Raw genomic sequence first — 55980 nt, 5'->3', positions numbered from 1 at the left:
GGTACGTGGATGGGTTACGATACACCAAAAAGTCTGCAATGCAGCGGATGCTCACTGAGCTACAGTAACCGTAACATCAAATTATGGGCGCAGTTAATCAACAAAGCGACAGAGATTAATCCCGATTTGATGGCACCGGGAAATAGCTTTAAAAGCCCTGATGGTATTGCTTCACGCAGTTACTGTGCTACTTCCGGAATGCTGCCGTCTGAGTTATGTCAAAAGGCAGGATTGGTACAGTCGGATATATTTAACACAAAATATGTACCAACCAAAACAGATGATAGTCTGATAGGCGGCAGCGGCAGTCTGGTCAAAGTAAATGGAAGAACTGTTGCAGCTGGTCCAAAAACGCCGAATGAATTTACGACAGGGAGCGGGCTTGCCTTTAATCCGGAGTTTTTAAAACGGGAAGGATATGATAAATATAGCGATTTATCTGTTTTATTCCCTAGAACAAATCGGGAGCTGTGGGAAAAAATCGGTACAACAGGTGGAGGTGCAAGTAGTGGTTCGATTAGTGATGATGGGAAAAGCCCAGGAGCACCGCCGTCTGTTTCCAGCTCCGGAAATACGCTTTCCTGGTCAAAATCGGCCAGTAACGATGTTGTCGGTTATCGTATCTATCGCGCAGCAGCACCAAGTGGGTCATTCTCATTAATTGGCAGCACTACATCAACAAGCTTCTCGGTACCAAAAGGAAAAGGCGTTTATATTGTAAAAGCAGTTGATTATTTTGGACTGGAATCTTCCGGATCCAGTGAAGTTAAACTCGGTGATTTCCCCGATCCTAAAAAGGAAAAAAAGGATAAACCCGAAAAAAAAGAAGATAAAAAAGCTGACAAAAAAGTCGATAAGAAAGAGGACAAGAATACCGACAGCACACCGGATGATTCCGGAGATGACTCAGAAGATGAATCATAGGGTAAGATCGGCATTTCGCACATCCACATAAGGAGGGAATTCCCTCCTTTATTTTTTTGACTTCTTTTTACAAATTTGTCATACTATTTATGAATTTATTTAAAACATTCCCCCTTTTACTAAAAATCAGGTGCACAATCCTGTATACTTGTAGTGTATCCTGCTAGTAACTTAATTTAGGGTGGTGAACATAATCGGATGAACCATACGAAAACCTGTCACAAGATGACGCGTGATACTGCTCGTGGAATCATTACCATTGAAGGGCCACTAGCATCAACGGAATTAAAACAGTACCAGTTTCATGAAGACTTGACCGCTTTCCGCCCCGCCAAAAAGCAATTTGCAGCCATATTGGATATTGCTGATTTCCCGGAAGGCAGACTGATTATTGCCAGAACAAGTGATACGATTATCGGTTATGTCACCTATTTGCATCCAGATCCGCTGGAGAGATGGTCAGAATTTAATATGGACGATCTGATCGAATTAGGTGCCATCGAGGTAATTCCGCAATATCGCGGTGCAAAAATTGCCTCTGGCCTATTAGAGGTTTCGATGATGGACGACTATATGGAAAACTATATTGTGATATCTACCGAGTATTACTGGCATTGGGACTTAAACGGAACAAAATTAAGTGTTTGGCAATACCGCAGTGTGATGGAAAAAATGATGGCAGCCGGCGGACTATCCCCTGCCCCAACAGACGACCCGGAAATCATTTCCCATCCAGCCAACTGTCTGATGGTCCGAATTGGTGAAAATGTACCGGAGGAATCCATTAAGCAATTTGATACATTGCGTTTTTTACAAAGACACCATTACCGTAATATGAGGGAGGGATTCTAAATGCTCGTTGAAAATATCATGAAAACAGATATGCAGACATTGCCGCCGAATGCAACGATTGCCGAAGCCTTAAAGTTGCTGCAGCAGTACCACATCAGGCATATACCGATTACCAACGAACATAATCACGTCATAGGAATTGTCTCAGATCGTGATGTCCGGGATGCCAGCCCATCCATTTTCAATGAGGATGCCGGACAAACAGAGTTGCAAAATGAAATTCAAACTATTATGAGTCAGCCAGTTGTTACGGTTCATCCACTTGATTTCGTTGAGGAGATTGCCCGTATTTTTTACGACGAGGAATTTGCTTGTCTTCCGGTTGTAAGCAATAATGAGCTTATTGGCATTGTTACAGAGAAAGACATGCTGTACACATTGATTCAGCTGACAGGAACAAATGTCCAGAGTTCGCATATTGAAATAAAAGTACCGCATAAACCGGGAATTTTACCTGAAGTAGCATCGGTGTTCGGGAAACGCAAAACAAACATTACATCTGTGCTAGTCTACCCATACCACGATGATCCGAACTATAAAATTCTTGTATTTCGCATTCAAACGATGAATCCGATGCCCGTTGTACAGGATTTACGGGCGGCAGGATATGAACTTTTGTGGCCGAACGATATAATGGGGCCAAAATTATGACATGCAATTCTTCCTTTGTTTTTTCCAATGCATATTTAAACTATCATTTCCATTCGGATCATCCTTTTAACCAAAAACGGGTAGTATTGGCAAAAGAGCTGTTGGAAGCAGCAAACACCCTTGAGCAACACGAGATCATTGCCCCACGATTAGCGACGGATGAGGAACTCGCGTTATTCCACGATAAGGCATATATCCAGGCTGTTAAAAAGGCAAGCAGCGGAAAAATGTCTGCAGATGAAGGTTTTGAGTTTGGTCTCGGTACCGAGGACACACCAATTTTTACAAACATGCATGAAGCATCCAGTTTTCTCGTTGGTGGTTCATTAAATGCGGTTGACACGGTATTGGAAGAAAAATCAGCCCATGCACTTAATTTGGGGGGCGGTTTGCATCACGGATTTAAGCGAAAGGCGTCCGGATTTTGCGTTTACAACGATGGTGCTGTCGCGATCAAATACATGAGAGAAAAATATAATGTAAGAGTATTATACGTTGACACAGATGCACACCACGGTGATGGCGTGCAATGGGCATTTTATGAGGATCCAAATGTTTGTACGTTCAGTATCCATGAAACAGGCCGCTATCTATTCCCGGGTACTGGCAATGTCAATGAACGCGGCATCAAAGAAGGGCACGGCTATGCCTTCAATCTCCCTGTTGATGCGTTTACAGAAGATGCCTCTTTCTTACAAGTATATGAATCCGCTTTAACGGAAATTTGCGCGTATTTTAAGCCGGATGTTATTGTAACGCAAAACGGTGCAGATCCCCATGCCTATGATCCATTAACACATCTTTGTGCTACTATGACCATTTTTGAAAAAATACCATTACTGGCACACGAAATGGCTCATCAGTATTGTGATGGAAAATGGATTGCTTTGGGCGGAGGTGGCTATGATATCTGGCGCGTTGTCCCAAGAGCGTGGGCCCAGGTTTGGAATGTCATGAAAACAGGTCATCCAAAGACAGGCAATATTCCGGATAAATGGATCAAGCAATGGCAACCGCAAGCACCAGTAACGCTTCCGGATACCTGGCATGATGATCCAGCGATCGTACCGGAAATTCCAAGAAAAGCGGAGATCACGGAAAAAAATGCAAAATTTCTACTTAGTTTATTAAAGTACACAAAAAATAAACAGTGATCAATGAACAAGTCGAGCTGACAATATTTCATCAGCGCCAACCCGATATTGTCCATTTCATCCAACGATCAATCTGGAAAGAAACTTAAATTTAAAATGGATAAAGCGAGATAGCACCTGTACGTCATCTCCCTTTATCCATTATTCTGTTCTGTATTATCTTCCAATATGACGATTTCAACACGTCTGTTTTTACTCCAATTTTTTTTCGAGGTGTTCGGTACAATTGGTTGTGTGTCCCCATAACCTACTGAGGAAAAACGGGATTCATCAAAATCGTTCTCTGTAATGAGATAACGAATAACACTGCTGGCTCTTGCCCCGGATAATTCCCAATTTGACGGGTAGCGGAAATTCGAAATTGGTCTGCTGTCTGTATGTCCTTCTACTTTCACATGATTTGGCATCTCTTCAAGCAGTGTACCTATTTTATTGAGAAAGGGTTTCCCGGAATCGAGAATAGCGGCTTCTCCAGAGTCAAATAAAATACTCTCCTGTAATACCAAAACGACACCACGGTCGGTTCGGCTGGCCGAAATTACGTTTTCTAGCTTATTTTCATGCAAGTATTTCTCAACGTCTTCCATTAATTTATCCAGTGAATCTGTTTTATCGCCAGTTTCGTCATCCCTGTCATTTAAATTTTCCAATTGTGCGGGGTTCTCAAACTCGTTGGAATTTTTCCCGCTTTCCTGATCACTCGTACTTTCAGTTGGATTCTCCATCGGTACAGGTGATGGATAAAAATCTAAAACCATCCGGTTCCGAAATGACTCAGAAATAGCCTCAAATTTTACTAAATCAATTTGTGACATGGAGAACAATAATATAAAGAAGACAAGTATTAATGTGACCATGTCTGAATAGGTAACCATCCATTTTGGTGCACCGTTATTTCTCGTTTTCTTTATTTGTCTACGCTTCATGGACGCTCTCCTCCACGAACGCTGCTTCATCCTGCTGCTTTTCTGACAGCTTCGATTCATTGGAGAGAAACGCACTAAGCTTTTCCTCCAGAATCCGTGGATTTTGTCCGGACTGAACTCCAATAATCCCTTCAATAATAATTTGTTTCATAAAAACTTCTTCTTCTGTTTTTCCTTCCAATTTACTTGCCATCGGAATAAATACCAGGTTAGCAAGCACCGTTCCATACAGGGTTGTCAGAAGCGCAACAGCCATTGCCGGCCCCAATGTAGCAGGATCCTCAAGATTATTCAGCATTAGAACCAGTCCGACCAGCGTACCAATCATTCCCCATGCTGGTGCGTATTCCCCAGCTTTTTCAATAATGGCTCGTCCTTGATAATGGCGTTCCTCCATTGCTGTGATTTCCGCATTCATAATATCATTGATTACTTCCGGTTCAATCCCGTCAACAGCAAGCAATATACCTTTTTTAATGAACGGATTCTCCACTTCATCCAGCTCATTTTCCAAGGCCAATATCCCTTCCCGGCGTGCGCGTTCCGACAATTGTACAAACAGTTTGATCAATTGTGGGAGCTGCTGATCGTTTTTGTGAAATGCTTCTTTCAATACCTTTGTTGCCAGCTTCATTTGTTCCATTTTAAAATTAATCATCAATGATGCGATCAACCCGCCAATTACAATGAAAATGGAAGAAACATCAAGAAACGTGATAGCCCCTTTGCTTCCACCATTTGTTAAAATGGCAAGCATAATCATAATAAATCCGAATGTAATGCCGATTGGAGTTAATATATCTCTTTTCCTCATCGTAATCTCCCCAAACCTAGATGAATAACGGGAAACTGCACACAGGATCCTCATCAAGCTGATTAAACTGCCGTTTCCCTTCCAATATGACTCATTCTATATATCGGCATTATTTTCGATTTGTTGAGTCCCTTTCAATAATTCGGTGTGGCAATACAACCTTCTTCTCGGATACATCTTCTTTATTCATATATTTCGTCAATAACCGCATCGCTACTGCACCAATATCATACATTGGCTGGACAATGGTTGAAAGTGTGGGACGGACCATTGTTGCGATTCTCGTGTTATTAAAACCAAACACCTCGATGTCCCCGGGTACGTTTAGGCCTTTATCCTGTATTCCATGGATAACCCCTAATGCCATCTCATCGGAAGCGACAAATATTGCGGCCGGCTTTTTATCATGTGATAATAGCTGTTCAGCAGCCTCTATTCCCGAATCATACGAATAGTCACCTTCTACAACGTAATCCTCGTTGACAGTTGCACCTGACTCCTTCAGCGCCCGAGTATAACCAGCAAATTTCAATTTATTGATAAGCGTTCCATCCTGACTAGTTACATAAGCAGGATGGTCATTTCCCTGATCGATTAGAAATTTCGTTGCTTCATAGGCAGCAGCTTCATAATCAATGTTAACCGATGGAATTGTCTCTGATTCGTCAAATGTTGCTGCCAGTACAACTGGAACAGACGATGATTGAAATTGGTTCACATGCTCCTCAGTAATGTCTCCACCCATAAATAAAATACCATCAACTTGTTTTTCCAGCATCGTATTGATCAATTGCAATTCTTTATCCTTGTTCTGGTCCGAATTACTCAAAATAATATTGTATTTATACATTGTTGCTATATCCTCTATACCCCTTGCTAATTCGGCAAAAAAGATGCTGGAAACATCCGGAATAATCGCACCTACTGTCGTTGTTTTTTTACTAGCTAGTCCTCTGGCAACGGCATTAGGCCGATATCCCAGCCGCTCAATTGTTGCCAGTACCTTTTTACGTGTTACAGGTTTCACATTCGGATTTCCATTAACCACACGTGAAACTGTTGCCATCGATACATTTGCTTCCCTTGCTACATCATATATTGTGATATTCATTTTGCTAAAACCTCCAAATTTTTAACGTTGACACGTCCTAAAGTTATATATATCATACTGTACCACAAAATAAACAATTAAAAAATAAAAAGACTGATCAAATGTTGACCAGCCATTATTTTTCTTAGTAAAGCAGGCGAAAAATTTACAGATTTATACAACTAACCTAGAAAAATCCATTTCCAGGTTGTTAGTGTTCCCCCTCCATACGATAAGTTAATATCGGTGAAAGGGGACGTGCCGGTTTTAGTCGTCCTTCCTCAAAATGGGCGCTTGCGCTTTTGTGCTTATGAACGGGCAGCTGTTGCCGTATAGGAAGCTAAAGCATCCATGAACGAATCAAACATTGGAATATCCATTTGCTGTGCAGAATCAGACAGGGCTACTGCCGGATCCGGATGCACCTCGGCCATTACCCCATCGGCACCAATTGCCAGAGCAGCCTTTGCTGTTGGAAGCAGCAAATCCCTTCGACCAGTTGAGTGTGTTACATCAACCATAACAGGTAAATGTGTCTCCTGTTTCAAAATCGGAACAGCCGAAATATCCAGTGTATTCCGTGTCGCTTTTTCATACGTTCTAATTCCGCGTTCACAAAGAATAATATTTCCATTGCCACGTGATATAATATATTCTGCAGCATTGATAAATTCTGATATTGTTGCGGATAAACCACGTTTCAATAATATAGGCTTATTGACATCCCCTGCTGCCTTTAGCAGCTCAAAGTTTTGCATATTACGTGCGCCAATCTGGATGACATCAAGGTAATCCACCGCCTTTTCAATATGTGCTGGATTAACAATTTCGCTTACCACCGCCAGATCATATTCATCGGCAACCCGTTTCAAGATTTGCAGTCCTTCGATTCCAAGTCCCTGGAAATCATATGGTGATGTTCTAGGCTTGAAGGCACCACCCCTTAGCAGTTTAACCCCTCTTCGCTTAACCGCCTCCGCTACCGCGCTCGTTTGCTCATAGCTTTCAACAGCACACGGACCGAAAACAAAATGGGTATTACCATCTCCAACCTTTTCTCCCTTAATATCGATCACCGTATCTTCCGGTTTCTTTTTCCGCGAAACGAGCAGTGCTTTACGATGATCATCCTCTTGCAGCTCCAGACTAGCCTTGAAGATTTCTTTGAAAATGTGTTCCACTGTCGAATCTTCAAATGGACCATCATTATGCTGGACAAGCTTATTCAGCATATCCCGCTCTCGTACAGGATCATATCGTTTCATACCTTGCTTATCCTTTATTTCACCGATTTGCCGAACGAGCTCGGCACGCCGATTTACAAGCTCTAACAGTTCAAGATTAACACTGTCTAACTGATTGCGCAGTTGTTCCATTTCATTCATCCTAAAATCTCCTCCTAAATATAATACATTTTTAATAATTAGAGACAATTATAGCTAAAAATTTTTTCTTTGTCAGCAAAAAGTTTATAATTATAACTATATTCTTTCTGGAAAGGGATTTTTCATGATGGAAGAGCGCATTTTTGCACTGGATATTGGTACAAGATCCGTAACAGGTATTTTATTAGAAAAACAGAGTGATAGATTTTCGATTATCGATTTCTATACAAAAGAACATAAGGAACGATCAATGCGGGATGGGCAAATACATAATGTAATTGAAGTTGCTGACGTTATCCATGATGTTAAACAGCAGCTCGAACAACCATATGGCGAATTACCGTCCGTTTGTGTTGCTGCTGCCGGCAGGGCACTTAAGACGGTTCAAGCAACTGCTGAGCTTGATTTAAACCAGCAGCCAATTGCAGAAAACGATATAATCAAGCATTTGGAATTAAGTGCTGTCCAAGCGGCCCAGCGCCAGCTTGCCAACAATGAAAATGATGGTGACTATACAAACTATTATTGTGTTGGTTATTCTGTACTGCACTATAAGCTTGATGGTGAAGTAATCGGTTCCTTGATTGATCAGAGCGGCAAAAAGGCAGCAGCAGAAATTATTGCTACATTTTTGCCAAAAGTGGTCGTCGAATCTCTTTTAGCGGCGTTATCACGAGCGGAATTGGAAATGGAAGCACTGACCCTGGAGCCGATTGCGGCAATTCATGTACTTATCCCGGAATCAATGCGGCGGCTGAATGTGGCACTTGTCGACATTGGAGCTGGTACGAGTGATATTGCTATAACAGATAAGGGTACAGTTGTCGCCTATGGAATGGTTCCGGTTGCCGGCGATGAAATAACGGAGGCGATCAGTGATTACTATTTATTGGATTTTCCAGAAGCAGAGCAGACGAAAAAGGAAATTGTATTGAATGGTAAGGATACCGTTCAGGACATCCTGGGCTTTGAAACAACGATTGACCATACTACGTTAATGCATGACATTACATCAGATGTTGAACGATTAGCAGGTGCAATTGCCGAGGAAATCATTCAATTAAACTCACGGGCGCCGAAAGCTGTCATGCTTGTTGGCGGTGGCAGTTTGACCCCAGGGATAAACACGGCTCTGGCAAAGAAACTGCAGCTGCCAGCCAATCGTGTTGCGGTACGAGGAATTGACGCGATCCAACATATAACAAAAACAGAACAACTTCCGACAGGTCCTGATTATGTGACACCAATCGGGATTGCCATTGCCGCTATAGAGAATCCAGTACACTATGTCAGTGTCAGTGTTAATAATCAAACCATCCGACTGTTTGAAATGAAGCAATTAACAATTGGCGATTGTTTGGTACAGGCTGGAATTGAGATAAATAAATGGTATGGAAGACCAGGAGTTGCAGCTATTGTTACGGTAAACGACAAGACCGTCACACTACCAGGCGAATACGGAAAAGCGCCTGTAGTCCAGTTAAACAACAGCCCAGCAAATGTTGATACAATCGTTCATCATGGTGACAGCATTTCGCTTGTAAAAGGCGTGGACGGAAAAGAACCAACCGTTACTTTGGAAGAGCTTGTTGGCGAAGTCTCATCGTTTACGATCTATTTCAACGATACAGCCTATCAAATCACGACTACTTTCTATGTCAACGGGGTTCGTCAAGAAAAGGATTATATTCTGCAAGATAATGATAGCATCGAGTGGAACCAAACCAGAACCGTTCAGGACTTTATCGAAACATTGGCTCCGGAAAAACGTAAAACAGTACAAGCATTTCATGTGTATGTAAATAACAAGGAGGTTATCCTGCAGAATAAAGGTGGGACACAGCTGTACTTGAATAACGAAAAAGCGATAATCAATCAACCATTAAAAAATGGCGATCATATAACCATCAAAACACGAAAGCATCCGACTGTTAATGACATACTTAACCAGTGTCATGAAGTGCTTTGGGATTCCATTACGGTCACGTTTAATAACAAACCGGTTTTGGTAAAGCAGCAATTCAACAAAGTTTATCGAAATCAGGAGGAATTATCCGAGGATACACTTCTTATGCCGAATGACAAGCTTGAGGTGAGACGACAAACTGTTACACCGTATATTTTTCAAGACATTTTTCGTTATATTGAGATCGATTTAGCGAATGCTTCAGGAAATTTCAAACTGTATAAAAACAAACAGCCAGCGACTTTTCATGAAACCATTCACGATGGCGATAATCTGGAGCTGATTTGGGAGGATTAAATCGACACGCGATCGTCCCCCATTTATTACACATAAAAAGGAGCTAACCTTAAAAGGCAGCTCCTTTTTATGGTAAAAGGTTATTTCTTTTCCAATTCATCTGCAGCTTCTTCAATTGCTTCGGCTACTTCTTCAGCTGCTTGTAATGCCTCGTCCTCTTTATTCCGCTTATCCTGCAGCTTGTTTTGGACGGTTTTGGTTAACTCCTGTGTTTTTTGTGAAACATTCTTTGATAGCTGAGAAGCGGAATCTACTGCTTTGCCTTTCACCTCTGTACCCATATTGTACGCTTTATCTTTTAATGCAGATCCTTTTTCATAGGCAACATCTTTCCAATCATTCGCCCGGTCTTTTAATTGGGTGGCACCCTGATTAATATCCCCCCGTAGTTCTTTACCGGATTTTGGCGCATATAATAGTGCAGTGGACGCACCAACAATACCACCAATTAGCGCTCCAATAACAAAATCTTTCGTGTTTATATTACCATCTTGTTTGGCTCCCATACAATCTCCTCCTCCAAATTTATTTATGTTTATTTTTTTTCCATAAATCCATCATTGCTGCGCCCCACTTCACTGCCTGTGATGCCTTGTCCTGATTCTGGGAAGCAGATTTCGAGATGCTTGCTGAAACTTGTCTTAATGTTTGATTGAAATCTTTTACCGTGTCACCAATACCTTTTACACCTTCAAAAAGACCATTCATTTTTGCGGATTTTTGACTTGCATCCTCTGCTAGTTTATTCGTTTTATTTAATAATTCCTCTGTCTCTTTGGTAATCCCCCGCATTTGTTTTTCCATATTTTCCATTGTATCCGCTACGTTATTTAATGTACGTCGGGCAGCTACCAATGTCATTGCTAAATAAGCTACTAATACTGCAAAGGCCACAGCAGCAATAAACGCAGCAATAGCTAATAAGTATTCCATGTAATTCAGCTCCTTCTAAATATATGTATTTTATTTTATACAGTAATGTTGATTGATAGTCATTAGTATTAACTAAGATACCAACAATTACTTAAATAATACCCGAACAAAATTGGACTAAACCTATTCCTTGTTCAACTATACAGGTTTGTCCAATTCATTTCGACAAAAACGGATAAATTCCTTGGCAATGCTTGTATATTCATCATGTGGAAAAAGAGCCTTTACGTGCATGTTCGAAAAGTTGCCAAACTGGGTCTTAAAGGTTGAGCCAGTTTAATAAGAGCACCAAGGAAAATTCCCCCCGAGTATGCCGCTTATCATTTGATGACTTTTTGAACAACCTATTTAACATAGACTCTTCCATATCAGGCATTTTTCAATTTATTATCATACATACTTAATTGTTCCTCATAAGCTTGCTGGAATTTTTGAATATCTCCTGCTCCCATGAAAATCAAAACACTGTCGGGATAGCTTAGCAGACGCTCAGTGTGTGTCAAATCCAGTATCGTGCTGCCATTAATCAGCTTTTCCAGATCATGAATCGTAAGTTTTCCACTTTCTTCTCTCGCAGATCCAAAAATATCACATAAATATACGTGATCGGCCATATCTAAACTATCGGCAAACTCCTGCAAAAATGTCTTTGTCCTTGTAAATGTATGTGGCTGAAAAATGGCGACAATTGATTTCCCCGGATACTTCTTTCTTGCTGAATTAATTGTTGCCTCTATTTCTTTCGGATGGTGTGCATAATCATCAATTAAAACCTGAGTCCCCGCTTTTTTCTCGGTAAACCTGCGCTTAACGCCTTGAAACGTACTGATTTTTTTGATGTCCTCAGCCTGCATGCCTTCATAATGACAAATAGCAATGACAGACAAAGCATTCAAAATATTATGGTCCCCGTAAAACGGAATCGTAAATGTGTCATAAAAAGTATTCCGCACAAACACGTCAAATTGCGTACCGCTTTCCGTTTCAATTACATTTTGCGCCTGAAAGTCATTTGTATTTGCAAACCCATAATACATTACTGGTACTTTGGCCTGGATTTGCTGCAATTTTTCATCATCTCCACACGCAATAATTCCTTTTTTTACACGATCTGCCATTGATTGAAATGCATCAAACACATCATCAATGCTCGTAAAATAATCCGGATGGTCAAAATCAATGTTCGTCATAATCGCATAATTCGGTTCGTATTGCAGGAAATGGCGGCGATATTCACATGCTTCAAAAACAAAATACTTGCTGTCCACATGGCCTTTACCTGTACCATCACCAATTAGATAAGAGACTGGGTATGTTTCGTTTAAAACGTGAGCAAGCAATCCTGTTGTCGATGTTTTCCCATGTGCACCGGTTACCGCAATACTTGTATATTGCTTTAACCATTCTCCTAAAAACTCATGATAACGATAAAATTTGTTTCCCTTTTCTCTTGCAGCTTTAATTTCAATATGGTCTTCTGAAAATGCATTTCCGGCAATGATCGTATAGTCATCTTTGATGTTATCTTCTAAAAAAGGGAGTATCGGAATGCTTTTCTCCTCTAATGCTTCCTGTGTAAAAAAACGCTTTTCTACATCAGATCCTTGCACCTTTTCTCCGGAATCGTAAAGTATATGGGCAAGGGCACTCATTCCTGTCCCCTTAATACCAATAAAATGGTAAGTTGTCATAAAAAAGAACCTCCAAATTTATGTGTAAAAAGGATTAGCCATCCTTCTTTTCGGGTAGCTATTACATAATTATAGCAAAAGTAAAGTAAGAGTAAAATAAATTATTTTTTCTCCACCGTCAGAATAATGTTACTGTATTTTCTCTTACTCAGGAAGCGTTAACTCTAAATGCCGCTAAACCGATAGATATGGCCACTTCCAGCACTGGTTTGTATCCGCTTTCGTTTTTAAATCGTCTGGCTGCTGTATTCTACTGGTTCAAGACGTGGGTTTGGTCTGTACCGTCTTCCCTCTTTTGCTTCTGGTGTGCCGTTAAGCAGGACATTATCACCTGTGAAGCCAATGTTTATATTTAATAAACTGCCGCCAACACCATACATATCCACGGGAACACCAAGCATTTCAAACTGTTCAATACGTTTTTCAGTAAATCCGCCGCTTACAACAATATTTACGTGGGGATATCCTTCTTCATCCAGTGCTTTTCGCAATGCAAATATAAGTTCAGGACTTGCTCCACGCGGATCGAAAGTGCCCATCAAATGATGATTTCGCAAAAAATATTTATCAACAAGTGTCCGTGATGTATCAACACGTACACCTTTTAAATCTGTGCCGAATGCCCTGGCAACCTTTAACGCATCTGTTATCACGTCGTTATTATAATCAACAAGTGTAACAAGCTCATCCTCAGGATACATTTCATGGTACGCTTTTGATGCAGCGACAACATCACCGCGAAACATTTGGATCATCGCGTGTGGCATTGTGCCCATTCCCTTTTTCCCCCACCATTCGTTCATTGCATGAGTTGCTTGTGCTGTTGAACCGCCGATAAAGGCAGCATAACCGTCACCTGCCTGCTGGGTAAAATGATCGTCACGATCGCCCATAAAAATAATCGGCTTCTGTTTACCTGTAGATCGGGCCGCTTTTACGACATTATATACATTTGTTGCTACCGATGTTCTTCTTGCTAAAATTCCGTCAATAATCCCCTCCAGAAAGCCAAAATGCTGATAGGCTCCAGAAATGGTCAGGACCGTTTCATAGGGTGCAATCTTATCGCCATCTTTTAATGAGTGGATTTCCAATTTTTCAGGTTCATGCGCAAATGTATGTACTAATGCAATAGCTTCATCGGTTCCACATAAAACGGCATGTTTTTTCTGAAAAAACTGCATCGTTACATAATTATTGGGAAGCCTTTTCTCAGCAATTTCTTTTGTTTTCAAAAAATATACTGCCGAGAACCAGCCTTCCCTGATACGCTCATCAAACTTAAATGTTTTATTTGTCAAGCGTTTAATCTCCCCGCTTAATTTTTGCTCAATTTCTTTCATAGGTTTGCTTCTCCTTATATGATAGTGTGACAGTTTGCCGTTTCTCTATAGTAAGAAGTGGTCTGATCGTTTTGAACACGCTTATAACCTATCATATAAGAATATATCTGGTTCGACAAGGAAAAAATTATTCCTGAATTTTCAGTTGTGAATTGGAAATTAACACCTCTCTTGGCTTACTCCCATTTTGCTGAGCGATAATCCCCTTTCGTTCCATTGTATCCATTAAGCGGGCAGCGCGATTATAGCCTATTTTGAAATGGCGTTGTAATAATGATGTACTGGCACTATGCTGCTCAACAACAAAGGCAACTGCTTGCTCCAATAAGTTATCCTCTTCGTTTTCAACATCGATTTGCTCCAGCAGCTCATCCTGCTCAAATAAATAATTGGCAGGAGCAATCGTTCTGGCATACTTGGTAACCCGTTCAATCTCGTCATCCGAGACAAATGCTCCTTGCAGCCGTACACTCTTGCCAGCACCATTTTCTACAAACAGCATATCCCCTTTTCCTAATAGCTTCTCAGCACCGCTTGTGTCAATGATCGTCCTTGAATCAACCTGTGATGAAACACTAAACGCGATTCGCGTCGGAATATTTGCCTTAATTAATCCCGTTATAACATCCACTGATGGGCGCTGTGTAGCTAACAATAAATGGATTCCGCATGCCCGTGCTTTTTGTGCAATCCGGCATATGGCGTCCTCGACATCCTGCGGGGAAACCATCATCAGATCAGCCAACTCGTCAATAACGATGACCAAAAACGGCATTTTCTCATCGATCCGGTTTTGCTTCTTCATTTTTTGATTATATCGCTCAATATCCCTGACACCTTCATGGACAAATTTCTCATATCGCTCTTCCATCTCATTAACAGCCCATTTCAAGGCCTGTGTCGCTGCTTTTACATCAGTTATCACTGGTGCAACAAGGTGCGGGATATTATTAAATGGCGCAAGTTCAACCATCTTTGGATCAATCAGCAGAAATTTAACGTCTTCATGACTGGCCTTATACAACAGACTAATCAGGATCGTGTTAATGCACACGCTTTTCCCTGACCCGGTTGCACCAGCAATTAAACCATGCGGCATTTTCTTAATATTGGTGATTAACGGTGCGCCTTCAATGGTTAAACCTAAAGCAATTGTTAGCGGTGATGTGCTGGTTTTAAAAGCTTCTGTCGCAAAAATTTCCTGTAACCCAACCATTTGCGGCTTCGGATTGGGGATTTCAATCCCAATGGTATTTTTTCCAGGAATTGGTGCTTCGATACGGATATCCTTTGCTGCCATATTCAATTTTAAATCATCGCTCAGATTTTTTACTTTGCTGACCTTCACCCCCATTTCCGGATGAACTTCAAATCTTGTTACGGAAGGTCCTTGTGTCGCATTGACTACCCTTGCCTTGACATGAAAATATTTTAACGTTTGTTCCAGAAGCTCCTGCTGGTTCGTTACCCACAGTTGATCCTGACTATTTTTCGGTTCAGGGTCGGCCAATAAATAATACGGAATGTCACTTTTTGGATTGGGTGCAATTGGATGAAGTGTGTTCATCCTTTGTTTTCTCTCACGATGCCTCCGTTTGTCGTTTGCACTCATCATGACATTAAATGGCACTGTGTGATTTGACTTATTGTTCGCTTGTTCTTCTATCTTTCGTTTACGTTCTTTTCGTTGGTTATTGCTGTTTGGAGAAGCAACTGGATTTCTCTTTTTTGGTAATTCTTTGACGTGTACACCATTTATCTCTGCTGAAGTCTCGACTTCCTGCTGCTCTGGCTTTTCATTTTCAGTATGTTCGTCCACGGTATGTTTAGATCTATTTTGCTGGACCTTCGCGTACTTCTCCGCTTCCTTCTCGTCAGTTACAGCGGGATGCCCTACTGTTTCCTTGTTTTCTTGTAATACCGACTGGTTCTTTACTGCTTCATTATCCCCTACTTTCCGTTGTTCATTGGTTTCCTTTGTTTCTTTCGTTTCCTGTATCACCGGCAAGTCAAAAGCTGCCGCAGCCGCTTCCTCCGTTTGCTGTTTACGGACGAACGCCGGAATCTCTTCTACCTCTTTTTCCTTTTTTCGCTTTTGATAACCATAAATTGGCGACGGGACTTCCGTTGGGCGAAATGGCTTGTTATCCGTTGTCTGTTTTTCTATTTTGCTCTCGGTTTTTTGCGGCTCTGCCGGCTTTTTCGGTTCTCTTCGTTTTCGTTCAAATGCCGGTCTTTCTATCGCTTCATTCGTTTTAGGATCGTCAGGGATCACTGGAAAACGAAAGGATTTTCGATTCGGGTATTTATGCACAACCTTCGTATGTAGTTCCTGATCATGAAAGCTGTGTTCACGTGGCTTTCTCTCTATTTCTTCTTCCTCTATTACCTCTGTAAAAAATAGATCCGTTATTCTTTTCTTCCATTGGTCCCACATATTTTTCACTCATTTCTTTCTCTGCTTAAAACTTCTTCCACTCTATTTTATCAGTTTTTCATGTTGTTTGTTAGTGTGTATTTCACATCAGCCTTTAAACAGAAAAACAACCCAAGCCCTGAAGACATAGGTTGCTTTTTGAACTTACACTTAAAAATGAAATGCATCTCCTTTTTTGTAGCTGTCTTCCAGCACGTAGATACCTTTTTCTTTCGGCGCATTCGGCAAGCCTAATTCTTTTTGCGAACATATCATACCATTCGATGGAACCCCACGTAATTTTGTCGGTTTAATTTTAAGTCCGCTTGGCATTACTGCCCCGACCTTAGCTACTACAACCTTCTGGCCGGAATCAACATTCGGTGCACCACAAACGATTTGCAAGGTTTCATCTCCGGTATCAACCTGACAGACACTTAACTTATCAGCATTTTCATGAGCTGTTTTACTTTTCACATAGCCAACAACGAATTTCGGACTTAAATCTAACTCAAGCTTATCGGACAGCCCATTTTTTGCAAAAAATGCTTTTAATTTGCTTAACAAACCCTCCGTTAATACGAATTTCCCGGTATCAGACAGTTCGAAATGGGTGGAAGCCTGAAAAATATTATATCCTAGTACTTTTCCCTGCTGATTTGTAATCTTTGTAATGTCTCCATAGTGCTCCTGCTTTATCTCATAGCGATTGCCATCGTCTAAAGGAATAATGAGTACATCACCAATTCCCGTCGGATTATAAAATACATCCATCTACGTTCATCCTTTCTATTTCTCCGGCCTGTTTTTTGCCAAAATGAAGATCGGTTCCAATCTTCTATCCTCGTAAATGAATGATAAGGATGTAATTGGAATTCTGCCTTCTGCAAAAAACTTCATCGTCATCTGTGCTAATATATCATAGCCTGTTTTGTTTTGAATGTCAGCCAATATCAAAACATCCTGATGCGGAACCGCCAAGGCCAGTTCCCCTTTACTATTTGCTTTCATTTCTTCCAAAAATGCCTCGTTTAGAATTCTGCTTGCATCATAACCGTCTTGTGTTGCAATAAAATAAAAATCATTGTCTGCTACGGTATCCTTTTTGGGATCGGCCTTTAATGAACGAATATTAAATGTTGCAATCTCGTCAATTCGTTCATAAGTCCAGTTTTCTTTTTCCAGCATCGGTTCGTCAATTAACCGGTACGATTTCCCCAGATCCAAGGCATAAAAAATCCGCGTTTCTGCCGTGTGATCCTTTGTGGCCAATGTCGTACCTGCCTTCGTTTCAGTCGGAAAGGATGTTGCCCGGATAACCGGAAAAATATGCTTCTCCATCCCGGTTAATTCATATTCCTGATTCATAATCCGCAGCGACTCCGTAATATGGTCAACTAACTCATCAATTGCCTGCTCACCGCGCTGATTATATTTTCCGATCACGTTCGGCAACGTAATCGTAACTCCCTGCTTCGTAACCTTCCATTCAATCCGAAACGTATCCTTATCCCTGTTATAGGAAGTCTGATAATCCGGATTCACAAGCCGCTCTTCCAAGATCCGTTTCATTTTTATGCTTGTCATTTTCATCGCTTATTCCTCCTTCACGGAAGCTCCAATCGGAATTAGTCCGGCAACCCGTCCAAAAATGCCTCAATTTCTTCCTTCGTTTTTCGATCTTTACTGACAAACCGGTCAATTTCTTCGCCCTCCTTAAATGCAATAAAACTAGGTATACCAAAGACATCGTATTCCTGGCACAATTCAATAAATTGGTCACGGTCAATCAATATAAACGTAAACGCTGGATATGCATGTTCAATTTCGGGTAAAATTGGTTCGATCACCCGGCAGTCCGGACACCAATCCGCACTGAATAATGCAATAACCGAATCGTTCTCTATATATTTTACAAATTGCTCTTTTGTTTCCAATGTTTGCATGTCCATCAACCTCCAATGTAATAGTATCTTTGTTTTTCTGTGATAGCAACAAAAAGCTACCTGATTAAAGCAGGAAAATCCTGCACTTCAGCTATTTGACTAGGTTATATTTTTCCAACCATGCAGAAGGATTGCATTACGTAAAAAAGTCTTTAAAATGGAAGTATGATAATGAACATGTTTTGGAGGGATTAGAATGGAATTAACCGTTTATTTAGCTGGCCAGATTCATGACGATTGGCGTAAAGATTTACAAAAGAAGGCAGAGGAAAAAAAGCTTCCGTTAACGTTCGTAGCGCCACAAACAAACCATGATCGATCAGATAATATTGGCGAAGATGTTTTAGGCGAACAACCAGGTAAAATTTATAAAGATGATGCAGCGTCAAGCATCAATAACTTGCGAACCCAAGTGTTAATGCAGAAATCGGATGTCGTCATTGCTCTTTTCGGTGAAAAATACAAACAATGGAATACGGCAATGGATGCAAGTGCTGCCATTACGATGAATAAACCAACGATTATTATTCGCCCTGAATCACTGATCCACCCATTAAAAGAACTATCGAATAAAGCAAATGTTACCGTTGAAACTGTTGATCAGGCTCTTGATGTATTAAACTATATTTTTGAATAATTGGGTTGCAGCGGAATCCTTTTCCGCTGCATGTTAAAACCGGTTATGAAACTCCCACTGTCCGCGCAACAGTTTTATGATATGGACAAACATTTCCTTCCTCGTAACAAGTTCATTCGTGAAAACACCAATTGCCCCTTCTTTTTTCCGTACTTCTTGTTTTTTGGCGAATTGATCCATGACATCTCCTAATTCATGGCCTTTTTTTAATTCGGTATTGATTTTTTCCGGTAATGGAATTCTGGCACCACTTGCTGTATAAATATTTCTTTCCTGGTCAACCAGCGCTCCCCAATTACACAAATAAAGCTGATCTTCTACATACATCACGCCACCTTCAAGACCAACTCCGAGCGTGTTCGGGTTTTTCTGTACACATTCCAATGCCCGGTTAACCGCACCTTCTCTTGTTTCCTCATCTGAAAATGGTTGTGCGGATACACTCGAAGCTGCGTCCATATTAATTACTGTATACGCCGGGAATATTTCTAGAACAGCGTTAACTTTTGCCGGGTTTTTCGAACCAATGATAATTTTCATTTACGAATTCCTCACAATCAAAAAGCTAGCCGCTACCATCCAACACGGCAGCGGTTTTGGTCCTTACTTGGGAAATTACAAATTTCATATGATGCAACTAGCCGGACAGTCATAACGTAGCCACGTACGGCTCCAGCGCTCTGCGGCTTCCGCTTTTTGTTAATTATTTACTACGAATATAATCCACCGTATTTTGATCGGTTGTTTTTACCAACTTAACTAAAAGTTCCTTGGCTGCCGCGTAATCATCCACATGAACGATTGATGCTGACGTATGAATATAACGAGAACAAATGCCAATCACCGCTGATGGAACACCATCGTTTGCCAGATGGACCTTCCCCGCATCTGTTCCACCTTGGGATATAAAATACTGATATGGAATATGATTCGACTCAGCTGTCTCTAAAACAAACTCACGCATTCCTTTATGCGTTATCATCGATCGGTCAAAAATCCTTAGCAAGGCTCCTTCGCCTAATTGTCCAAATTCCTTTTTGTCACCTGACATGTCATTTGCCGGTGATGCATCCAGTGCATAAAAAATATCCGGCTGAATCATATTCGCGGCAACCTGTGCCCCCCGTAAGCCAACCTCCTCCTGGACAGTAGCACCAGAGAACAATTGATTTGGCACGGTTTCGTTTTGCAATTCTTTTAAAAGTTCAATGGAAAGTCCGCATCCATAACGATTATCCCATGCCTTTGCCAGGATTTTTTTGCTGTTTGCCATTGGGGTAAACGGACAAATTGGTACGATTGCCTGCCCTGGTTTAATCCCGATTTGTCGTGCATCGTCACGGTCATCTGCACCAATATCGATCAGCATATTTTTTGTCTCCATCGGTTTTTTGCGCTGTTCAGGTGTAAGGTTATGCGGAGGAATGGATCCAATGACTCCGATTACCGGACCATTAGCTGTCATTATCTGGACGCGCTGCGCAAGCATGACCTGATTCCACCAGCCACCAAGCGTCTGAAAACGAATCATCCCGTTTTCCGTAATTTGCGTAACCATAAAGCCAACTTCATCCATGTGCCCAGCAACCATAACTTTAGGACCCTCGCCCTTTTTGACACCAAAAATGCCACCTAAATTATCCTGAATAATCTCATCTGCATATTTTTGCAATTCACCCTTCATAAATTGGCGAACGAGATGTTCATTACCTGATGCCCCTTGTAATTCGGTTAATGTTTTAAAAAGCTCCAGTGTCTCTTGTTTCATATGTTCTCCCCTCATCCCTTTTCTATGTATTGCTTAATCTAAGTATAACGGAAAGGCTGTTGCTCTTTCCACCATCCACTATCGTATTTCATTTTCTATTTTTTAAGTTTTGCGGTATACTAACAAGTGAAGTTACCCGGTTTTAAATTTGTAGCTTGAGGTGATAATAAAATGGGAATGAAAAAGGCTGTTCTAGCAGCAGGGTTAGGTGTAGCTGTTGGGTATTTAGCAAAATGTCAAGTAGATCAATTACAAAAAGTAACACCGGAAAAAGCATTGAAACAAGCAAAAGAAACATTTAAAAGAGAAGGGCCGATTAGCGGTTCATGGATTTATATGAAACCAGAACAGGTTGAAAAAAACGGTTTAACATACAACGCCTATCGTGGTGGTGTTACCCGTAACATCGACGGGGAGAACAAACAATTTGAATTCCATGTTGATATGGAAACAGGCGCTGTGATTGACGCTATTCAAACAACATAAGAAGAAGCTGCTCGTTTATAAGAGCAGCTTTTTTGTTAGCCAGTAGATGTATCCATTTTTTCCCTCTCAATCCCATATTCCACCTATTGCAAAGCAGAACAGCTGCCCCGACAGAACGGCCGATAGAAATTATTTATACTCATATCGTTCACGCTTCACTTCATCGATCTTTTCCCCAACATCATTAAACTTGATTGCACGATAATAGGCATCGTGATAAAACGTATACCAGGCATTTTTCTGATAGCCGATATTCATCCATTTCTCCTTTTGATGAACCGATGTCACCGGGTAATCATCATAAGCAAGCGCCCACAATTTGTTTTGATGGGCGTGTGTCGGCATAATATCGGCCATATGGATAAAGCTTTCCTCCCCGTCCTCAAAAACAAGGATTGCGTGCCCATCACTATGCCCGCCTGTGTGAATCATTTTCAGTCCCTCGACAATTGTTAATTCATTTTCAAACGGTTTTACTTGCTGCACGATCGGTTTCCAGTTCATTTCCCAATATGTATTAACCGAGCGAATATTCGGGTTTCGCATTTCGTTCCATTCAACGGCCGATACGTAAATAGAAGCATTTTCAAAAACAGGAACAAATTCTTCTCCTTCCTTTTTTGTCAGCCCGCATGCATGGTCGAAATGTAAATGGGTCATCAGCATGGCATCAATATCTCCGGTTGTTAATCCTAACGCTGATAACGACTCTACTATCAATGATTCTTCAAGGACACCGAAGTTTCGCAGCTGTTTATCCGTTAGTTTCCCATTTCCTATTCCCGAATCAATTAAAAAATTCTTTCCATCGATCTGAAGCAGGATCGGATCAGTGCGTAATTCAATTTGATTTTTTTCATTATACGGATATTTTTTTCCCCACAGTGCTTTTGGAACAACTCCAAACATGGCCCCGCCATCCAAAAAATTAACGCCACCATTTAACCACGTCAGCCTTCCACGTCCTATGTGTAATGTCTCCATCTCTCTTCCCTCCTTTATTTCTCCTTCCAGTTTAGCTAAACACAAGAGGTTGCGCAAGCGCTGTCATTTTACTATAAAAAAGCCGAATATCAACGACTATTTTTTCATAAGAATCGTGCTCGACAGCGGTAAATAACTTGTCCTTTCGCGGAAAATTTTTCTTCGTATTCTGTCATGATATTCGTTGGATCCTGAAGCTTATGGAGATCTAAATTAACCTCCTGCAACTGCATCCCAAACGCAGAAAAACTGACTAATGAATATTCAAATAATCCACGGTTGTCCGTTTTTAAAACAACTTCACCCGCTTGATCCAAAATTGTTTGGTACTTTTCTAAAAATGCCTGAAAGGTTAACCGTCGTTTTTCATGCCGATTTTTTGGCCATGGATCCGAAAAATTCAAATAAACCGTGGCTATCTCGTTATCAGCAAAAACGTCCCGTAAGTGATTGGCATCTATATTCAGTAATACAATATTATCCCGATCCACTTCCATAACCTTCTGTGCAGCTGTTACGATAACACTTTTACTTATTTCTATTCCAATAAAATTCACATCTGGATATTGTTTTGCCATACCAGCTAAAAATTGTCCTTTACCAGTACCAATTTCCAAATGGATCGGGTTCTCATTTCCGAAAACAGACTGCCAGTGGCCCCTGTATTTACCTGGTTCTGGAATCACAAGCTGGCTGTTGGCTGTCAGAAAATCATCAGCCCATGGTTTGTGACGTTGACGCATTATTTCTATACCTCTCTTTTTTAAAAACCACCAATTTATGTCAAGCATAGATTACTAATAAATGCTAATAATACAGAAGTGAGGTGATTTAAATGACGTTAACCATTTATGATCAATTAATGCTATTACATGATATATTGAGTGAACATACCGAAGATTGCACAGGTGAAATTGCAGAATACCAGCAAATAAAACGGCTGGTTCAGGCAATGATGGCCAAAAACAGCATCACCGATGAACAGCTTCTGCAACTTTTGCCGGAAATTTATAATTACGGCCGCCAAGGTGAAATCGCTCAAAATTCACCAGAACATATAACGACAAACAAGGAAAATATCGTAAACTGGATGAATGCCATCAATAATGTTCATTTAGAATAGCTTCATTTACATGTTTATTCAAGTCACGTAAATCATTTAGCCGTTCCTGTACCTTCCTTGTTTCGTTCCGCTCATGATGCCAAAGCAAAAAACTTAATGCATCGGAAATTAAATACCAGTACATCCGTTCAATCAGCTGCTGATCACGAATAACACCATATTTTTCAAGCCACTTGTTCCAATCCTCAATTGGGATATACCATTTAAGCAGCAAACCAAAGTCCATAACGGGATCAGCTATCGTAGCATTATCCCAGTCAATTAAATAAAGTTCTCCTGCTTTGGTCAGCAGCAGATTGTTATGGTTAAGATCGCAATGACAGACAACTTGTTTTTGCTCCCTCGTAGCTGGTAATAATCGCTGTAAATAGTGTAAAGCATCCTGCACTTCGGTATATTTTTGAACGAGGCTACTGTCATATAGTTGCCTTTTTAAGTGTGCCAAACGTTCATCAGGTGTTACTGGCTTTTTTCCTAACCGCATTAACATATGAAGCAATTCAGAAGAATGGTGAATCTTGCGTAACAATTCAGCTACACGTGGATGCTGCATTTCTTCCGGTTTCAGCTCTCTGCCTTCAATCCATTCCTGTGCTGTGATAACATCACCGTTTTCCATCCGCCTTGTCCAAACGAGCTTTGGAACAATCCCTTCAGCCGATAGTACTGCCAGAAATGGAGATGAGTTTCGTTTAAGGAATAGTCGTCTGTTTTGATTCTCGGCGATGTATGCATCACCAGTCAACCCGCCTGCAGGTGCAATATTCCAATCTTTTCCTAATACAGCTTCTAGCCAATTCACCATTCATTCCTCAAATCTATGATTAAAAGTACGTGTTCACTGGGATACTCTGACTTGTCGAACATCCTCTTCTATACGTAAAATTTTTATAGTCCAATTATGTATTTTATAACGACATTGGAGAAATTACAAATATTAAACAGCTAATCGATAATTTAATCTGTTTTTAAAAGTTTCACAAATTTGCTTGTTCGAATTTATCTAGTTGCTTTACTCCTTTTATGCTTATCGGCTGTACTTGCTTGGAAACCGTACATGTCAGGCAACGGCTTGTTTGTCCATCAACCTGATAGGCGACTTCTGAATCGGCAACCATCTTTAATTGATTCGCATTTAGTACAGCAACTTCCTTAAAATTCACATGTTTTCCAGTAAATACTGTCAGAAAAAGTGCCAACACTTTCCACTTTGAAATTGAATGAATCAGGAGAAGAATCCGTTTCGCTCTGCCACTTCCTGCAATCGGATTTACAATAAATCGATACATTTACAACCCCTCATTATCCATTGAAAATACAGGTGATTCCTCTTCTTCCCATTCCGGACGTTTAACCGAGACGGATTGACAGTAAGCGAGCAATGCTTCGGCAGCTTTTAATTGGCGGTTTTTAAGCGGCGATACCAAATTCCGCTTTTCCGTAAACCATTGATTATATTCCCTTTTACCGATTATGTTTGTATGATAAGGTTTTGATTCTGCGATTATCCGATTCGTTCGGGAGAGGACAACCTTTTTCACAGGAAAATCAATATCCTGCTTCTTTAATATACTTTTAATAATTTGCTCCGTACGTTTTAAAGCAAACAGCGGACTTACTATTTTTCGCTGTTTACGATTAGACTCACCCATCCACATCCGTTCCTCCAAAGCATAAATTCTGGTCGCATCATCTTCCTCCAGTACATAAATAACCTCGATACCGATCGGACTAATAAATATGATTTCTCCCTCAACTGGTGCTTTTTTAATCGTAAATATCGGATGGTACATGACTAAATACGTGTCTGGAAATCGCTGCAAAAAATATTTTAGCGTTTCGTCATCTCCGAAGCTTTGGTCCATAAACGATAAATCAGTGACGGTTGACGAGGCCCATTTCAATTGAAGCGGAAGGAGCTTATCCAGAAAATATTGCTTTAGTTCCTGCTCCGTCTTCGGTAACTCCGTTTCTCCCGGCTCTTCTGCAACCGGCTCCCGCTTTAAGATTGCTTTCCATTTTGAAAAGGTAGACTTTGCTAATTCCCTATCCTGCTCAATACTCAGCAAACTATTTTGTTGCGTCTCCCATAACGTATGCAGCTTTTTCCAATTTTCCTGTTTTAAACGTGTAAACTGACTTGGATAACGATACATATTCCATTCATAGCGAGAAATATAATCGTTTAGCTTAATCAGCTGCGCCATCTGCTCCACCCCTTAATCCATAACTGGAAATAACCTTATATTTTGGCGTTTGCTTGGGAAAAATTTGATATAACACAACTTCTCCAGCAATTAATTGGTATTTTTTAGCTTGATACTTTTCCTTAACATTTGCGATGATTCCTTTATCGGCTGAACCATCCCACTTTTTTGCCAGGGTAATATGCGGATGGTAATCCCGCTGTTCCTTCTGAAAGCCACATGCTGCCATATAGGTTTCCGTTTTCGCTTGTAACGATGCTAATTCACTGTTTTTCTTTACCCCCGCCCAAAGAACACGCGGGCGTTTGGGATTACCAAACGTACCGATTCCGCCAACTTCCAGTAAAATCTCCTCGAAATCTTCCAGTTTTTTTACTATTTCTTTGATCGACTGAATATTCCTTTCATCGACAGGACCTAAAAATTTTAACGTAATGTGCAAATCATGCTTATTGGGCCATTGTTTATATGGCAGCCGATTTTTTAAGTCGTCCTGCCAGCTGGATAGCGCATTTTGCAACGGCTGTGATACCGGTATACCGATAAAATAATGCGGAAATGAATTCATTTTGATATCCTCTCTTCTTTTTAATCGAACCAAAAGCGGGAAATATGAAGCGTTTATTTCTATTATGTTGAATATTTTCTCTTTAATCCTGAAGAAAATAGGTGTAAAATAATAGTGACGTCTAAGGTTCACTAGCACCACAGGTTTAATGATTACATTAAGGAGTGGTTTTTTGAATCAACCAACATCTAGAATGCTGACCAGGGTCAAAGCTGTCTACCTTTACATTAGAGAGAATGGCACAGTAACGACGACTGAGTTGGCCGAAGAATTTGGAACGACAGACCGGACAATGCAGCGGGACTTGCATGTACTTGTTTACAATGGTCTCGTAAACAGCCCGATTCGCGGCAAATGGAAAATCACGAACAAAAAAGTAAAAATTTCTTGAAACAACATATAAGTACGTGTTCAAAAAGTCGCCGAATTGGGTCTTGAAGGTCGAGGCGGCGTAGCTCCCGGCACCGGGCTTGCACAGGAAGTGCTGACTTCTGCTGTTGGCGATTGTCGTGGGTGATTTTAGCAGAAGATCCCCTATGGAAGTTAGTACATGAGGAGCGGAAAAGAAGTGGGCGACTCGATTCGCAGCTTATCATTTGGTGACTTTTTGAACATCCTCTATAATGAAAAACCATGGCTGACAGCTTCATGTCAGCCCTTTTTTTGACAGCTCTGCAATACGTAGGTTCGTCTTCGCTGGCTGGCGATATTCTCTCAAAACCAACGTATCATCAAGCTGTAATTCACCATAAGCATCAGCCTATCTTCGGAAAATCCGGTCTAAAATCCGAATTCGATCACCTAAGATTCGTTCAAGCAATGTGGAGTAATAGCCAAACAATAAGTAGACACCGCCGCCGAAGGTTACTCCAATCATGAGCATCAGAATTGCAGCCCATCTTTCTTCCGTGTATGGAATAAACATCCCGAAAATAAACTTGGTCAATACGATGACAAGAACCATGATGATCGTGAAGATACCAATTAACATGGTTCGTTTAACGAGCTGTTTTAGTGGAAACTGAATGGATACACAAATACGCCACATGTTAAGTACTACAGCAGTTCCTACTGCAAGCCCTGTACCAAAAATAGCACCCTTAGCTCCAAATGTATGAATCAATTGGATATTGAAAAGTATTTTTAATAACAAGCCTGCTGACAAACTAATAACAGCAAAGCGCTGCTGGTTTATCCCTTGTAAAATGGATGATGATACTGTAAATAATGCAAACAGTAACGAAACAGGTGCATACCATCCTAACAATGGTCCTGTAATATCAATATGTTTTAACCCAAACAGGGAACCATAAGCTACATTTGATAACATTAAAAGCCCCACCGCAGCCGGGATGACAAGTACAAGTACAATTTGCAATGCCTGGTTGATTTGCTGATACAATAATGAGCGATTTTTCTGTGTAAAAGTTTTGGTTAAAGCGGGTAAAATAGCTAATGATAGTCCTGTCGCTATTGTAACCGGAATGATGATTAGTTTATGACCGTAAAAATTAATCGCCGAATACGGTATTGCCCAATCTCTTTGACCAATCGCAGTCATCGCCCGTTCGAAAGTGAATTGATCAACTAATTGATACAAAGGAGTAGCCAGACCGACAAGTACAAACGGTCCCGCATAACGGAATAATTCAATAAACAAATCCTTTGCTGGGATATCGTGTGAATAACGCTGCTGCTGTAGTTGCTTCTCAATATTCGGCTTTCGTCTTCTCCAATATACCCACAAAACAACACAAGAAGCCAAGGCACCGACAAATGCTGAAAATGTTGCAAGACCAACAGCTGCAGTAATTGTTCCGCCAAACACTTTTAGCATGATAAATGCGGCACCAAGTATGAAAAGAATGCGAACAATTTGCTCAACGACCTGCGAAATAGCGGTTGGCCCCATTGATTGATAGCCTTGAAAGAAGCCACGGACAATACTCATTGCCGGGATAATGAGTAACGCAAAACTAACCATTCGGATTACTAACGTTACATCTGCAACAGATATCGTTTTTGCATCATCACTTGTAATCATATATTTAGCCAATAACTCGGCACTAAAAAACAAAGCCAAAAAAGCCAGGATTCCTGTCGCTACCATTAATGTAATACCAGCTTGGAACATACGCATTCCTGTATTATAATCACCTAATGAATTGTATTTGGATACAAATTTTGAAACAGCCAAAGGTACACCTATTGTCGAAATACTAATTAAAATATTGTATGGTGTGTAAGCATAGGAAAATAACGTTCCCCCTGTTTCCCCAACAAGCTCATTAAACGGAATAACATAAACCATTCCTAAAATTTTCGATAAAAATGTTGCACCCGTAAGTAACATGGTGCCTCTGACGATATTATTCGACATTATTTCACCTGCGTCTTCTCATAATTACTTTCCTACGTTATTTTATCACAGATAACCAAAAGTAGGGCAACGTTTCTATTTATAATAATACGTTAATCTCCCCGCTAATCATGCCGTTAGATTAAAAATAGGCATTCCAATAAAAAAATGATAAGCTAGTTGCGGAAAGGAATGAGAATCGTTGATGTATGATGTAATTGTAATTGGCGGAGGACCTTCGGGAATAATGGCTTCGATCGCTGCGGCTGAGCATGGTGCCAAAACCATGTTAATCGAAAAAGGTAATAAATTAGGGAAAAAGCTCGCCATTTCTGGTGGTGGTCGCTGCAATGTCACAAACCGGCTGCCGCAAGATGAAGTCATCAGGCATATACCTGGAAATGGCAAGTTTTTATATAGTGCTTTTTCCATTTTTAACAACTATGATATCATCATTTTTTTTGAAAATATGGGGGTAAAATTAAAAGAGGAAGATCACGGACGAATGTTTCCTGCCTCGAATTCGGCGAAGACTGTGGTTAATGCATTAATTAATAAATTACATGACCTTCATGTTGAAATTCGTATGAATACAACCGTAAACGCGATCGATTATTCTGATAAAGACCATACCATTATCCTATCGGATCACGAGAAAATCACCACAAAATCAGTCGTTATCGCAGCAGGAGGAAAAGCTGTACCTCACACAGGATCTCCTGTCTATATGTTGGGCATGAATAAAGCCCCTCGCTACGAGGGGCTTACTCTACACCTACTATTATATTCGCGCTAATTTTCTGATGTTCAAATCCTCCTGTATCAAACGTAATCATTTTCGTTTGCGGATCCACTTTGCGAATAATTCCTGTCAATTTTTCGTATTTCTTCCTATTATATATAGTGATCGTGATCTCTGTTTCAAACTCCAATGCATCCGATAGCTTTTCCGCTATTTCCATTTGTTCAAATTCTGTTAATTTCGGTGCCTGCGTGGATTGTTTCTTGCTCTTAGCCGGCTTTGGTATAGCTGTCATTTTAATATTCCCCCCCTTAATCAATATAAACATCCAGAACATCATCGAATGGTATTTCTCGGCCGTCACACAGCCTAATATTTTGCCTGTCAATCATATGCAATTTTTCCTTTGCGGTTAGATAATCACCGTCATTAAAATATTTTACTTCAACCGTCAGATCATCTTTAATGGCGCATTGCAGCTTATACCCGATTTCTAGCTTTTGCTGATCATCCAGGATCGGTTTTTCTTTTCGTTCAAGTTCCTCCCACATATCATTTAAAAGCTTGATATGCTCTGGCATCATAATAGACGTCCATTTGATTGTACCGCGATCATTAACCATTCCTTATGCCCCCATTCGTTTTGGTAAAAAGGATAATATGTTATTGACTTTAAAAGACCGGACTTGCCTCTTACTATAACAATAAGCAAGGATTGTATCGCTGTTTGTCTGTAACACTTTAATTGTGCGCTGGGTGATCTTGTTGTTGCTATCCAGGTAAATCATTTCTAGGTTACTGCCAGGTTTAATACTCACATGTAAAACCTCCAATTAAGAAACGTTTGTTCTTATTATATCATAAAATACGAACGTGTATACGGTGAAATGTTGGAAAAATATATCTTAACCTTTGTACGAATTTGTGTATTTTTTATATAAAAGTATATTTTCTTGTTGACTTGAGCATAAAAAGTAGTTATTATGAGTATAATAAATTAAACGGCCATCGTCGGCTAGAAAAAAAACCTCTATTTGCAAATAGAGGTTTTTTTCTGCCCAATTTTCGATTAAAATAAAAATAAAAAGTCGAAAAGAGGGGGAAAATGGAGGTCTTAGAAAAGCCGTTCATCGATTTAGATGAACAGATAGAAAAATTAATTGCAAGAGGATTGGAAATTACCGACCATGATAAAGCTAGACAACAATTAGTTAAAACAACTTATTATGACTTGATTAATGGATATAAGGATATGTTCCTATTGCCAAAAGAAGAAAAATGGCACGATGACAAATATATCCAAGGTACGAAACTGAATGATATTATCGACCTTTATGAATTAGATAGACAACTAAGAAACGCAACTTTAGAAGTCACTTTAGATATTGAATGTAGATTTTATTCTAGTATGTCGTACAGCTTAGCTAAGGTGTATGGTGAAAAAGAAGAAGACTATTTAAATAAGGATAATTATAAACTTGGAAACACTCAATCGCATAATGGTAATTATGAAAGAGAAAACTTGTTCGATGCGTTGCGCAATAAAATCAATAAGCCGAAAATACAACCGTTAATTTATTATAAGAAAAAATATAACAATATACCTCCTTGGATTTTAGTTAAGGATTTGACATTCGGCGAATTAGTTATGTTGTATAAGTTGTCGTCAAAAGAAGTTAAGGAAGAAGTAATATCAAATATATTAGGAACAACTGCTGATGAAAAAACGAAAGAATTATTTTTTGTTAGCATTAAAATTTTCAACAAGTTTAGGAATTGGGCTGCTCATGGAGGTAGGATGTATAATTATAGATGCCGTATAGAGTTGCCGTATACTGAACATCATGCAAATATATTCGGTATTTCTAAAGAGAAATATATCCAAGGCAATGGAAAAAATGACTTTGCTTCGCTTATTATAGCGGCTATGTTTTTCTTGAAAAAAGATTATTCTTATATGCTTGAGTTTATTGTTAAAATACGCGTTAATCTTGATGATTATCAAAAAACTAATCCTATTCAATACGAAAATATCTTAATAGAATTAGGTATACCAAGTAATTATTTTCAGTCAATTCAAAGAGGAATGATGATTAGCCCCCTCACATAAACGAAGGGGCTTTTTATTACTTAACACGCAATTTCTGTCCAGCATAAATCTTGTTGATATCAGCCAATCCGTTCCACGACTTAATCAAGCTTGAAGTACTGCCATATTTGACAGCCAATTCGCTCACTGTATCACCACTTTTTACTGTATGGTATTTCTTGCTTGATTTTTTAGCAGATCCGGTTACTTTGATTTTTTGCCCCGCGTAAATTTTATTGGGGTTGCTAATGCCGTTTAGATCAGCTAATTTGCTAGTTGTTGTACCAAACTTAACGGCAATCTCACTAAGGGTATCGCCCGATTTTACTGTATACGTGCTTGTTTTAGGCTTGCTTGCTGGTTTTTTGGCTGGCTTAGACTTGTCTACTGCATCCTCTTTTTTACCGCTTGTATATCTCTCGAAATCGCGATAAGCATAGTTCATATCAACTCGTCCAGAAATGCCATTTACTTTACCAGAACTAGTATATTGCCACATTTGATACGAACCTTTATAGGTACATTTATCGTTCCACTGTGCAACCCACTTGTCAAAACGATTTAATTTGCTGCTTTTTAATTTGCCATTTAACCAACTTAGACTAGCATAAAGCGACACGTAATACCCTGCATCCTCAACAATATCTAAAAAGGTGTGACAGATGTCTACTAAAGTGGCATTGCTAGGCATACCATGATTGCGTTTATAATGGTCTGCATCTTCCATGTCAAACGCAATAGGGTATGTTGGATTCTTACCTTTCAGCAAGCGCAATGCGTGTGCAGCTTCGCTTTTTGCCTGTGTGGTGTTTAATGCATACGAATATAAATAAGCACCCCAAGGAATGCCGACGCGTTCACACTCTTTTACGTTTCGTTCAAACCTGGCATCATCCTGCGATTCAATATCGCTGCCGATACCCATTCGGATCATTGCAAATTTTATACCGTCTGCTTTTACCTTATCCCAGTTTATATTACCTTGGTGTGATGATACATCGATACCTTTTTTAGCCATAATTACAAGTCTCCTCTCGGTTTGTGATAAGACATGGCGCGTTTGCTGTCGCTCATATTTTCAGTTGTAGGATCATTTACAATCCCAAAAATAACAAGCACAGAAAATACCGCATTAACAAATTTGGTAGCTTCTTGTCCGATAAGATCTGCCGCAAAGTTATATCCAAACCACCCTGTAACAATTTGCGCTACAAGCAATAATGCAGGAATTGCCGCCAGCCAAAATGCTTTATTCTTTAGTCGTACTTTCCAATTTATTTTCATCTTTAATTACCTCCCAAAATATTGAACAAGAGCATAGATGACTGTAATTATTAGCCCTCCTGCTCCTGTTACGTTTAATATCATTTTCCAAAAATTTGATAGCTTTATTTTGTTTGTCGATAGGTGGTGTTCAATTAATGTGTTCAATAGTTGCTTTTGTTCCCCCCATTGATCATCGATTTTCCTCTCCACATCACCCATTTTCTTTTCCACTGAATCCATTTTTGTTGAATATCCAGCGAACGTATTTTCTAATGTTGTAATCCTGCGTTCGTGGTCTTGCCATATCGGCATGTCTCCCACATCCTTTTCATCTTGCATGCTCGCCCCCCTAACTATTCTTTTTCTGCATGAAAAAAGCACCTCATGTGAGATGCTTTAATTTTAATTACTTTCTCCTTTAAAGAATTCAATAATTTTATCGCTCTCTTCTTCGTATATCGAATTAAAGCGACTATCTAATTCTTCTTTAGTTATTATCTGTTTTTCTACAAGTAAGTCAGTTATAGCTTTTATATAAACGGTGTTCGTCTTTGCTTGAGCACCAATGTTCCCCATATACTTACCTACTTTTTGAAAATCATTATCATCACCGTAACCCATCTTCTCACCCCTTCCTTCCGTCTACTTAATTCGACAAAAGGAAAGAAAATCCTTCTTTTTACCTACAACTTTTTTATTACATAAAAAATACGCCTTATTTGGCGTTTGTGCCATCCATTCCTTTTAACTCATTCAATTCTTTTTCTAATCTTTTTATCTTATCTTCATTCTGTTTAACCTCGTCAGGGATTTCTATCTCTTCACCGTCTTTAACCTTTAGAATCGGCATTCCCGGATTAATAATTTCTATTTTATCAACTTGCAAGGCTACGTATTCATCGACGTAAAATTGGTGTCCTTGCCTACTAGGTATCGCCTGGTTCCCCATTAAAACTGATGAAACATTACCTTCCTTATCTACATTAAAAAATATTCTCACTTTATCGTGTCGATTATCGTCTTCATATGTTTTAACAGTATCCAATCTTGCCCCTCCTTTATGCAAAGTCTGTCAAGAACACACGTTCCATAATAAATCTAACAAATTCCATCCGACCGCCCCAACTGTCCGCCCAGCCAATTTTAAAGGTTACTGTCCTCAAACTAAAATCTGGAACACCTAAATCAACTCGGAATTCTTGTATACCCGTCCTTCCGTTTTCTAATTTTTCAAAGTACAAACGGTCAGCTGTATCATCGCTGTTGCCCTTGACTACATGAACACTAATTGTTGAACCTGAGTATTTATTAAATCTAAATATTAAATATCTTGCGGAATGGATAAAGTGATATTTTTGAAAAGCTAATGCACCTAAATTGTCACGGACATCGTGATAATTCATGGTCGTACCATCTAACCCTCGACCATCTAACGTTCCTTTTGTTGCCCCGTATATATGGAAAGATGTCGATTTGATAGTGCCTCCGGGAACGAATGATTGAAATTTGCCTGTGTCCGACTCCCCGGATGTCATATAAGGAGGGTCATTCCCTACGACAGTAAGACCATTTCTGACCATACCACTGCTAACACTGACCGCGCCATCATCTCGGATTATCTCTAGCTTTCCGTCTCGAAGTCTCAGGTTATCGCCAAAAAAACCTTCGAGTGCCTCAATACGACCACTTAAAAAAGCATTAGCAAAATGGGCGTTAGCATCTAAGTCAAGCCATGATACAGGTTCGCCATTAGTGTTATATTGTACAAGACCATTCACGCCGTCCCATTCTAACCGCGCCCCTGTAATACTTGTCCTTAACGGTATAGCGCCAACGTCAATAACGCCTTTCGATATGTTATCGGCATTTTCAGCAAAAGCTTTTGCATCAGCGAGTGCTTGTGTTGCTTTAGCTAGTGCATACTGTTCTGCGGCTTGTTGGGCGGCGTTTGCTTTGTTTTCCACTTGTTGTTTGGTATATGCATCAACCTCTGCTGGTGTGGTTGGACTCATTTTAACCCATTCACCAGCAACAACCACATGCGGTACTTTCGGCGTTTTAGAAGTATCGACCCATATCGGATTTTCACCCTCTTTTATAGGTGGTGGCGTATCGGATTCTATTTTCTTGGGTTCGGCATATTCCCGTAGTTGGTCAATACCTATTTTCTTTCGTATTTCCGCTTGTAGGGATTGCCAAATTGCTTTTACTTCTTCTTCGGTATATTCGATATAATCGCCTAGCGTGACCTCTTTCTTTGATTTATCGGTAATCGATCTATCCTGTGTATGCACCCTTGCTTCTAAGTACAACGGTGGATTAAACTTGGTATCTTTAATCTTGATGGTGTCACCAAAACGGATTTTTTTATTTTGCATGCCTGGTACGCTTTCCAAGTCTGCAATAGTAGATTCGTATTCGACAACCTCATTAATCCGTTTATTTAATTCGGTTTGAGTAAGTGTCCTAAGCCTGCTTATTGTCATATCCTGATCACTGGATTGTGGCTCGTATGGCTCAATAAAATGTTTTAGTTTACCAGTAACAGGATCTGGTCTGCCCCATCGTTGTAGCGCATCCGCATCTTCTACTAATACCTCTATCCTTGTGCCGTCCTCTTTTTCGGGGCCGATACCAAGCAAAGCTGTATAGATATTATCTGTTTTTTCTGTGCGGCGTATCCCGATTAAATCCTTACCAAATTCAACCTCACGACCGCGCCATTGTCCGATACGTTCTAATAAGTCTACATAGCGACCAGTTATCTTATTCCCATTAGTCTCAACCCGAAAACGCAACTCTAAATTAAATTCTTTTGCAATCATCTTCAAAAAGGCGTAAGGGTTCGTGTGCTGCTCTATATTAAACGTCCGGTAGCCTTTTCCCTCAATAATCCCCGGCCGCCACTCCGTTTCGTCTGTTGCGTGACTAACAGCCGTTGTTGCAGTCTGTTCTTTAAATGTCTGCGGCTTAATGACTTTTGCTTTTTTCAACAACAAATAACTAGCAGATGCATATACTCCTGCTTTTAATCCTTCTGTGTCACGGTATTTGGCGAATTCGGTTATGACAAATTCTTGATACCCTTGATCTTCGGCGGGGATGATGACCCGGTTGTGCTTCCCAAGATGTTGGGAAAAGGGTTTATCTGCAAACGTCCTAAATTCAAAGGTTTCTAGGTTGTCCTTGAGAGACTGTCTGTGTTTGTTGTCTAGGATGTTTTTCACTGTGATAAAGTCTAGTATTTCGTCTGACTGGCCGTCTGTGATGTGTATCATTGCTTCACCCCATTTCTTTTAAGAAAAAAACACCAATAAATGGTGTTTATTCTTCGCATATTAACGTTCCTTCTTTTGTCCAATACTGTGTAACTTCTTTAAAAGGTTCTGTTTTTCCGTCGCCTTGGGTGGCAACAATTTTGATAACTTCGACTAATTCAGCTTTTTTACAAGATGACTGCATAAGTATCATCTCCCTTATTTCATTTCTTCTAAATACTTCTTGGCGGAAACATCCATTGCAATAAAATAGACCGTTACCTCAATAAGTTTTTTCAAATCATTTATGTCCTTATCCTCCCATTTTCTCATATAATGGGTCTCGTCATTACCTAACCATGCCGCTCGCCTAGCAATTTCTTTTATATTATGATTATCTAACATATTAATACATGGGCTAAGCTGCTGTTTTAATATCTTTTCTTTATTTTCGGGATTTAAAAAGATCAAGTAATCCTTAACTAGAAATTCTATTGCTTTACGATACCCAATACCTGATATCATATCCAAATTATTCTGTTCAGCGTAAAAAGCCTGATTATAAATATGAATAAAGTTTTCTGATACCCCAGCTACTTCATCACTGAAAATTTGTTCTATAGGTTTAGCGGGGGCAGTCTTTATTAGTTGTTAATCCCCATTTTCAGTATTTTTATTGTTATAATATCCAACTATCAAACTTCGACAATCTTTGTTTGTACACTTAAATACCAACTCCATGTTAGTACCTTGCTCTAAACTGCCGGATACACAAGTACCTGTCAAATATTTTGGATAAATATTTTTATGACAAATACCACATTCGCTGGGTAACTCCATTACTTCTATTCTTCTATCTTCATCAACATAGATTGGTATTGACATTTAATCACCTTTTCATTAATTATTACCTCCATTCTATCAAATTATCGATTAATGACAATTCTACCTATACCGATTCCGATACGTAACTTTCGTATTAAAACTATCACTAGGCTGTGCGATCAACTGATTATCACCTTTTTGCAATTTAAAAAAAGACCCGCCAAAGTCTTTTAAATCCTTGCGATCCTCTCCGTTTATTAAAATTTCGTCATCCTTATGATCAAACGTGATTATGTCACCTGGGTAGGCAATATAAGGTGTCTGGTCAACGGTTGCCTGGTTTAGTTCATAAACCTTAATATGGTTAATCTTTGGCGCGTAAGCGCGCGGTGTATCTCCATACTTACCAATGTGGATTTGGACATATTTCAACTTTCCCATGTACTGATTGTCATTGTCCGTAAATGTTTCTTTCAAGCTATAAACGTGCTTGTTGTTATTGTTTATCCGGGTTACATAAAATTCAAATTGATTACCAACCCTGCGCATTCGTAGCATTCCATAATAAAAATCCCATCCATCGTAGCTATAGTTTCGTGAGTCGATTAAGTAGTTCTGATACTTACCAACAAATGGTCCAACTCGCCCCTCTGCTTTCTTACGATATATATTCCGGCTATTGTCCATGATAGCCATTTTACCCAAGACATTCATACCCTCATCAAACAAATAAAATTCAACCCGAAATGTCTGTGCGGTATTTGTTGTACGGCCTTGAGCCATCATTTCTATTTCAAAGTCTTGGATAGCCGGGATATCTTTTATTAAAGCTGGGCCATGCCAATCGTTTGTGTCGGTTCCATAGCTTGGTACAGTAATCCCGTCATTATCGGTTCCAAGTGTGCCGGATACTGATCCGTCTACTGCGGTAGGTGTATCGCTCCATGTATCAAGCGACTGCCCTCGTTCTTCCAGTAGCAATGCTTTTGTATCTATGACTTCTTCCTCAACATCTGTAGGCGTGCCAATCATCATGTATTCCTCGTTATCGTTCTGTACCATGGCAAACGTGACGGATTTTTTTACTTCCAACTCAAATATCGGATCTGCTTCTGCTGTACCTTCGTTGGTGATGATGTCGGCGTCAGATGTAAATTCGTGTGTTTTTTCTGGGCCGTATTTGCCTTTATCACGTAGCAAAGTTATTGTGCCACGATGTACCCCAATGTGCGGCCGCTCTTGGCTTTCTTCCACACCCGCTAACTCGCAAAAATACGTCATATCGGGTTCATCAGGAAATATGACAGGCACCTTTTCGCTCGTGACAATAATAGAGCTTACAGCATCTACTTTTTTCCGCAAACCCTCTTTGCCTTTTCCGCGAATTTCATAGTCAACCTCGATGTATCGTGTAGGGGATTGTCTGTAACTAACATAATCTTCATCGGATCCGGTTACTCGCAACGTTGTAAGTTCTTGATTAGCTATGCCACGACCTCTGATGTCTATAATTCTCATATATTCGCTCATATCGACTCCGTTATACAACATTATAATCACCCCCTGAAACTTTTAATAGTTTTCTCGGCTCGCTCTATGTTTTCATGTACGACTTCCCAGGTTATTTCACCAACAGCACGGCCTTCCATAATGACATCTGACGGTCTGATGATGATTACCTCTTGCTTACTACTCTTATTCTTTGGACTAGGCATTTTAAAGTTTTTCAACACATCGGAAAACTGGCTACCAACACCCGAATAAGCCATCCTCGATGTACCAAGCGCTTGCTCCGGCGTAGACGTCATTATCATCCCGCTAGACAGGTTATCAAGTTCCCTGTAAACGGATTTTGCATTATCTTTAATCCCTAATGCAATCCCCTCAGGTATCCACTTACCGACATCATCCCTCATTTTACGGGATGGAGAATGTATTTCTAACGACTTCCTCATAGTGCTAGCCACACTGTTAGCTATGCTTCTAGCTGTAGACATTACCCGACCTCTACCAGCGTTTAGGCCGGAATTTAAACCAGACATCGCATTTTGCCCGATAGAATTAAATTTCGATGATGTATTTCTAAACGGGATAACCAACGATTGAGACAAATTCCTCATGGTGCTTATTTGTTTAGAAGCACCCGACTTTAATCTGGTAAGCATATTCGACATTGATTTTTGGGCAACCTTTGGAAGCTTGTTTAGCGACTTGTCAATCTGTTTAACAGATAGATCATATCTCTGAGACAAACTTTTCATGGTGTTTAGTTGTGACTGCGAGCCACTTTTTAATCTGTTCGTCATGTTCTGCATTGCCTTTTGAGTAACTTGCGGCAACTTGGCAAGTGTTGTCTCAATCTGTTTAACCGCGTTGCTGTAACCCTTGGTAATATTCTTAAAACTACTTGTAGAGTTGGTTTCTACGGATTTAAACATTTTTCGAACGGCTTGAATGACCTTGGAAGTACCACTGTTGACGCCTAATGCTAGACCGTCAGTGACATTGACGCCTATTGCTTTAAATACTGTTGAAGGACTGTGAACACCTAATGCATCTTTAGATGCCTTAGTTGTGTCGTCTGACATCTTCTTCGATGCACCTTTAGCTTTTTCGGAACTTCCCTCAATTCCTTTGGCCAACCCTTCAGGAACTGCGTTTCCAATTGATTTAAAATCAGCTGCTTCTATCTCTTGTTTCAGAGAATTCCCTGTATTCGTCACTAAGTGGCCTACTGCTTCCATAACGCCCGATTTTTCAATGCCTAACGATTCGCTTAATGCGTTAGTAGCAGTATCCCCACCTTTAGCAAACGCATCACTTAGTTTTGTAAGTTCTGTATCCGATGCGTTTACTAACGCGTTAACGTGCCCTGCTGATTCGGGACCTGCTTCTCTGAGTGTATTTAAAAGCCCTTCATCTACACCGCGTTCGGCTAATGTAGCAATGTTTTCTGACCATTCACTTATAATACGTTGGTTCTCCTGAAGATTGGAAGTCATTTCACTAATAGACACTTCTGACTTATCGCTAAGCGTGTCAAACATATCCGTTGCTTTGGTTTTGTAATCTTCCCAAGTAGATTTCATGGATTCGACCGTGGCTTGCTGAGATTCGGAAAGGTCTTCAAACGCAATAGTCTGGTTTGCCACACCATTTCGGGTAGCTTCGGTAATCGCGTTAATGGAACTGGTTATTTGCGCCTCGGTTTCTTTCTGTTGCACACCTAACTGTTTATTAGTTTCCTTTAGGGTTTTCTCTTGCTCGTCTAGTTCCCCGATAGCCTCCTTGTGCTCTTTGCTTTTAACACTTCCATCAGCTAGCTTTTGATTCCATTCTTCTCTTAAAGCGTTTGTTTCTTTGAGTTTCCCCTCTACTTCTGCCTGTTCTTTCAGGATCTCTGTCAATCTACTTTGGGCTTCTTGCGCCTTTTCTTGTTCTTTCATCAGCCCAATGCGGGCCTGCAACTGTTCAGACGACATACTCAAAGCATTTGCTTCTTCGTTGTATGCAAGGTTTAATCCTTCAACAGATCCGTTCAGTTCCTGGATATAAGAGTTTAACAAGGCTTTATCTTCAGCGGACTTATTTTCTTTACTAGCCAATTCTTCTATTTTGTTAGCTAATTCCTCATTTGCTTTGGCATTGGCCATTGTTTCACTTGTAGTCTTCTGATATGCTTCTGCGCTTGAGTTTACAGATTCGTTCAAGGCTTCCGAGGCTTCCGTGAGTTTCTCTGTTTCACCCGTAAGCCTTTCTCCCTCTTCGGTGGCTTTATTAAACCATTTAATAATACCTACTACAGCACCGGCTAAAGCGCCAATTCCGGCCGTTACCCAACCTACGGGGCCGGACATAACTTTTAGCGCATTACCTAAAACTTTTGTAGCTGCTGCTTTTGCTAACATGGCAGCAGTTGACAACTTTATTTTTCCTGTCATGACCCCAATTGCTAAAGTGCTTAATTTGATGACTCCTGATTGTGCAGCTGTAGCTACGATGTCTGCTTTTTTAGCCGCTGTCTCACCGACTTGAGCCGCCATGCTTGCTTTTGTTGCTAATGTTAATGCTTTCTTAGATGCCTGGGCTGTTAATAAAACTGCATTTGATGCTTTTATTGCATCTGATACTTTATTAACGATTAAAAGCCCAGCATAAGCTGTAGCCGCACCTATTAATACAGGAGATAATGCCCTTATTACAGGTATCGTTGCACTAACTACTGCACCAAAAGCCTTAAAAAATGGAATAGTAGCCTCAATAACACCTTGAATTACATTAAATGAAGCATTGACGATCCCTTTTAAACTATCAATGTTTTGTGCAATGTCCTTTCCTGTTACTTCTTTCGATAGTTTGTTAAAAGATTCAATAATATTAGCGATTCCTTTAGCTGCCGCATTTCGTAAGTTGCCAAGGGATGTAGCAATACCTAAACTGTTTTCCTTGGCAAGTTTCGCCATAATGCCTGTTCCGGTACCTACTTCGATCAGCTTGTCGTTAAATTGATCAAGGGTAATAGTACCGTCTTGTAAGGCATTATATAAATCATCTTTAGCACTCTTACCAGCAAACCCGAATCCTTCCGCAATCTTGACCAAACCAACGTCCATCGTTTCAGACAAAGTATTCCAGGTGTCCATGTTTATTTTCCCCGTCTGCAACGCTTTAATGTACTGTTCGGTACCACGTTTAGCTTCCTCTGCGCTAGAACCTGAACCAAGTAGAGCGTTGTTTAATGCCAAAGCCGTATCAGTAGCTTTATCCATATCGTCAAATGACGTATACATTCGTTGTGCACTGCCAGCTATGTCATTCAATTTTGTCGGTAAACCATCGATACCGTCTGCTAACTTATCCATTGCTTTTTGTGAATCTTCGGCAGACACGCCTAACGCCTGTAAGACCTTCGGAAATGCATTAAGTGTGTCGAAACGGCTTATTGCATCATCCATTGATGATTTTAATGTTTTAAATGCTGCTGAAGCTATAGCGATAAGTCCGATAGAAACGGCTAATTTCTTCGTGTTATTAGATGCTTTTTCTGTTTCCTGCCCCATATTATCTAGACTATCAGATACACCTTTTACACTAGATGCCGCACCTGCACTACTATCCGACAAGCCATCAATAGCACTGTCTACGCCTTTTAAGTCCTTGCCTGCTTTACCTCCACTATCCCCTAATCCATCGATAGCATCACTGGCACCTTTTACACTAGAACTTGCTTTTGCTGTACTATCTGATATCCCGTCTACTGCACCCTCGGTACCTTTTAAGCCTTTGCCAGCTTTTGAGCCAGAGTCGCCTAAATCATCTATTGCGCTGCTTGCCCCTTTAACGCTAGAACCCGCCTCGGCACTACTATCACTAAGACTGTCCATGCTATTTTCAGCTGCTTTAACGCCCTTACTAGATTTAAGGCCAGCATCTTCTAGCTTGTCTAGTTCCTTCGATGCAATGTTAACTTGCTTGCCGTCCACTTCGATTGCTATTTTTATTGTTCCGTCTGACACTTAATCCACCTCCTCAGGTTCTTCGTCATCAAGTGCGTATATTTTCTGTAGATCCCGCATGGATTGCTTATACTCGGTCGATTCACCCTTTGACGGCTTCCACATTCGTATTTGGATGATTCGTTGCATGATTGTATCGGATGGTAATCCGTTCAAAAGCGATTGAAATTCATGCCAGTGTAGCTTCCTTTGTTCTCGATAAAGATTCATCCCGTAAGCCTGTTGAAAGGAAGCAAAGATATATTCAGCATCTTTATCCAAGTCAATGAAATTTTTGTTTTCATCTTCTTTTACAGGCATTGGGTTACCTTTTCTGTCATATTCGATCGGTTGTTTGCTTTCGATATGGATAAATGATTCATAGACATGATTCCATAGATCGATTGTGATAGCTTTGTCAAATGATTGATCACCTAATAGCAAAGCAAGACATATTTCAGCTTTTTCATAGTCCCTAAGGGTTTTATCATTAAGGTAATCAAACACATCTAGAACGTTGTCAAAAGACAAATCAATAGCATACTCCTTGCCTTCAAAAGCGAAGGATGTGACTAAAGGGTCATTTAACCGCATGTTAGCCACCTACTTCTTTTTAGCTTTTTTGTTCAGGGCTTCGTTTTTCTTCGCTTCTACTTGTTCTGTTCGTTCTTTCTCTTGTTCATTGATTCGTTTAGCGATAGCGATTCCTACAACTTCTAGGGCTTGTTCCAAAGCCAAAATATCGGGATAGTTCTTGTAGATTTTTTTGAATGTACCATCTCCGAAAATGATGTCATACTGTGCTGCGATGAACTCTTTATTCACATCAAAAGCAGCGTCAACTTTTTCAATGTCGATATCCTCAATGTCAATTTCATCTGGAAAGTGGATGTGCTTAGCCTTCTCTTGCGCTTCTTTTAATTTTTCCTGCGCCAAATTATCCACATTGAAGAAACGTCTTAAATTTTCTAGAGAACTGTCGAACCATAATTCTATCGTTCCTATTTTCACAGGAAAGCCAGTCCGTTGTATATCAATCTTTAATTCTTGTGACATGGGTTTATCCTCCTTATAAAAAGAGACGTCCTTAAAAAAAAGAACGTCTCTTTAATCAAACTATTTAAGTGTCACGGTTGCCCCGTCCGTTGTTGGAGATACGTTTTCAACTTCCGGGGTAATTACTCCCCCGATAGGTCAGTTTCCTCCGGCAATGTATCAAATCTTATGTTACAGCTAAATGTTTCGTAAGCAGACGCATCACCAGCACCTGCTACAATTGCAGAAACTGTCGCTCTACCAACCCATTCCTTTTTACCGTCTGCTGACACAACCTTATGCCAAATCTTACGCTCGTCACCGGTTTTGTATTTTAATCCGGCAATCAAAGCTTGTGCCGGGTCTTCCGAGTCATAGAAGCCCTCTGGTGTATATGCTCCTGCTACGGATATAACATCAGTTTCTAACGTACCATCACCATCATAAAACGCCATATCTTCTGTTTCTTCTTGCGTGTCATCACCAATAGTCGAGATGTATTTTGCTAGTTCTAACCATTCTGTTCCCGGTTCTTTTTCTCCTGGTTTGTACGCTTGTACAAAGTGTCCGCGTAATGCGTTTTTTTGTCTCATGCTTAATTATCCTCCTTAAAAACTGTTATTTTTGCTTGTACATCCAATAAAAAAACGAACCAACCTTGTTCATCTGCTCCATTGATAAAAGGCTTGTTCGTTATAATTAACTCTTCAAATTCAAAGCTATTATCTTCGCTTTCCAATTCCTCAAGATTTTCTAACTCGTTTTGAACTGTCCACAAAGTATGACTTATTTTGCTTTGTAACTTCGATTTCATGGCTATTTCACAATTCATTTGCCAGTCTTTTGTACCATCCATGTATTCTTGAGTCACTCTCGACCCCGGCAAAGGATATAGCACAAGTGATTCATCTGTGCCAAGATATCCTAGTTTGCACTCAGTAGGAAGCCCAGGCATTTCATTAATTCTATCGCATAGCCTATCAATAAAATCCATTACCATTTCGCTCCCTTCAAAAATGCATTTAACCAGTCACGCATATAGATAGCCTTTGCTTTATTATCCCAACGTGGACCAGTGCCGGGGGTAGTGTAGTTATACATGTACATATAAAACATCCTGCGTGCATATGGCGTGTTGTAGTTAATGCCAGAACCGTCTATGTCGATCGTTGCGGTCTGTCGTAAAATACCTTCATCCATCGGCACAAATTGATTCATGTCAGCCAATGCTTGGTTTGCTAAAGCGTACCTACCTCGGTTTACGTTTCCTTGACTAAGTTTTTTTCTTACGCCACTTAAATTAATAGATACCTGTACCACTAGACCACCTCTAATTCATAAGAATAAATGGTCTTATCGTATGCTTCATAGATAGGTATAACTTTAGTAACGACATGTTCCTGGTCGTCAAACAAAAGTACAGATTGTGTTTTAAACGGCGGTAATGGCGTTGTGATGCCCTCATAGCAAAAAACAACCGCATTATATAGCAGTTGTTTTCCGGATGTTGTAGACGTATATTCTGCGCCTCTGTCAATTCGGCAATGTTCAATCAAAACAGCATCGGCGTATTCGGGTTCTGACCATTTGTTTTCACCTAGATACTCTTTGTACTCAAATGAGTCAATACAAAAGTCTTTTGGCACTTTCGGCATTACCATACGCCCACGCCCCTAAAAAGTAATCCAGTTCCCTCCAAGTAAATAAACACGTCCTCGGCTACCAGTGGCTTACTTTCGTTAGCACCACTAGGATTATACCGACTGGCATTAGATACGCTTGTACGCCCTGCAGAAAACGTTTGTGGTGCATTGTTTATTTCCTCAAATGTGGTTGCACCTAAAGAATGGAAATACTCTATTTGAGCGCATAAAGCCTGCTTAAACTTATTCACTCGCCATGAATTATCCTTGTCCATATCGCACCTTGCATAGAAATGATTGGTGACATTATCCAAAATAGCGCTAGCCTTAGGCAATAGATTATTAAACTGTTGTCCGTCTATATCAACGTCAATCAGTTCTTTGAATTCTTCATACGTGAGATAAGGCATGTCAACTCACCCTCTCAATAGCTTCTACATATTTGCTGGATACTTTGTCTTTATTAACAAATGACAGATCATCTTCAAAAGGCGATATATCAACGTATTTACCTTTAAAAAATAAATCTTTATCATCACCTGTAACTCCTGCGTTGTGCATGATTTTCGTATCGTTCCACCGTTCTAACGGATCAGTCGCCCAGCAAAAATCAAGTTCATTGGATATTTTCGGGCCAATATTGAAATACATCATATTCCACAACTGTGACCACATTTCGGCTGTCCATTTTTGGATATTGGAATCTAGGCTTTCAAAATACTTCCAAATCTTGTTGGAATCTTCGTAGACCTTCTTCCAATATTCAACTGTTGGACTCTTTATTAGCCACTGAGCACCACCAGAATTTTTATTGATTGTTTCCAATGATTCAACAGTTACGCCAACGATACTAGCCATCTCTTGAAGAACGGTCTCTCCATTTTTGCATTGCCGAATATAATCAAGGTTTAAATATCCGTTACAGTCGCTGCAATACCACACATCATTTTTGACTGGCAACTTACGAAAATCTAGCTTTTCTCGGAAAATAACATCCGAATCCATGTAGAAGTATTTGCCTTTTTGCCTTTTAGGATTTTCTTCAAGGTACTTCCACCACAGATATGGTTTAATGCTCGGGATATATGACTTGTCATCTCGCAAATCATCATATACGTGTGTTTCTACACCATATTTATTTTTAAAATAAGCAGGAATAGCATCGTCCCACTTTTGGAAAAGCAGAACGATGTTTTTTATTCCGTGCGATTTTAAATTTGTCAGACAGACATCCAATTCCCATTTAAAACGGTTCGTTGCAGGCTGACACAACAGATATTTCATAATCAACCCTCGCTAGTAGTGGTCGTGGTTGTCGTTGGTGCTGCGGTCGTCGTACTAGTTGTTGTCGTTGTTGCCTTTGTCGTTGTCGTAGTAGTCGTCGGCTTCTCCGTCGTTGTGGTCGTAGTAGCCTTAGTCGTCGTTGTTGTCGTTGTCGGTTTGGTTGTCGTGGTTGTTGTCAACGTTTCAAACCCAGGAATATCTACCCTATCCGATTCTTTATCATCTTCTACGCGTACCGCTTGATACTCGCCATTTTCAACAGTTTTTCCGGATCCTACACCAGTGATTTCAAGAGGGCTTTCACCCTCGTTAATCACAGTGTCACCTTTATAGATTTTAAATATATCTGCCACTCCATTCGCTCCCTTCATTTTATTTTAAATCGATGACTGCCCCGTCAGTCGTTGGCGTGACATTGTCAATGTTCGGGGTCGTTACTCCCCCGACAACATTACTTTTAGGACAGCCTTTTTATTAGCTGGCAAAATAAATTCTCCTGCCTTACCTGCGCCTTGGAAAGCTACACCGTCAAAGTCTTCTGATTCGATCGTACGAGTGGTATTGATACCTGTAAATTGCTTACCAACACCAGTAATAGAAGTATAGGCATATTCACCAGTTTGGAATTTTGTTTCCGGTACTTCTTTGATTTGGAAACCTTTGAATCGAAGAATCCCATTTTCGTCGATGTTTGCCCCAGATTTTTTAGCGCTCGTTGTTAATGGATGATCAACAATTGCGTTATACAATTCTGGTTTCACCCAAGCCATTTTTGTTCCGACTGCCTCCATGTTTACGTAGGCATTGGATAGGTCATTGAATAGTTTTAATACAACATCGTTAGACAGATTAGCTAATTCAAATGTCTTATCAGCAACCTTCGAAATAAACAAACCGCCTTTATTGTCAAACAGTTGTACTTTAGCTTGCGCCTGCAATTCCGAACGGTCTGCGATAGTTGCCGCAAAGTCATTATTAACCGTATGGCGGTCAATACCTTCGTGAAATACCCATTCCCATGTATACGGCACATCAGTATCCGTGTAGATGATTTCTTGACGATCGCCAAAACGGGTTGAGTTGCTTGTACCTTTCCCAAAACCTACATCAGGATCTTTGTTGTATTCCGTACCGATAACAACCGGAATATCGCTTGTTTTGATCGAAAAAGCTGTTTTGTTATGCGTAACTCCGTCTAATGCTTCTAAGCCACCACCAAAAAACTCGGAAAAGTAAGCTTGCTTTTGATAGACTGCTTGCAATAGTTCCTTGAATTGTTTTTGATAACTACGTACTGCTTGGTTGTTGTTTTCTCCTGCCATTTTACATTACCTCTTTCTTTTATTTGTATTTAGCCAGTTTTGCACTGAATGGATCTGGTTCCTTGTTGCTTCCACCGTTCGGATTACCAGGCGTAACAATTTGTGGAGATTGTTGTTTTTCTTCCTCCTGGGTACCAAAATAAGGGTACTTCTCGATGATCTGCTTAATTGCATCATCAATAGTCACATCATCACTTACTTGCCTTTCGGCTAAAGCGACAACGTCCTCGACCGATTCAGCATTTACACCTTGCTTCATTGCGCTTATTTGCGCCTTGAGAGATGTATTTTCATTGGATAGATTGTTATTTGTTGTTTCCAATTCTTGCATTGCTTCGGACTGTTTTTCCTGCTCGGTCTTTTGACTATCTTGCCATTCTTTAAACTTAGCAAGTCCATCCTTCGCATTCTCAAAGTCTTCTATACCAAGCTCTTTTAATAGTTTTTCAGTAGCTTTCTTAGACTCTTTCGCTACGATGTTATTAACATCTTCTTGCTTAAAGACTTTCTCCTCTACTTTTTCGGTAGTAGTATCCGTTTGTTGTTCTCCAGCTTGATTATTGGTTTGCTGGTCAACCGTTTGTTCTGTATTTTCTTCTGACATCTTTATTCCTCCCGTTTGGGTGTTTTCTTCCGTTCTTTATAGCCTGCGGATAAAGGCATAATAAAAGCGCTGTTTGTTGGGTACAGCGCAAACCTTATTTCGCCTTTTTTTACATCATGCTTAGGATGGTGACCAGGAATCCCCTGATCCAGAAAATAGTTGGTTATCGCTATACGAAATCCAACTGGCTCTATCTACACTCGGTAGATGAGCTAACAGCAGTAACCATTCTGCTATTCACTTGCCCCGTTTGCCACCTATACGAATGACTCAACTCCAAATCAAATTCGCAAGCTTCCCTGGCATGCCGTTTATATTTAGTGTCCTAGTCATGCTATTAGGACAAGTAGCCAACGTATGCTACTAACGAGATACGGATCACCTCCGCCTTATTCATTTTCGAGATATTCTATTACATCTTTGCTGGCAACGTGTCTTTTTACAGTCAATTCCGCTCGCTTTCCTGCTTCATGAGATAGTTCTATCTTCTTAACATATTTGGTCGTTTCTTTCCCATATTCAAATAACCTTCCTGTTTGCCCGTCTACACAGATAACTACATCATAGTCTTTAGGATTAATAAGTTTTTCTAACAACAAACCATCTTTTTGTTTACTCATGTTATTGCCTCCTATTTCTGATAGATAAATTCTTTAACGTGCTAAAGACAAGTATCAAACCATTTCAATCCATTCCTGCTTATAACAACGTCCTAACCACATTTTCCAAACGACAAAGTATTTTCTCCCATCCGTTTCGCGCCTAGTTCGATATGTTAAAGGGAGTATCTGTTTCAAGTACCACAACATCCCTAATCACCTCACTTCCTCAACCACTTTCCTTCCATCTCCAAATGTTTCTGTTGTTTCTGCCGCAGATGGATAAGTAAGATCAACAGTAAACCCGATTGAACCGTCATCATATTTTGTATGATTCACTTGAACGGTTTCCAATTCGTCTGGGTCAACATTTTGCAACAATTCAATAGCTTGTTTTAATATCGTTTCGTTTTTCATACTGTACACTCCTTTCAATCCTTATAAGAAAAGTCGTTCAACAATGTTTCCAATGGCGTATAAACCTTCTCACGTTTATAATTGCGGCTCAAATACTCACCATTATTCTTTAAATGCTCCCTCATAGCCGCCTGCCTGCGCCTAACCATCGTTCGCCAATGATTAGCTTTATCGCTGCCTAGATGTTCCGCAACCATAAGATTCTTTTTATACTTCACAATCTCTCTTTCGATCCTGCGTTGGGTATCTCTAGCATTAGCGACTCTTTCATTCAATTCAGCATCATATTTAGGCTGGTTGTTGGTATTGACACCCGGAATAAATGGTATATGCAAATGCCGACAATTAACGCCTCTATGACCTCCGGCAGTACCATATTCAGCACCCCATGAGTAATCATATATGGATTTGTACGGACTATCAGCAGGGATTTCATCAGGAAACCTTAAATCAACCACATTGCCCTGAATAACAGAGCATTGCTTTCTTGCTCCTGCATGACTTGTAACAAGTACCGTATGCACATCATACTCAGCCATACGCTCTGTTCTAAGTTCATTATAGGTATTTCCAAGGGTAGACTTTAAAACTGTTCTTACATATCCCTCAAGGCTCCATGTATGATTTCCTCTATCAGTCATGGTGCTTTTAATACCCTTTTGTGCTAGTTCAGTGATAGACCGTTCCAATGACTGTTCAAACGTATAGATTCCGGTATTAAACATGGATGTCGTGCGATTGAGTACATCTTGATACGCTCTTTGCGCTGTGCCTACACCATATGCAGTAGTGATTAACGTTTGATTAACATAATTGTCAATTTCGCTCCAAACTTGTTCATGATAGGCTCTCATGACGTTATCAAGGTTGTTTGGCATGGGTTTAGTCTGTTGTGGCATAGCTTTGTCTACATCTTGTACAATTGTCTTGCCCGCATCTTCAAACATTCGTTTGATTTCGGACTCTGCGACACCGGTAACCCTTGCAAGTAGCTGGGTCACTTCGCGATTAAACAAGCGTAATTCTGATAGTTTTTGAGCCTGCCACATGGTTATGTCATCATGTCCGTTTTTTAATCGCTTGATGATGATGCGGATAATCTCACCTTCTAATGATTGATAAAGGGCTGACATGTTGCTAGACCATAAATCAAGCTGATATGGAGTGACTTTAGGCTTTGCCATTCAATCACTCCTCTTCGCCGTAAGTATCCTTTTGTGATTGATACTCTCTTTCCATCGGGTCATTTGCTAGTTGCTCCGCTTGCATATCCTTTAGCCATTGTTCAGCTGTCTCTTTTGGCACTTCAAACAATCTTTGGATAGCTTCAACGGATGGAATAAAACCATATGTCTTAGCTTGACCATAGAATTGAAGTAGCGCTGATCTATCCTGGAAAACCCCGTCATCGAAATCAACGCCTATATGTTCAAACGTTGGAATTTCCCCACTGAATAGCTTGTATGCTTTAGCCAATTCAAGCACAGATACAACCAATCCCTTAATAAACTTCTCAACCTCATTAACATGGTTGTTCCTAGTCCTGTACGTTAAACTGTTTTCGCTGACAACTTCAGTAGCTGTTTTCATGCTCTTACCATCAAATGAAAATGTACCAACTGATAATTGCAAATCCATTTCCAGCGTTTTTAAATGATGATTTATAGCTGATACATATTGTTCAGTACGTATATCGTTTGTCACATCCTTGACAAATTCCTGGTCAAATTCCATCTTTGCCAACTTGAACACATTAACATCTGGGTCGAACACCGGACGTGGTGGTTCACCATGTTCATCGGGGCGAACTTTTAACATTTGATCACTGATAAACACCGTACGTTGCCCCATTCTTAGTTCCCAATTAAACTGATCGTACGTGTCATTAATCTGTTTAAGTGTTGGTTTGCAATTATCTGTAATCCCTAGTCCTAATGGGCTATGAGGATGGATATTGTTAAACCCGGCAGGCTTTAAATAATTAAAGTTTGGTCTTGTCAGCCCTGCTATTTCGGTTTTCTCTTGCAAATCCTCGTACAACTCATTTAACGGCACTCTTTTGCCGATTTCACCTTTATTATCGGTCTTGTACAGTTCATTAGTGATAACGTATAAGTCATTAACCCACTCGTGAAATTCCAACAGCGTGTAATATATCGTTTTCTTTTGCTCCATTTTAGTTGTAACAGACTTTATGACACCTTCCGTAATGCCATTACTGTTTGATCTAAGAGGAAAAAAAGCATTGGCCAGCGCCCACGAAAACTCAATCTCGCCTGTTGCTTGGTCAACATAAGGGCGAACGGCAATCCCTCCGATGGCAAACATTGGGTCCAGGTATCGCATTAAATTCTTTTTAAAATCGTTATGTTCGAATACATGTTGAATAAAATCATCAGCATTTTTAAAGGTGTTTTGCTCTTTGTCATCGTCTGCATCTGACACGACAATTTCACATTGTTCATTAAATACTAAGCCAGACAACAATTCAGAACTCAATTTCATCATGTTCAGATACATGTAATCACGTTCGCGTAATTCACCCATTGAATTGAGATACTCAACTTTGGGATATTCGCCTTTATATTCAGCAAAGTTGCGCTCAATCCTCGCTAATTCATTAGGATCAATATTTATTTTAGGATGGTCATTGATTGTTTTTAGTGTTCCCTCTGTCAAAGCGTAACCTCCCCTCTTGAATAAGTTTTTAATGCGGTCTATGACATTCAAACGATCACCCCCTACAGTACGTACTGTCGATAGAAATAGTTGTTTGCGTATCTAGCTTCGTCCATCGCGTGGTTCCAATCATCTATCGGCTTTCCATTATCATCACGAACGTACATACCAATTTCTTTTACAAAGTCGTAATGATCGTATTTATCCGTATCAATCAAGAAAAATTGTTCATTCGTAATGGAGTTTTGAAACCTTTCAATTCCTACCTCAATACCTCCACCCTGTTTCTTGGCATCATGGGCATTGTTATCAGCCCTGGTTGTCGATATACCAATCTTGTGCAATTCTTCTCGCAAGGACTTACAGGCCGGATCAACAAATACCTCCGTGTATCGCATTTCGTACTTATCAACACACCATTGGATAAATTCCTTTATCTCTTTGGCATAGGTACTCATAGCTTTAACTTGTCCTGTATCTCTACCAGAATGGTAATAGTTGGCTACTCGATTCAAACGGAATTTGTTATCGTACCTGGTCACGATATTACAACTGCATGATGTAGCATCTGATTGCCCACCATCAGCCACAAAGTACAGTTCATACGGTTTTCCTAACAATGCCGGAATCTGGTTAACAGCCGGATTAAACATGGCATAAATAACACCCTCCGGCATAACCCTTTTCCCAAACCAGTCACGATCTAGCAAGTATGGATTCTTTTTTAATGTTTCATAGATTTCTTGCTTACGTTCATCGGTGATGATCGGGTTATCCTGGATGGTCCAGTGAGTCCAGCGTGTGTTTTGAACGTCAAATACTTCACTTATAACCGGATGATTCGGCGCTGGCGGGTTTAAGTCTGCCAGATAATACCGATCTAATGCTGCGAACGTCCGTCTAAAACATTCCTGTATCATCGACATATGCAATAGGTTAATCTCACAGAAAACAACGCTGCCTAATGACATCCCGGTAATAGCGCCAACGCTATTCGCCTTGGCTCCACCTTTGTAATAAACACGTTTTATTCCGTTGGGCGTATGGATCTCTAAATGATCGCCATGTTCATCATGTTTAATATCTGCCAGGTTGCCAAATATGTGCATTAGTCCGGTGCCGTCACCATCTATAAACAAACGAAAAGCCTGCTCTTGGTTATAAGCAACAATTAGATGGTTCTGATCTCTTGAATTCGTTAAAAAATCAGCGTACCTAAAATGGCCCGCTGTTGTTTTGCCGGAACGTGGGGTTCCTTCAAATACATCTAGTGTGTAATCATAAGGACGGTAAATACACTCTAATTGTTTAGGCGAAAATTTAATGTTTGTTTTGCTCATATTGTTTCCGTCCTTCAATTAACGCATCTAACAAGCTAGTGTCCTTTTTCTCGCCTTTAATGAGTTTGGTGCGTTCTTTGGTAAACTCGGTTTCTGCTTTCGTTTTTTCTTCCTGTAATCGTTTCTTATCATTCTCAGATAGCAAATCAAAGTATTTAGATAACATTTCAAGAGCCTTCATTTTGTCGGACAACTTTAATTTTATGCCATTCTCTGTATTGCTTAATTCGCTAATAACTGATGTATCCATCTCTTCTAAAGGCTTTACCGTAACAGTAAAACCCGCGCTATCACGTTCTACGTAATCTCCGATATCAGCAAAGGCAATGTCAATGTACTTCTGTAATATGTCTCTTACATCTAATTTCAACTCATTAGCTTGTTCTGCCTTCATGCGGTCTATTTCTGCGCTTATCTTAGGATTCCTTAGATGTCTATGTCCTTGTACCATTGCTGTTGAATAAGCGCACTCATATGCCTTCTGGTAAGCCTTGGTCGCATTAAAATACTTAATGTAGTAAATACAAAAAAGCCTTTGTTTTTCAGTGAGATCATCACTTTCAACAATAGGCTCAAACTGTTCTTTATTTTTGGTTGCAACTTTCTTTTTAGGGGTTGCAACCTTTTTCGGTTTGGTTGCATCCTTTTTAGTTGCACCCCTTGACCATTTTTCGCGGCTCTTTCGACTTTTCAGGGTGCCTAGCTTTATATTATGTTTTGCAGCTAAATCCTTTAATGTGATCTTTGTTGTTTCCCATTCTTTTTTTAATTCTTCCCAGTTAGGCATTACATAAACACCATCCCCCTATGCTAATTGCTTTTTGGAATAAAAAAGCACCCCAGATGGAGTGCATTGTTCATCAAATTATTCGCTTTCTTTGATTGCTTTTAATACGCCTAAGATGGCGTGGTATTTTTCATACCCTTTGCTATTTAGGTTCTTAGCATTTTCTTGAACCTTCTCTGTCAAAAAATTGTTTTCAGACTCTTCATCCATGAATATAACTGCTTTTGAAGCCCACGTTTCTAGTTCAATTCCTTTAAGAATTTTTCCGGGTACCATTGCTGATTCTTTAGCCTTGCTTTCAAGTTTCTCGCCTTCTTCTATAAGTTTATCTAAATCCATTATTCCACCCCCTTTTGTCTATTTGTTTCGACAAAAGAGGACTATTTTCCTGCTTTATTTACAAATTATATATAATTTTATTACTAAAAGACCGAAGGTCTTAAAAGAACACGCTCTAACTAGATTAGTGCTCTATATAAGACCCCTCTACCAATAAGAACTTCGTATGGCAAATCGTATGGCATAAAATTAAGAAGCGATTTCCTCCACTTTCTTTCTGGCTCGATTAATGTAACTTTGTACTGTCGCTTTAGATAGTCCTAATTTAAGTGCAATCTTACTCATGCTCAATTGTTCCGCCTCATACATGATATAGCACTGCCTTTCTCTATCGGAAAAATTTCTAAACAGCTTAAGCAACTCCTGCCTTTGGTCTTGCCCCATATATAATGGCTCTCTCTCTAATTGTTCTGCTATATCTGGAATGATTTCTATTTCATCATATTGCTTTGACCTATAGGCGTTTCGCTTATCGACTCCTCGATATAACCCTGGTTGCCTACCTGTTTCCATCCAATCGATAGAAAAAGACATATCGTCTATCATGCTATTCACCTTGGATTTGTCCAATTTATCTATATCAGATTCACCTAATTTATTATTCATTCGTTGTAGATCCTTGCGACCTTCTCCGTATTCGATTATTAGTTTGTCAGCCCAGTTGTTCATATGACCCCTCCTAGTTGGTTGCAAAAATCGATTAAAATTGTAAAATAGTTGCAAAGACATAAAAAGACACCAACAGACTGCATTAATCGCTAATCCATCAGTGCCACTCGATTTTTTCGATATGACTTATTTAATTATGCAAAACCCTTTGTGCTTCCATGTTCATACCATTTTTCGTCACCATAATTGTTATAAAGGAAAATTTCACCTCTCAAACCTAATTCGATCCAAACAAATATAACGTCAGGCGTTTTTATCTGCTCCGCGATTTCGTTTAAAGTTAACTCGAGTCCTCCTTGCTCTGTTTCTCGCCAATTCAAGCTATCATTATCTATTATTTGGTTTCCGACAATAATTCTTACTGAGTACCCCATCAAATCAACTGTTTTTTCGCCTAATTCCATTTTGTTTTCGCTTCTCATATATTCTAAATCCTCTTTACCAATGTACATTTTTATTACCCCTCACTTCTTCGTATAAGACACCTCATAATGCGTAGGCTTGCCACCCTGCCATGTAATCACCTGTTTTCCGTATCCATCACCCGGCACATCCACTTTTACTAATTCACCCTCACGAATCATATAAACAGCATTCTCATGTAAATCAATCTCGACCTTCATATCCGTCATTTGCCGACCCCCGATGCTATTTATTAATCACTTCGTATGCCATATAAAACGATGTAACCGCCATTGTGACAATCATTCCCGTAAATGCTATCTCAACCTTAGCCAACTCGGATAAAGCTATTGTAATCACCGCTAATACGATAAACACTGCAACAGCAGATATAAATGTTTGGATTGCTTTCATGTGATACCCTCCTAAGCCAAGCAGAGCGCTTTTAATCTTGATGGCTAATAAAAACTATCCGTATGTAGTTAGCGCCCTGTTGTGGGTTTGTATTTAGCTAACTTCGTATATTTTCGTACAGTATTACCTCAACCCTTGGGTTCTGTTTGTCTATCAAAAAATGATGATGTATGCTCTGAATCTCTCCCCAACCATCGTTTTTTAATTTACCCGCCTTAACAAGGCCATCCAGTAAAAACTTCATACCGCAAG

The 55980-nt window shown here is 40.0% G+C and carries 67 protein-coding genes and 1 pseudogene (1 of these 68 only partly in view); 11 read left to right on the top strand and 57 right to left on the bottom strand.

All coding sequences use genetic code 11. The features are described from left to right. From IEX12_RS00340 to IEX12_RS00325, 4 genes are all read left to right on the top strand, one after another. Positions 1-924: the final stretch of a transglycosylase domain-containing protein gene (locus IEX12_RS00340; protein ID WP_308777083.1), read on the top strand. 1995 nt of this gene lie to the left of the window's left edge; 924 of the gene's 2919 nt are visible here — the last part of the coding sequence; the start codon falls outside the window, past its left edge; the stop codon is at positions 922-924. A 198-nt stretch (positions 925-1122) separates the two neighbouring features. Continuing rightward, positions 1123-1776, top strand: a complete 654-nt coding sequence (locus tag IEX12_RS00335; protein WP_188724538.1) for a GNAT family N-acetyltransferase — start codon at positions 1123-1125, stop codon at positions 1774-1776. Then, positions 1777-2427: an acetoin utilization AcuB family protein gene (locus tag IEX12_RS00330; RefSeq protein WP_188724537.1), complete on the top strand. Its 651-nt coding sequence runs from the start codon at positions 1777-1779 to the stop codon at positions 2425-2427. Beyond that, the gene (locus tag IEX12_RS00325; protein WP_102415036.1) at positions 2424-3581 is read left to right on the top strand and encodes an acetoin utilization protein AcuC; all 1158 of its coding nucleotides are present in this window, start codon (positions 2424-2426) and stop codon (positions 3579-3581) included. The genes IEX12_RS00330 and IEX12_RS00325 overlap by 4 nt, the downstream gene beginning before the upstream one ends. Before the next feature lie 134 nt (positions 3582-3715). Here the strand turns inward: IEX12_RS00325 and motS are convergent, their stop codons facing one another. The 4 genes from motS to IEX12_RS00305 form a co-directional block, all read right to left on the bottom strand. Beyond that, positions 3716-4507, bottom strand: a complete 792-nt coding sequence (motS, locus tag IEX12_RS00320; protein ID WP_102415035.1) for a flagellar motor protein MotS — start codon at positions 4505-4507, stop codon at positions 3716-3718. Continuing rightward, positions 4497-5321, bottom strand: a complete 825-nt coding sequence (gene motP, locus IEX12_RS00315) for a flagellar motor protein MotP (protein ID WP_102415034.1) — start codon at positions 5319-5321, stop codon at positions 4497-4499. The genes motS and motP overlap by 11 nt, the downstream gene beginning before the upstream one ends. Positions 5322-5430: 109 nt before the next feature. Beyond that, on the bottom strand, positions 5431-6432 hold the full coding sequence (ccpA, locus tag IEX12_RS00310; RefSeq protein ID WP_088050894.1) for a catabolite control protein A: 1002 nt from the start codon (positions 6430-6432) through the stop codon (positions 5431-5433). Positions 6433-6719: 287 nt separating this feature from the next. Next, a complete protein-coding gene (locus IEX12_RS00305) occupies positions 6720-7796 on the bottom strand; it encodes a bifunctional 3-deoxy-7-phosphoheptulonate synthase/chorismate mutase (RefSeq protein ID WP_088050895.1) in 1077 nt (358 codons plus the stop codon). Between the two features lie 127 nt (positions 7797-7923). On the opposite strand from IEX12_RS00305, the gene IEX12_RS00300 reads away from it, so the two are divergent. Beyond that, positions 7924-10059 (top strand): cell division protein FtsA, encoded by a 2136-nt coding sequence (locus IEX12_RS00300; protein ID WP_188724536.1) that lies wholly within the window; start codon positions 7924-7926, stop codon positions 10057-10059. An 80-nt stretch (positions 10060-10139) separates the two neighbouring features. Here the strand turns inward: IEX12_RS00300 and IEX12_RS00295 are convergent, their stop codons facing one another. The 8 genes from IEX12_RS00295 to IEX12_RS00260 all read right to left on the bottom strand — a co-directional run bounded on the left by IEX12_RS00295 (position 10140) and on the right by IEX12_RS00260 (position 18388). Then, positions 10140-10565 (bottom strand): YtxH domain-containing protein, encoded by a 426-nt coding sequence (locus IEX12_RS00295; protein WP_088050896.1) that lies wholly within the window; start codon positions 10563-10565, stop codon positions 10140-10142. A 19-nt stretch (positions 10566-10584) separates the two neighbouring features. Then, the gene (locus tag IEX12_RS00290; protein ID WP_088050897.1) at positions 10585-10992 is read right to left on the bottom strand and encodes a DUF948 domain-containing protein; all 408 of its coding nucleotides are present in this window, start codon (positions 10990-10992) and stop codon (positions 10585-10587) included. A 368-nt stretch (positions 10993-11360) separates the two neighbouring features. Then, on the bottom strand, positions 11361-12683 hold the full coding sequence (gene murC / locus IEX12_RS00285; protein ID WP_088050898.1) for a UDP-N-acetylmuramate--L-alanine ligase: 1323 nt from the start codon (positions 12681-12683) through the stop codon (positions 11361-11363). Between the two features lie 227 nt (positions 12684-12910). After that, positions 12911-14026, bottom strand: coding sequence for a nicotinate phosphoribosyltransferase (locus IEX12_RS00280; protein ID WP_088050899.1), 1116 nt, complete (start codon positions 14024-14026; stop codon positions 12911-12913). A gap of 127 nt (positions 14027-14153) precedes the next feature. After that, entirely contained in the window at positions 14154-16463 is a 2310-nt protein-coding gene (locus IEX12_RS00275; RefSeq protein WP_102415032.1) for a DNA translocase FtsK, read from the bottom strand. A 150-nt stretch (positions 16464-16613) separates the two neighbouring features. Then, the gene (gene ytpR, locus IEX12_RS00270) at positions 16614-17216 is read right to left on the bottom strand and encodes a YtpR family tRNA-binding protein (protein ID WP_088050901.1); all 603 of its coding nucleotides are present in this window, start codon (positions 17214-17216) and stop codon (positions 16614-16616) included. 15 nt (positions 17217-17231) lie between these two features. Beyond that, positions 17232-18035: a DUF1444 domain-containing protein gene (locus IEX12_RS00265; protein ID WP_102415031.1), complete on the bottom strand. Its 804-nt coding sequence runs from the start codon at positions 18033-18035 to the stop codon at positions 17232-17234. A gap of 35 nt (positions 18036-18070) precedes the next feature. After that, positions 18071-18388, bottom strand: coding sequence for a thioredoxin family protein (locus IEX12_RS00260; protein WP_088050903.1), 318 nt, complete (start codon positions 18386-18388; stop codon positions 18071-18073). 196 nt (positions 18389-18584) lie between these two features. Here IEX12_RS00260 and IEX12_RS00255 point away from each other — a divergent pair, with 196 nt between their 5' ends. Further along, entirely contained in the window at positions 18585-19025 is a 441-nt protein-coding gene (locus tag IEX12_RS00255; protein ID WP_088050904.1) for a YtoQ family protein, read from the top strand. Positions 19026-19058: 33 nt separating this feature from the next. Here IEX12_RS00255 and IEX12_RS00250 read toward each other — a convergent pair whose 3' ends face one another. Then, complete coding sequence (locus IEX12_RS00250) at positions 19059-19565, bottom strand: DUF84 family protein (protein ID WP_155555419.1); 507 nt, start codon at positions 19563-19565, stop codon at positions 19059-19061. Between the two features lie 163 nt (positions 19566-19728). Next, entirely contained in the window at positions 19729-20793 is a 1065-nt protein-coding gene (locus IEX12_RS00245) for a M42 family metallopeptidase (RefSeq protein ID WP_155555418.1), read from the bottom strand. A gap of 171 nt (positions 20794-20964) precedes the next feature. On the opposite strand from IEX12_RS00245, the gene IEX12_RS00240 reads away from it, so the two are divergent. Next, the gene (locus IEX12_RS00240) at positions 20965-21279 is read left to right on the top strand and encodes a PepSY domain-containing protein (protein ID WP_088050907.1); all 315 of its coding nucleotides are present in this window, start codon (positions 20965-20967) and stop codon (positions 21277-21279) included. Between the two features lie 129 nt (positions 21280-21408). Here the strand turns inward: IEX12_RS00240 and IEX12_RS00235 are convergent, their stop codons facing one another. Together IEX12_RS00235 and trmB are read right to left on the bottom strand one after the other, a co-directional pair. Continuing rightward, the gene (locus IEX12_RS00235) at positions 21409-22263 is read right to left on the bottom strand and encodes a YtnP family quorum-quenching lactonase (RefSeq protein ID WP_088050908.1); all 855 of its coding nucleotides are present in this window, start codon (positions 22261-22263) and stop codon (positions 21409-21411) included. A 104-nt stretch (positions 22264-22367) separates the two neighbouring features. Continuing rightward, positions 22368-23006 carry a tRNA (guanosine(46)-N7)-methyltransferase TrmB gene (gene trmB / locus IEX12_RS00230; RefSeq protein WP_088050909.1) on the bottom strand — a complete coding sequence of 213 codons (639 nt, stop codon included), beginning with the start codon at positions 23004-23006 and terminating at the stop codon, positions 22368-22370. Positions 23007-23098: 92 nt separating this feature from the next. Here trmB and IEX12_RS00225 point away from each other — a divergent pair, with 92 nt between their 5' ends. Then, entirely contained in the window at positions 23099-23386 is a 288-nt protein-coding gene (locus tag IEX12_RS00225; RefSeq protein ID WP_188724535.1) for a YtzH-like family protein, read from the top strand. Here IEX12_RS00225 and IEX12_RS00220 read toward each other — a convergent pair. From IEX12_RS00220 to thpR, 4 genes are all read right to left on the bottom strand, one after another. Continuing rightward, on the bottom strand, positions 23364-24191 hold the full coding sequence (locus IEX12_RS00220; RefSeq protein WP_088050911.1) for a phosphotransferase family protein: 828 nt from the start codon (positions 24189-24191) through the stop codon (positions 23364-23366). The two genes, IEX12_RS00225 and IEX12_RS00220, sit on opposite strands and share 23 nt — an antisense overlap. A 172-nt stretch (positions 24192-24363) precedes the next feature. Next, positions 24364-24675 carry a hypothetical protein gene (locus IEX12_RS00215; RefSeq protein ID WP_102415028.1) on the bottom strand — a complete coding sequence of 104 codons (312 nt, stop codon included), beginning with the start codon at positions 24673-24675 and terminating at the stop codon, positions 24364-24366. After that, complete coding sequence (locus tag IEX12_RS00210) at positions 24676-25593, bottom strand: NERD domain-containing protein (protein ID WP_088050913.1); 918 nt, start codon at positions 25591-25593, stop codon at positions 24676-24678. Further along, a complete protein-coding gene (gene thpR / locus IEX12_RS00205; RefSeq protein WP_088050914.1) occupies positions 25577-26161 on the bottom strand; it encodes an RNA 2',3'-cyclic phosphodiesterase in 585 nt (194 codons plus the stop codon). The genes IEX12_RS00210 and thpR overlap by 17 nt, the downstream gene beginning before the upstream one ends. Positions 26162-26333: 172 nt before the next feature. Here thpR and IEX12_RS00200 point away from each other — a divergent pair, with 172 nt between their 5' ends. Further along, a complete protein-coding gene (locus IEX12_RS00200; RefSeq protein ID WP_088050915.1) occupies positions 26334-26552 on the top strand; it encodes a DeoR family transcriptional regulator in 219 nt (72 codons plus the stop codon). 369 nt (positions 26553-26921) lie between these two features. Here IEX12_RS00200 and IEX12_RS00195 read toward each other — a convergent pair whose 3' ends face one another. Further along, a complete protein-coding gene (locus IEX12_RS00195) occupies positions 26922-28541 on the bottom strand; it encodes a putative polysaccharide biosynthesis protein (protein WP_088050916.1) in 1620 nt (539 codons plus the stop codon). Positions 28542-28722: 181 nt separating this feature from the next. Between IEX12_RS00195 and IEX12_RS00190 the strand changes: the two are divergent. Then, positions 28723-29238, top strand: a pseudogene (locus IEX12_RS00190) (aminoacetone oxidase family FAD-binding enzyme); the annotation flags it as partial. A gap of 46 nt (positions 29239-29284) precedes the next feature. Here the strand turns inward: IEX12_RS00190 and IEX12_RS00185 are convergent. Genes IEX12_RS00185 through IEX12_RS00175 form a run of 3 tightly spaced genes read right to left on the bottom strand, consistent with a single transcriptional unit; the run spans position 29285 to position 30080 of the window. Then, positions 29285-29557 carry a YolD-like family protein gene (locus tag IEX12_RS00185; RefSeq protein WP_188724534.1) on the bottom strand — a complete coding sequence of 91 codons (273 nt, stop codon included), beginning with the start codon at positions 29555-29557 and terminating at the stop codon, positions 29285-29287. 16 nt (positions 29558-29573) lie between these two features. Beyond that, the gene (locus IEX12_RS00180) at positions 29574-29885 is read right to left on the bottom strand and encodes a YolD-like family protein (protein ID WP_188724533.1); all 312 of its coding nucleotides are present in this window, start codon (positions 29883-29885) and stop codon (positions 29574-29576) included. Positions 29886-29888: 3 nt separating this feature from the next. After that, the gene (locus tag IEX12_RS00175; protein ID WP_188724596.1) at positions 29889-30080 is read right to left on the bottom strand and encodes a hypothetical protein; all 192 of its coding nucleotides are present in this window, start codon (positions 30078-30080) and stop codon (positions 29889-29891) included. A 287-nt stretch (positions 30081-30367) separates the two neighbouring features. On the opposite strand from IEX12_RS00175, the gene IEX12_RS00170 reads away from it, so the two are divergent. Further along, positions 30368-31372 (top strand): Abi family protein, encoded by a 1005-nt coding sequence (locus tag IEX12_RS00170; protein ID WP_188724532.1) that lies wholly within the window; start codon positions 30368-30370, stop codon positions 31370-31372. Positions 31373-31388: 16 nt separating this feature from the next. Here IEX12_RS00170 and IEX12_RS00165 read toward each other — a convergent pair whose 3' ends face one another. The 33 genes from IEX12_RS00165 to IEX12_RS00005 form a co-directional block, all read right to left on the bottom strand. Further along, positions 31389-32369: a LysM peptidoglycan-binding domain-containing protein gene (locus tag IEX12_RS00165; protein WP_188724530.1), complete on the bottom strand. Its 981-nt coding sequence runs from the start codon at positions 32367-32369 to the stop codon at positions 31389-31391. A gap of 2 nt (positions 32370-32371) precedes the next feature. After that, a complete protein-coding gene (locus IEX12_RS00160) occupies positions 32372-32635 on the bottom strand; it encodes a phage holin (RefSeq protein WP_188724528.1) in 264 nt (87 codons plus the stop codon). 6 nt (positions 32636-32641) lie between these two features. Beyond that, positions 32642-32956: a hypothetical protein gene (locus tag IEX12_RS00155; RefSeq protein ID WP_188724526.1), complete on the bottom strand. Its 315-nt coding sequence runs from the start codon at positions 32954-32956 to the stop codon at positions 32642-32644. 63 nt (positions 32957-33019) lie between these two features. Continuing rightward, a complete protein-coding gene (locus IEX12_RS00150; protein ID WP_188724524.1) occupies positions 33020-33238 on the bottom strand; it encodes a hypothetical protein in 219 nt (72 codons plus the stop codon). Between the two features lie 94 nt (positions 33239-33332). Next, a complete protein-coding gene (locus IEX12_RS00145; protein WP_102416405.1) occupies positions 33333-33662 on the bottom strand; it encodes a hypothetical protein in 330 nt (109 codons plus the stop codon). 13 nt (positions 33663-33675) lie between these two features. Further along, a complete protein-coding gene (locus IEX12_RS00140) occupies positions 33676-35895 on the bottom strand; it encodes a phage tail spike protein (protein ID WP_188724522.1) in 2220 nt (739 codons plus the stop codon). 46 nt (positions 35896-35941) lie between these two features. Then, the gene (locus IEX12_RS00135) at positions 35942-36079 is read right to left on the bottom strand and encodes a hypothetical protein (RefSeq protein ID WP_188724520.1); all 138 of its coding nucleotides are present in this window, start codon (positions 36077-36079) and stop codon (positions 35942-35944) included. Between the two features lie 14 nt (positions 36080-36093). Then, positions 36094-36399: a DUF4145 domain-containing protein gene (locus IEX12_RS00130; RefSeq protein WP_188724518.1), complete on the bottom strand. Its 306-nt coding sequence runs from the start codon at positions 36397-36399 to the stop codon at positions 36094-36096. A gap of 126 nt (positions 36400-36525) precedes the next feature. Next, complete coding sequence (locus IEX12_RS00125; RefSeq protein WP_188724516.1) at positions 36526-36759, bottom strand: hypothetical protein; 234 nt, start codon at positions 36757-36759, stop codon at positions 36526-36528. Between the two features lie 60 nt (positions 36760-36819). Further along, positions 36820-38250: a distal tail protein Dit gene (locus IEX12_RS00120; RefSeq protein WP_188724515.1), complete on the bottom strand. Its 1431-nt coding sequence runs from the start codon at positions 38248-38250 to the stop codon at positions 36820-36822. Positions 38251-38255: 5 nt separating this feature from the next. Next, positions 38256-42215, bottom strand: a complete 3960-nt coding sequence (locus IEX12_RS00115; RefSeq protein WP_188724513.1) for a tape measure protein — start codon at positions 42213-42215, stop codon at positions 38256-38258. Beyond that, positions 42216-42788 (bottom strand): Gp15 family bacteriophage protein, encoded by a 573-nt coding sequence (locus tag IEX12_RS00110; protein ID WP_188724511.1) that lies wholly within the window; start codon positions 42786-42788, stop codon positions 42216-42218. Positions 42789-42797: 9 nt separating this feature from the next. After that, positions 42798-43250 carry a hypothetical protein gene (locus tag IEX12_RS00105; protein WP_188724509.1) on the bottom strand — a complete coding sequence of 151 codons (453 nt, stop codon included), beginning with the start codon at positions 43248-43250 and terminating at the stop codon, positions 42798-42800. 122 nt (positions 43251-43372) lie between these two features. Then, a complete protein-coding gene (locus IEX12_RS00100) occupies positions 43373-43822 on the bottom strand; it encodes a phage tail tube protein (RefSeq protein WP_188724508.1) in 450 nt (149 codons plus the stop codon). A 2-nt stretch (positions 43823-43824) separates the two neighbouring features. Beyond that, complete coding sequence (locus IEX12_RS00095; RefSeq protein WP_188724507.1) at positions 43825-44223, bottom strand: phage tail terminator protein; 399 nt, start codon at positions 44221-44223, stop codon at positions 43825-43827. Beyond that, complete coding sequence (locus IEX12_RS00090; protein WP_188724506.1) at positions 44223-44549, bottom strand: minor capsid protein; 327 nt, start codon at positions 44547-44549, stop codon at positions 44223-44225. Before IEX12_RS00090 ends, IEX12_RS00095 begins: the two co-directional genes overlap by 1 nt. Further along, positions 44549-44890, bottom strand: coding sequence for a putative minor capsid protein (locus IEX12_RS00085; protein ID WP_188724505.1), 342 nt, complete (start codon positions 44888-44890; stop codon positions 44549-44551). The genes IEX12_RS00090 and IEX12_RS00085 overlap by 1 nt, the downstream gene beginning before the upstream one ends. Continuing rightward, entirely contained in the window at positions 44884-45282 is a 399-nt protein-coding gene (locus IEX12_RS00080) for a head-tail connector protein (protein WP_188724503.1), read from the bottom strand. The genes IEX12_RS00085 and IEX12_RS00080 overlap by 7 nt, the downstream gene beginning before the upstream one ends. A gap of 1 nt (position 45283) precedes the next feature. Beyond that, on the bottom strand, positions 45284-46156 hold the full coding sequence (locus IEX12_RS00075; RefSeq protein ID WP_188724502.1) for a hypothetical protein: 873 nt from the start codon (positions 46154-46156) through the stop codon (positions 45284-45286). A 2-nt stretch (positions 46157-46158) separates the two neighbouring features. Then, positions 46159-46509: a hypothetical protein gene (locus tag IEX12_RS00070; RefSeq protein WP_188724595.1), complete on the bottom strand. Its 351-nt coding sequence runs from the start codon at positions 46507-46509 to the stop codon at positions 46159-46161. Positions 46510-46590: 81 nt separating this feature from the next. Further along, positions 46591-47478 (bottom strand): phage capsid protein, encoded by an 888-nt coding sequence (locus tag IEX12_RS00065; RefSeq protein ID WP_188724500.1) that lies wholly within the window; start codon positions 47476-47478, stop codon positions 46591-46593. Between the two features lie 19 nt (positions 47479-47497). Then, complete coding sequence (locus tag IEX12_RS00060; RefSeq protein ID WP_188724499.1) at positions 47498-48082, bottom strand: hypothetical protein; 585 nt, start codon at positions 48080-48082, stop codon at positions 47498-47500. Between the two features lie 389 nt (positions 48083-48471). Beyond that, the gene (locus IEX12_RS00055) at positions 48472-48702 is read right to left on the bottom strand and encodes a hypothetical protein (RefSeq protein WP_188724497.1); all 231 of its coding nucleotides are present in this window, start codon (positions 48700-48702) and stop codon (positions 48472-48474) included. 195 nt (positions 48703-48897) lie between these two features. Further along, positions 48898-49098, bottom strand: coding sequence for a hypothetical protein (locus IEX12_RS00050; RefSeq protein WP_188724495.1), 201 nt, complete (start codon positions 49096-49098; stop codon positions 48898-48900). Positions 49099-49112: 14 nt separating this feature from the next. Beyond that, a complete protein-coding gene (locus IEX12_RS00045) occupies positions 49113-50282 on the bottom strand; it encodes a phage minor capsid protein (RefSeq protein WP_188724493.1) in 1170 nt (389 codons plus the stop codon). 4 nt (positions 50283-50286) lie between these two features. Further along, complete coding sequence (locus IEX12_RS00040) at positions 50287-51777, bottom strand: phage portal protein (protein ID WP_286170751.1); 1491 nt, start codon at positions 51775-51777, stop codon at positions 50287-50289. Between the two features lie 62 nt (positions 51778-51839). Continuing rightward, positions 51840-53117 carry a PBSX family phage terminase large subunit gene (locus tag IEX12_RS00035; protein ID WP_188724489.1) on the bottom strand — a complete coding sequence of 426 codons (1278 nt, stop codon included), beginning with the start codon at positions 53115-53117 and terminating at the stop codon, positions 51840-51842. Continuing rightward, entirely contained in the window at positions 53098-53904 is an 807-nt protein-coding gene (locus IEX12_RS00030) for a terminase small subunit (RefSeq protein WP_188724487.1), read from the bottom strand. The genes IEX12_RS00035 and IEX12_RS00030 overlap by 20 nt, the downstream gene beginning before the upstream one ends. A 78-nt stretch (positions 53905-53982) precedes the next feature. Further along, entirely contained in the window at positions 53983-54243 is a 261-nt protein-coding gene (locus IEX12_RS00025; RefSeq protein WP_188724485.1) for a hypothetical protein, read from the bottom strand. Positions 54244-54432: 189 nt separating this feature from the next. Next, positions 54433-54912 carry a sigma factor-like helix-turn-helix DNA-binding protein gene (locus IEX12_RS00020; protein WP_188724483.1) on the bottom strand — a complete coding sequence of 160 codons (480 nt, stop codon included), beginning with the start codon at positions 54910-54912 and terminating at the stop codon, positions 54433-54435. Positions 54913-55046: 134 nt separating this feature from the next. Continuing rightward, positions 55047-55364: a hypothetical protein gene (locus tag IEX12_RS00015; protein ID WP_188724481.1), complete on the bottom strand. Its 318-nt coding sequence runs from the start codon at positions 55362-55364 to the stop codon at positions 55047-55049. Positions 55365-55376: 12 nt separating this feature from the next. Beyond that, on the bottom strand, positions 55377-55544 hold the full coding sequence (locus IEX12_RS00010; protein WP_188724479.1) for a DUF3954 domain-containing protein: 168 nt from the start codon (positions 55542-55544) through the stop codon (positions 55377-55379). 16 nt (positions 55545-55560) lie between these two features. After that, positions 55561-55728, bottom strand: a complete 168-nt coding sequence (locus IEX12_RS00005) for a hypothetical protein (protein WP_188724477.1) — start codon at positions 55726-55728, stop codon at positions 55561-55563. Positions 55729-55980 lie beyond the last annotated feature (252 nt).

Origin of the sequence: Lentibacillus populi (genome assembly GCA_014642895.1) — a bacterium.
Lineage (GTDB): Bacteria > Bacillota > Bacilli > Bacillales > Amphibacillaceae > Lentibacillus_C > Lentibacillus_C populi.
Note: the sequence above shows the minus strand (reverse complement) of the source record. Positions and strands in the feature narration are given on the sequence as shown.

What these genes read in the sequence shown, in the direction of transcription:
- IEX12_RS00335 (WP_188724538.1), top strand. Translation starts at nt 1,123, where the DNA reads ATGAACCATACGAAAACCTGTCACAAGATGACGCGTGATACTGCTCGT.
- IEX12_RS00330 (WP_188724537.1), top strand. Translation starts at nt 1,777, where the DNA reads ATGCTCGTTGAAAATATCATGAAAACAGATATGCAGACATTGCCGCCG.
- IEX12_RS00325 (WP_102415036.1), top strand. Translation starts at nt 2,424, where the DNA reads ATGACATGCAATTCTTCCTTTGTTTTTTCCAATGCATATTTAAACTAT.
- motS (WP_102415035.1), bottom strand. Translation starts at nt 4,507, where the DNA reads ATGAAGCGTAGACAAATAAAGAAAACGAGAAATAACGGTGCACCAAAA.
- motP (WP_102415034.1), bottom strand. Translation starts at nt 5,321, where the DNA reads ATGAGGAAAAGAGATATATTAACTCCAATCGGCATTACATTCGGATTT.
- ccpA (WP_088050894.1), bottom strand. Translation starts at nt 6,432, where the DNA reads ATGAATATCACAATATATGATGTAGCAAGGGAAGCAAATGTATCGATG.
- IEX12_RS00305 (WP_088050895.1), bottom strand. Translation starts at nt 7,796, where the DNA reads ATGAATGAAATGGAACAACTGCGCAATCAGTTAGACAGTGTTAATCTT.
- IEX12_RS00300 (WP_188724536.1), top strand. Translation starts at nt 7,924, where the DNA reads ATGGAAGAGCGCATTTTTGCACTGGATATTGGTACAAGATCCGTAACA.
- IEX12_RS00295 (WP_088050896.1), bottom strand. Translation starts at nt 10,565, where the DNA reads ATGGGAGCCAAACAAGATGGTAATATAAACACGAAAGATTTTGTTATT.
- IEX12_RS00290 (WP_088050897.1), bottom strand. Translation starts at nt 10,992, where the DNA reads ATGGAATACTTATTAGCTATTGCTGCGTTTATTGCTGCTGTGGCCTTT.
- murC (WP_088050898.1), bottom strand. Translation starts at nt 12,683, where the DNA reads ATGACAACTTACCATTTTATTGGTATTAAGGGGACAGGAATGAGTGCC.
- IEX12_RS00280 (WP_088050899.1), bottom strand. Translation starts at nt 14,026, where the DNA reads ATGAAAGAAATTGAGCAAAAATTAAGCGGGGAGATTAAACGCTTGACA.
- IEX12_RS00275 (WP_102415032.1), bottom strand. Translation starts at nt 16,463, where the DNA reads ATGTGGGACCAATGGAAGAAAAGAATAACGGATCTATTTTTTACAGAG.
- ytpR (WP_088050901.1), bottom strand. Translation starts at nt 17,216, where the DNA reads ATGGATGTATTTTATAATCCGACGGGAATTGGTGATGTACTCATTATT.
- IEX12_RS00265 (WP_102415031.1), bottom strand. Translation starts at nt 18,035, where the DNA reads ATGAAAATGACAAGCATAAAAATGAAACGGATCTTGGAAGAGCGGCTT.
- IEX12_RS00260 (WP_088050903.1), bottom strand. Translation starts at nt 18,388, where the DNA reads ATGCAAACATTGGAAACAAAAGAGCAATTTGTAAAATATATAGAGAAC.
- IEX12_RS00255 (WP_088050904.1), top strand. Translation starts at nt 18,585, where the DNA reads ATGGAATTAACCGTTTATTTAGCTGGCCAGATTCATGACGATTGGCGT.
- IEX12_RS00250 (WP_155555419.1), bottom strand. Translation starts at nt 19,565, where the DNA reads ATGAAAATTATCATTGGTTCGAAAAACCCGGCAAAAGTTAACGCTGTT.
- IEX12_RS00245 (WP_155555418.1), bottom strand. Translation starts at nt 20,793, where the DNA reads ATGAAACAAGAGACACTGGAGCTTTTTAAAACATTAACCGAATTACAA.
- IEX12_RS00240 (WP_088050907.1), top strand. Translation starts at nt 20,965, where the DNA reads ATGGGAATGAAAAAGGCTGTTCTAGCAGCAGGGTTAGGTGTAGCTGTT.
- IEX12_RS00235 (WP_088050908.1), bottom strand. Translation starts at nt 22,263, where the DNA reads ATGGAGACATTACACATAGGACGTGGAAGGCTGACGTGGTTAAATGGT.
- trmB (WP_088050909.1), bottom strand. Translation starts at nt 23,006, where the DNA reads ATGCGTCAACGTCACAAACCATGGGCTGATGATTTTCTGACAGCCAAC.
- IEX12_RS00225 (WP_188724535.1), top strand. Translation starts at nt 23,099, where the DNA reads ATGACGTTAACCATTTATGATCAATTAATGCTATTACATGATATATTG.
- IEX12_RS00220 (WP_088050911.1), bottom strand. Translation starts at nt 24,191, where the DNA reads ATGGTGAATTGGCTAGAAGCTGTATTAGGAAAAGATTGGAATATTGCA.
- IEX12_RS00215 (WP_102415028.1), bottom strand. Translation starts at nt 24,675, where the DNA reads ATGTATCGATTTATTGTAAATCCGATTGCAGGAAGTGGCAGAGCGAAA.
- IEX12_RS00210 (WP_088050913.1), bottom strand. Translation starts at nt 25,593, where the DNA reads ATGGCGCAGCTGATTAAGCTAAACGATTATATTTCTCGCTATGAATGG.
- thpR (WP_088050914.1), bottom strand. Translation starts at nt 26,161, where the DNA reads ATGAATTCATTTCCGCATTATTTTATCGGTATACCGGTATCACAGCCG.
- IEX12_RS00195 (WP_088050916.1), bottom strand. Translation starts at nt 28,541, where the DNA reads ATGTCGAATAATATCGTCAGAGGCACCATGTTACTTACGGGTGCAACA.
- IEX12_RS00185 (WP_188724534.1), bottom strand. Translation starts at nt 29,557, where the DNA reads ATGACAGCTATACCAAAGCCGGCTAAGAGCAAGAAACAATCCACGCAG.
- IEX12_RS00180 (WP_188724533.1), bottom strand. Translation starts at nt 29,885, where the DNA reads ATGGTTAATGATCGCGGTACAATCAAATGGACGTCTATTATGATGCCA.
- IEX12_RS00170 (WP_188724532.1), top strand. Translation starts at nt 30,368, where the DNA reads ATGGAGGTCTTAGAAAAGCCGTTCATCGATTTAGATGAACAGATAGAA.
- IEX12_RS00165 (WP_188724530.1), bottom strand. Translation starts at nt 32,369, where the DNA reads ATGGCTAAAAAAGGTATCGATGTATCATCACACCAAGGTAATATAAAC.
- IEX12_RS00160 (WP_188724528.1), bottom strand. Translation starts at nt 32,635, where the DNA reads ATGAAAATAAATTGGAAAGTACGACTAAAGAATAAAGCATTTTGGCTG.
- IEX12_RS00155 (WP_188724526.1), bottom strand. Translation starts at nt 32,956, where the DNA reads ATGCAAGATGAAAAGGATGTGGGAGACATGCCGATATGGCAAGACCAC.
- IEX12_RS00150 (WP_188724524.1), bottom strand. Translation starts at nt 33,238, where the DNA reads ATGGGTTACGGTGATGATAATGATTTTCAAAAAGTAGGTAAGTATATG.
- IEX12_RS00140 (WP_188724522.1), bottom strand. Translation starts at nt 35,895, where the DNA reads ATGATACACATCACAGACGGCCAGTCAGACGAAATACTAGACTTTATC.
- IEX12_RS00135 (WP_188724520.1), bottom strand. Translation starts at nt 36,079, where the DNA reads ATGCAGTCATCTTGTAAAAAAGCTGAATTAGTCGAAGTTATCAAAATT.
- IEX12_RS00130 (WP_188724518.1), bottom strand. Translation starts at nt 36,399, where the DNA reads ATGATATCAGGTATTGGGTATCGTAAAGCAATAGAATTTCTAGTTAAG.
- IEX12_RS00125 (WP_188724516.1), bottom strand. Translation starts at nt 36,759, where the DNA reads ATGTCAATACCAATCTATGTTGATGAAGATAGAAGAATAGAAGTAATG.
- IEX12_RS00120 (WP_188724515.1), bottom strand. Translation starts at nt 38,250, where the DNA reads ATGTTGTATAACGGAGTCGATATGAGCGAATATATGAGAATTATAGAC.
- IEX12_RS00110 (WP_188724511.1), bottom strand. Translation starts at nt 42,788, where the DNA reads ATGCGGTTAAATGACCCTTTAGTCACATCCTTCGCTTTTGAAGGCAAG.
- IEX12_RS00105 (WP_188724509.1), bottom strand. Translation starts at nt 43,250, where the DNA reads ATGTCACAAGAATTAAAGATTGATATACAACGGACTGGCTTTCCTGTG.
- IEX12_RS00100 (WP_188724508.1), bottom strand. Translation starts at nt 43,822, where the DNA reads ATGAGACAAAAAAACGCATTACGCGGACACTTTGTACAAGCGTACAAA.
- IEX12_RS00095 (WP_188724507.1), bottom strand. Translation starts at nt 44,223, where the DNA reads ATGGATTTTATTGATAGGCTATGCGATAGAATTAATGAAATGCCTGGG.
- IEX12_RS00085 (WP_188724505.1), bottom strand. Translation starts at nt 44,890, where the DNA reads ATGGTAATGCCGAAAGTGCCAAAAGACTTTTGTATTGACTCATTTGAG.
- IEX12_RS00080 (WP_188724503.1), bottom strand. Translation starts at nt 45,282, where the DNA reads ATGCCTTATCTCACGTATGAAGAATTCAAAGAACTGATTGACGTTGAT.
- IEX12_RS00075 (WP_188724502.1), bottom strand. Translation starts at nt 46,156, where the DNA reads ATGAAATATCTGTTGTGTCAGCCTGCAACGAACCGTTTTAAATGGGAA.
- IEX12_RS00065 (WP_188724500.1), bottom strand. Translation starts at nt 47,478, where the DNA reads ATGGCAGGAGAAAACAACAACCAAGCAGTACGTAGTTATCAAAAACAA.
- IEX12_RS00060 (WP_188724499.1), bottom strand. Translation starts at nt 48,082, where the DNA reads ATGTCAGAAGAAAATACAGAACAAACGGTTGACCAGCAAACCAATAAT.
- IEX12_RS00055 (WP_188724497.1), bottom strand. Translation starts at nt 48,702, where the DNA reads ATGAGTAAACAAAAAGATGGTTTGTTGTTAGAAAAACTTATTAATCCT.
- IEX12_RS00050 (WP_188724495.1), bottom strand. Translation starts at nt 49,098, where the DNA reads ATGAAAAACGAAACGATATTAAAACAAGCTATTGAATTGTTGCAAAAT.
- IEX12_RS00045 (WP_188724493.1), bottom strand. Translation starts at nt 50,282, where the DNA reads ATGGCAAAGCCTAAAGTCACTCCATATCAGCTTGATTTATGGTCTAGC.
- IEX12_RS00035 (WP_188724489.1), bottom strand. Translation starts at nt 53,117, where the DNA reads ATGAGCAAAACAAACATTAAATTTTCGCCTAAACAATTAGAGTGTATT.
- IEX12_RS00030 (WP_188724487.1), bottom strand. Translation starts at nt 53,904, where the DNA reads ATGCCTAACTGGGAAGAATTAAAAAAAGAATGGGAAACAACAAAGATC.
- IEX12_RS00025 (WP_188724485.1), bottom strand. Translation starts at nt 54,243, where the DNA reads ATGGATTTAGATAAACTTATAGAAGAAGGCGAGAAACTTGAAAGCAAG.
- IEX12_RS00020 (WP_188724483.1), bottom strand. Translation starts at nt 54,912, where the DNA reads ATGAACAACTGGGCTGACAAACTAATAATCGAATACGGAGAAGGTCGC.
- IEX12_RS00015 (WP_188724481.1), bottom strand. Translation starts at nt 55,364, where the DNA reads ATGTACATTGGTAAAGAGGATTTAGAATATATGAGAAGCGAAAACAAA.
- IEX12_RS00010 (WP_188724479.1), bottom strand. Translation starts at nt 55,544, where the DNA reads ATGACGGATATGAAGGTCGAGATTGATTTACATGAGAATGCTGTTTAT.
- IEX12_RS00005 (WP_188724477.1), bottom strand. Translation starts at nt 55,728, where the DNA reads ATGAAAGCAATCCAAACATTTATATCTGCTGTTGCAGTGTTTATCGTA.